This is a genomic window from Corynebacterium sp. HMSC08C04 (genome assembly GCF_001807495.1).
GTDB lineage: Bacteria > Actinomycetota > Actinomycetes > Mycobacteriales > Mycobacteriaceae > Corynebacterium > Corynebacterium simulans.
Window position 1 is genome coordinate 57672 of the sequence record NZ_KV789226.1, and the last position, 56892, is coordinate 114563.

55 protein-coding genes and 1 tRNA gene (2 of these 56 running past the window's edge) are annotated in these 56892 nt (G+C 59.5%); 18 read left to right on the plus strand and 38 right to left on the minus strand.

What is annotated here, in order from left to right; all coding sequences use genetic code 11:
- The 8 genes in view from HMPREF3169_RS08635 to HMPREF3169_RS08670 are tightly spaced (at most 59 nt apart) and all read right to left on the minus strand, a layout consistent with a single transcriptional unit that may run on beyond the window.
- Positions 1-734: the start of a bifunctional lysylphosphatidylglycerol flippase/synthetase MprF gene (locus tag HMPREF3169_RS08635; protein ID WP_246815620.1), read on the minus strand. 1567 nt of this gene lie to the left of the window's left edge; only the first 734 of its 2301 coding nucleotides appear in the window; it begins with the start codon at positions 732-734; its stop codon lies beyond the left edge, outside the window.
- A complete protein-coding gene (locus HMPREF3169_RS08640) occupies positions 727-1929 on the minus strand; it encodes an alpha/beta hydrolase (protein WP_070456163.1) in 1203 nt (400 codons plus the stop codon). Before HMPREF3169_RS08640 ends, HMPREF3169_RS08635 begins: the two co-directional genes overlap by 8 nt.
- 59 nt (positions 1930-1988) lie before the next feature.
- Positions 1989-3098, minus strand: coding sequence for a cysteine desulfurase family protein (locus HMPREF3169_RS08645; RefSeq protein ID WP_062041101.1), 1110 nt, complete (start codon positions 3096-3098; stop codon positions 1989-1991).
- On the minus strand, positions 3098-4039 hold the full coding sequence (locus HMPREF3169_RS08650) for an electron transfer flavoprotein subunit alpha/FixB family protein (RefSeq protein WP_062041104.1): 942 nt from the start codon (positions 4037-4039) through the stop codon (positions 3098-3100). Before HMPREF3169_RS08650 ends, HMPREF3169_RS08645 begins: the two co-directional genes overlap by 1 nt.
- An 8-nt stretch (positions 4040-4047) precedes the next feature.
- Positions 4048-4824: an electron transfer flavoprotein subunit beta/FixA family protein gene (locus tag HMPREF3169_RS08655; RefSeq protein ID WP_061922028.1), complete on the minus strand. Its 777-nt coding sequence runs from the start codon at positions 4822-4824 to the stop codon at positions 4048-4050.
- A gap of 24 nt (positions 4825-4848) precedes the next feature.
- Positions 4849-5988: a THUMP-like domain-containing protein gene (locus HMPREF3169_RS08660; protein WP_061922025.1), complete on the minus strand. Its 1140-nt coding sequence runs from the start codon at positions 5986-5988 to the stop codon at positions 4849-4851.
- Complete coding sequence (locus HMPREF3169_RS08665) at positions 5985-6812, minus strand: NUDIX hydrolase (RefSeq protein WP_061922022.1); 828 nt, start codon at positions 6810-6812, stop codon at positions 5985-5987. Before HMPREF3169_RS08665 ends, HMPREF3169_RS08660 begins: the two co-directional genes overlap by 4 nt.
- Positions 6813-6824: 12 nt before the next feature.
- Positions 6825-7625 (minus strand): ABC transporter ATP-binding protein, encoded by an 801-nt coding sequence (locus HMPREF3169_RS08670; protein WP_061922018.1) that lies wholly within the window; start codon positions 7623-7625, stop codon positions 6825-6827.
- A 91-nt stretch (positions 7626-7716) separates the two neighbouring features.
- Here HMPREF3169_RS08670 and HMPREF3169_RS08675 point away from each other — a divergent pair, with 91 nt between their 5' ends.
- Both HMPREF3169_RS08675 and glgB read left to right on the plus strand, forming a co-directional pair.
- Positions 7717-9684 (plus strand): maltotransferase domain-containing protein, encoded by a 1968-nt coding sequence (locus HMPREF3169_RS08675; RefSeq protein ID WP_061922015.1) that lies wholly within the window; start codon positions 7717-7719, stop codon positions 9682-9684.
- 34 nt (positions 9685-9718) lie between these two features.
- A complete protein-coding gene (glgB, locus tag HMPREF3169_RS08680) occupies positions 9719-11839 on the plus strand; it encodes a 1,4-alpha-glucan branching protein GlgB (protein ID WP_061922013.1) in 2121 nt (706 codons plus the stop codon).
- On the opposite strand, the gene HMPREF3169_RS08685 is transcribed toward glgB, so the two are convergent.
- The 23 genes from HMPREF3169_RS08685 to rho form a co-directional block, all read right to left on the minus strand.
- A complete protein-coding gene (locus tag HMPREF3169_RS08685; RefSeq protein ID WP_061922011.1) occupies positions 11836-13449 on the minus strand; it encodes a hypothetical protein in 1614 nt (537 codons plus the stop codon). The genes glgB and HMPREF3169_RS08685 overlap by 4 nt on opposite strands.
- A gap of 3 nt (positions 13450-13452) precedes the next feature.
- Positions 13453-14250: an ABC transporter ATP-binding protein gene (locus HMPREF3169_RS08690; RefSeq protein WP_061922008.1), complete on the minus strand. Its 798-nt coding sequence runs from the start codon at positions 14248-14250 to the stop codon at positions 13453-13455.
- Between the two features lie 53 nt (positions 14251-14303).
- Positions 14304-14699 carry an arsenate reductase/protein-tyrosine-phosphatase family protein gene (locus HMPREF3169_RS08695; RefSeq protein WP_061922004.1) on the minus strand — a complete coding sequence of 132 codons (396 nt, stop codon included), beginning with the start codon at positions 14697-14699 and terminating at the stop codon, positions 14304-14306.
- Between the two features lie 21 nt (positions 14700-14720).
- Positions 14721-16157 carry a cation:dicarboxylate symporter family transporter gene (locus HMPREF3169_RS08700; protein ID WP_070456165.1) on the minus strand — a complete coding sequence of 479 codons (1437 nt, stop codon included), beginning with the start codon at positions 16155-16157 and terminating at the stop codon, positions 14721-14723.
- Positions 16158-16280: 123 nt separating this feature from the next.
- Complete coding sequence (locus HMPREF3169_RS08705) at positions 16281-17165, minus strand: tetratricopeptide repeat protein (protein WP_061921997.1); 885 nt, start codon at positions 17163-17165, stop codon at positions 16281-16283.
- On the minus strand, positions 17162-17470 hold the full coding sequence (locus HMPREF3169_RS08710) for an MTH1187 family thiamine-binding protein (protein ID WP_061921994.1): 309 nt from the start codon (positions 17468-17470) through the stop codon (positions 17162-17164). Before HMPREF3169_RS08710 ends, HMPREF3169_RS08705 begins: the two co-directional genes overlap by 4 nt.
- Positions 17471-17480: 10 nt before the next feature.
- Positions 17481-17765, minus strand: coding sequence for a hypothetical protein (locus HMPREF3169_RS12800; protein ID WP_083281266.1), 285 nt, complete (start codon positions 17763-17765; stop codon positions 17481-17483).
- Positions 17765-18457: an endonuclease NucS gene (gene nucS / locus HMPREF3169_RS08720; protein ID WP_070432852.1), complete on the minus strand. Its 693-nt coding sequence runs from the start codon at positions 18455-18457 to the stop codon at positions 17765-17767. Before nucS ends, HMPREF3169_RS12800 begins: the two co-directional genes overlap by 1 nt.
- A gap of 24 nt (positions 18458-18481) precedes the next feature.
- A complete protein-coding gene (locus HMPREF3169_RS08725) occupies positions 18482-18958 on the minus strand; it encodes a DUF2550 domain-containing protein (RefSeq protein ID WP_070432851.1) in 477 nt (158 codons plus the stop codon).
- A gap of 180 nt (positions 18959-19138) precedes the next feature.
- Positions 19139-19507: a F0F1 ATP synthase subunit epsilon gene (locus tag HMPREF3169_RS08730; protein ID WP_061921985.1), complete on the minus strand. Its 369-nt coding sequence runs from the start codon at positions 19505-19507 to the stop codon at positions 19139-19141.
- Positions 19508-19517: 10 nt separating this feature from the next.
- Positions 19518-20963 (minus strand): F0F1 ATP synthase subunit beta, encoded by a 1446-nt coding sequence (gene atpD / locus HMPREF3169_RS08735; protein ID WP_062035306.1) that lies wholly within the window; start codon positions 20961-20963, stop codon positions 19518-19520.
- A gap of 3 nt (positions 20964-20966) precedes the next feature.
- Entirely contained in the window at positions 20967-21950 is a 984-nt protein-coding gene (locus HMPREF3169_RS08740) for a F0F1 ATP synthase subunit gamma (RefSeq protein ID WP_062035308.1), read from the minus strand.
- Positions 21951-22007: 57 nt separating this feature from the next.
- The gene (gene atpA / locus HMPREF3169_RS08745) at positions 22008-23648 is read right to left on the minus strand and encodes a F0F1 ATP synthase subunit alpha (protein WP_070456169.1); all 1641 of its coding nucleotides are present in this window, start codon (positions 23646-23648) and stop codon (positions 22008-22010) included.
- Positions 23649-23713: 65 nt separating this feature from the next.
- Positions 23714-24529, minus strand: coding sequence for a F0F1 ATP synthase subunit delta (locus HMPREF3169_RS08750; protein WP_070456171.1), 816 nt, complete (start codon positions 24527-24529; stop codon positions 23714-23716).
- 6 nt (positions 24530-24535) lie between these two features.
- Positions 24536-25102, minus strand: a complete 567-nt coding sequence (locus tag HMPREF3169_RS08755) for a F0F1 ATP synthase subunit B (RefSeq protein ID WP_061921968.1) — start codon at positions 25100-25102, stop codon at positions 24536-24538.
- Positions 25103-25147: 45 nt separating this feature from the next.
- Entirely contained in the window at positions 25148-25387 is a 240-nt protein-coding gene (locus HMPREF3169_RS08760) for an ATP synthase F0 subunit C (protein WP_005532052.1), read from the minus strand.
- A gap of 105 nt (positions 25388-25492) precedes the next feature.
- Entirely contained in the window at positions 25493-26293 is an 801-nt protein-coding gene (gene atpB, locus HMPREF3169_RS08765) for a F0F1 ATP synthase subunit A (RefSeq protein WP_061921965.1), read from the minus strand.
- 438 nt (positions 26294-26731) lie between these two features.
- Positions 26732-27175: a Cg1360 family ATP-synthase-associated protein gene (locus tag HMPREF3169_RS08770; protein WP_061921962.1), complete on the minus strand. Its 444-nt coding sequence runs from the start codon at positions 27173-27175 to the stop codon at positions 26732-26734.
- Positions 27176-27213: 38 nt separating this feature from the next.
- Positions 27214-28389: an MraY family glycosyltransferase gene (locus tag HMPREF3169_RS08775; protein WP_061921960.1), complete on the minus strand. Its 1176-nt coding sequence runs from the start codon at positions 28387-28389 to the stop codon at positions 27214-27216.
- Positions 28390-28404: 15 nt separating this feature from the next.
- Positions 28405-29073 (minus strand): L-threonylcarbamoyladenylate synthase, encoded by a 669-nt coding sequence (locus HMPREF3169_RS08780; protein WP_061921957.1) that lies wholly within the window; start codon positions 29071-29073, stop codon positions 28405-28407.
- 30 nt (positions 29074-29103) lie between these two features.
- Complete coding sequence (prmC, locus tag HMPREF3169_RS08785) at positions 29104-29949, minus strand: peptide chain release factor N(5)-glutamine methyltransferase (RefSeq protein WP_070456327.1); 846 nt, start codon at positions 29947-29949, stop codon at positions 29104-29106.
- A gap of 17 nt (positions 29950-29966) precedes the next feature.
- Positions 29967-31043, minus strand: a complete 1077-nt coding sequence (prfA, locus tag HMPREF3169_RS08790) for a peptide chain release factor 1 (RefSeq protein ID WP_061921954.1) — start codon at positions 31041-31043, stop codon at positions 29967-29969.
- Positions 31043-32857 (minus strand): transcription termination factor Rho, encoded by a 1815-nt coding sequence (gene rho / locus HMPREF3169_RS08795; RefSeq protein WP_070456172.1) that lies wholly within the window; start codon positions 32855-32857, stop codon positions 31043-31045. Before rho ends, prfA begins: the two co-directional genes overlap by 1 nt.
- A 337-nt stretch (positions 32858-33194) precedes the next feature.
- On the opposite strand from rho, the gene HMPREF3169_RS08800 reads away from it, so the two are divergent.
- The 5 genes from HMPREF3169_RS08800 (at position 33195) to HMPREF3169_RS08820 (ending at position 38476) form a co-directional block, all read left to right on the plus strand.
- On the plus strand, positions 33195-34955 hold the full coding sequence (locus tag HMPREF3169_RS08800; protein WP_070456173.1) for a long-chain fatty-acid--CoA ligase: 1761 nt from the start codon (positions 33195-33197) through the stop codon (positions 34953-34955).
- A 71-nt stretch (positions 34956-35026) separates the two neighbouring features.
- A complete protein-coding gene (gene moaA / locus HMPREF3169_RS08805; protein WP_070456175.1) occupies positions 35027-36043 on the plus strand; it encodes a GTP 3',8-cyclase MoaA in 1017 nt (338 codons plus the stop codon).
- A gap of 25 nt (positions 36044-36068) precedes the next feature.
- Positions 36069-37304 carry a molybdopterin molybdotransferase MoeA gene (locus HMPREF3169_RS08810; protein ID WP_070456177.1) on the plus strand — a complete coding sequence of 412 codons (1236 nt, stop codon included), beginning with the start codon at positions 36069-36071 and terminating at the stop codon, positions 37302-37304.
- Positions 37305-37336: 32 nt separating this feature from the next.
- Entirely contained in the window at positions 37337-37816 is a 480-nt protein-coding gene (gene moaC, locus HMPREF3169_RS08815) for a cyclic pyranopterin monophosphate synthase MoaC (RefSeq protein ID WP_061921938.1), read from the plus strand.
- Between the two features lie 3 nt (positions 37817-37819).
- On the plus strand, positions 37820-38476 hold the full coding sequence (locus tag HMPREF3169_RS08820; protein ID WP_070456178.1) for a molybdenum cofactor guanylyltransferase: 657 nt from the start codon (positions 37820-37822) through the stop codon (positions 38474-38476).
- Here HMPREF3169_RS08820 and HMPREF3169_RS08825 read toward each other — a convergent pair.
- The 3 genes from HMPREF3169_RS08825 to HMPREF3169_RS08835 are packed head-to-tail and all read right to left on the minus strand — an operon-like array spanning position 38424 to position 42033.
- Positions 38424-39779, minus strand: a complete 1356-nt coding sequence (locus HMPREF3169_RS08825) for a multicopper oxidase domain-containing protein (protein WP_070456180.1) — start codon at positions 39777-39779, stop codon at positions 38424-38426. The two genes, HMPREF3169_RS08820 and HMPREF3169_RS08825, sit on opposite strands and share 53 nt — an antisense overlap.
- Positions 39780-40979, minus strand: coding sequence for a beta-carotene 15,15'-monooxygenase (locus HMPREF3169_RS08830; protein ID WP_070456182.1), 1200 nt, complete (start codon positions 40977-40979; stop codon positions 39780-39782).
- Entirely contained in the window at positions 40966-42033 is a 1068-nt protein-coding gene (locus HMPREF3169_RS08835; protein WP_246815621.1) for a hypothetical protein, read from the minus strand. Before HMPREF3169_RS08835 ends, HMPREF3169_RS08830 begins: the two co-directional genes overlap by 14 nt.
- A gap of 69 nt (positions 42034-42102) precedes the next feature.
- Between HMPREF3169_RS08835 and HMPREF3169_RS08840 the strand changes: the two genes are divergently transcribed.
- The 4 genes from HMPREF3169_RS08840 to HMPREF3169_RS08855 all read left to right on the plus strand — a co-directional run bounded on the left by HMPREF3169_RS08840 (position 42103) and on the right by HMPREF3169_RS08855 (position 45655).
- Positions 42103-42363, plus strand: a complete 261-nt coding sequence (locus HMPREF3169_RS08840) for a DUF2249 domain-containing protein (protein WP_061921912.1) — start codon at positions 42103-42105, stop codon at positions 42361-42363.
- Between the two features lie 67 nt (positions 42364-42430).
- Complete coding sequence (modA, locus tag HMPREF3169_RS08845) at positions 42431-43144, plus strand: molybdate ABC transporter substrate-binding protein (protein WP_070432836.1); 714 nt, start codon at positions 42431-42433, stop codon at positions 43142-43144.
- Positions 43145-43154: 10 nt separating this feature from the next.
- Complete coding sequence (locus tag HMPREF3169_RS08850; protein WP_070456184.1) at positions 43155-44840, plus strand: ATP-binding cassette domain-containing protein; 1686 nt, start codon at positions 43155-43157, stop codon at positions 44838-44840.
- Between the two features lie 119 nt (positions 44841-44959).
- A complete protein-coding gene (locus HMPREF3169_RS08855) occupies positions 44960-45655 on the plus strand; it encodes a helix-turn-helix transcriptional regulator (protein ID WP_070432834.1) in 696 nt (231 codons plus the stop codon).
- Here HMPREF3169_RS08855 and thrB read toward each other — a convergent pair.
- From thrB to argS, 4 genes are all read right to left on the minus strand, one after another.
- Positions 45652-46581, minus strand: a complete 930-nt coding sequence (gene thrB, locus HMPREF3169_RS08860) for a homoserine kinase (protein WP_070432833.1) — start codon at positions 46579-46581, stop codon at positions 45652-45654. The genes HMPREF3169_RS08855 and thrB overlap by 4 nt on opposite strands.
- Positions 46578-47915 (minus strand): homoserine dehydrogenase, encoded by a 1338-nt coding sequence (locus HMPREF3169_RS08865; protein WP_070456186.1) that lies wholly within the window; start codon positions 47913-47915, stop codon positions 46578-46580. Before HMPREF3169_RS08865 ends, thrB begins: the two co-directional genes overlap by 4 nt.
- 111 nt (positions 47916-48026) lie before the next feature.
- The gene (gene lysA, locus HMPREF3169_RS08870; protein WP_070456188.1) at positions 48027-49361 is read right to left on the minus strand and encodes a diaminopimelate decarboxylase; all 1335 of its coding nucleotides are present in this window, start codon (positions 49359-49361) and stop codon (positions 48027-48029) included.
- The gene (gene argS, locus HMPREF3169_RS08875) at positions 49362-51023 is read right to left on the minus strand and encodes an arginine--tRNA ligase (RefSeq protein WP_070456190.1); all 1662 of its coding nucleotides are present in this window, start codon (positions 51021-51023) and stop codon (positions 49362-49364) included. It lies immediately after the preceding gene.
- Positions 51024-51220: 197 nt separating this feature from the next.
- Here argS and HMPREF3169_RS08880 point away from each other — a divergent pair, with 197 nt between their 5' ends.
- The 7 genes from HMPREF3169_RS08880 to HMPREF3169_RS08910 form a co-directional block, all read left to right on the plus strand.
- On the plus strand, positions 51221-52873 hold the full coding sequence (locus HMPREF3169_RS08880; protein ID WP_070456191.1) for an L-lactate permease: 1653 nt from the start codon (positions 51221-51223) through the stop codon (positions 52871-52873).
- 329 nt (positions 52874-53202) lie between these two features.
- Positions 53203-53988, plus strand: coding sequence for a (Fe-S)-binding protein (locus tag HMPREF3169_RS08885; RefSeq protein ID WP_070456193.1), 786 nt, complete (start codon positions 53203-53205; stop codon positions 53986-53988).
- Positions 53988-55493 carry a lactate utilization protein B gene (locus HMPREF3169_RS08890; protein WP_070456195.1) on the plus strand — a complete coding sequence of 502 codons (1506 nt, stop codon included), beginning with the start codon at positions 53988-53990 and terminating at the stop codon, positions 55491-55493. Before HMPREF3169_RS08885 ends, HMPREF3169_RS08890 begins: the two co-directional genes overlap by 1 nt.
- Positions 55490-56125 (plus strand): LutC/YkgG family protein, encoded by a 636-nt coding sequence (locus HMPREF3169_RS08895; protein WP_070456197.1) that lies wholly within the window; start codon positions 55490-55492, stop codon positions 56123-56125. Before HMPREF3169_RS08890 ends, HMPREF3169_RS08895 begins: the two co-directional genes overlap by 4 nt.
- 94 nt (positions 56126-56219) lie before the next feature.
- Positions 56220-56293 (plus strand) — tRNA-Arg (locus tag HMPREF3169_RS08900).
- A gap of 195 nt (positions 56294-56488) precedes the next feature.
- Positions 56489-56815 carry a hypothetical protein gene (locus HMPREF3169_RS08905; RefSeq protein WP_061925889.1) on the plus strand — a complete coding sequence of 109 codons (327 nt, stop codon included), beginning with the start codon at positions 56489-56491 and terminating at the stop codon, positions 56813-56815.
- A gap of 3 nt (positions 56816-56818) precedes the next feature.
- A protein-coding gene (locus HMPREF3169_RS08910; protein ID WP_070456199.1) for a hypothetical protein crosses the window boundary here: on the plus strand, positions 56819-56892 show its 5' portion. It continues 781 nt past the right edge of the window; 74 of the gene's 855 nt are visible here — the first part of the coding sequence; its start codon is at positions 56819-56821; the stop codon falls past the right edge of the window.

Sequence of the window (56892 nt, forward strand, 5' to 3'; positions counted from 1 at the left end):
TGCATGCGTGCGACGTCAGCCGCGGATATACAGTCCCTGGACGTTTCGTCGAGAGTGCAGAGAACCGCAACCGCGACGTCGGAAAGCGCAGGCCCCCACATCAGCTCGGTGAGAAGGGAAAATGGGCCTTCGGCGATTGGATTGATAGCAACCAGCACCGGGCTAATGGCAACCGCGATGAGGATGAAAGCTACGAGCACGCGCCGCTCGCGCAACGAGGGCTTTGCGGTCTCCCGCGGATGACGCCACAGGCCTAAAAAGAGGCCGAATACCGCGGCAGTAAGTCCCAAGATGTCGGCCATCGAGCCGGCATAAAAGACGTTCGTGAACGCAAGAACGAGGATGATAACCCGAAAACGGCGCTTCCACAGGCGCGGCATCTTCGCGGAGGCATACATCGCAGAGCCGAAAATCCAGCCGATTGGTGTAAAGAGGTAGCTGTTGAGGAGATCGTCGCCCCATCGGTTCAGGCCCGATACTTCGACGCCTCGCGCGATGAAAAAGGCAATCGGTAACGAAAGAAGCTGAAGGAAAAGGCCAACGACGAGGTATTTCCTGCTGCCCAAGACCCGCTCGGCAGGGCCACCGAAAAGAATGGCGAAGAAAGTTACAACGACGGATCCGCCAATTGTGACGGTGGTCAAACCGGTTGCCTCAACCCAATCATTGTCCACGAAGTGGAGAACCCACATGAGCACAATCAAGAGCAAAGTTACGGGAAATCGCTTAAGCATGAACATCGTTGTCCTCGATTCCACGGAATGGGTCATGGACGGCTGTAAGTCCCCCGCGGCGCGCAGCAAAAGCGAAGGATTGACGCAGTGCTGGGCGCCACACCCCGAAGGAGTGGCCACCGCTTAGAGCACAGACATAAGTCTTTCCGCCTGCCCCGCGAACGAGCTCAGCAAGTTGGTTTTGAGCAGCAATCGCGGGCTTGTCCTTGTCGCCTGCAAAGAAGACGACACTGAGCCCGGGATAGCGATTTTTCTTCAGCAAGAAGGCCGGATTTTGCGCCTGGAAGGCTTGCTCGTTTCCGCCAAAGAACTTCTGGACGGTATCGGCATGCTTGCCGATGGTCGGCTCCGCCTCACCGGAGAAGTCCAAATAAGTTCCGAAGGCCTCGGGATGGTTGGTGGCGACCTGCAAAGTACAGGTACCGCCGTAGGAAAGGCCGCCGAGCGTCCAATGCGACTGGTCTTCGTCAACGCGCAATTGCTTTTTGATCTGGGCTGGAACGTCTTTGGTCAGATAGGTCATTACCTTGGTGGATTGAGAGTCCGCGCAAACAGGGTTGGCGGTTTCAGAACCGGTGGCATCAACTGCTACGACGATGGGCGATACTCCCCCGTTTGCCTTCTGAAATTCATCGGCGGTCTGTGCGGCTTCGCCAGATCCAAACCACTGGGTTGGGCCACCGGGATTGCCATGGAGCAATACGAGCACCGGCAGGCGCTTTCCGCTCCAATAGGCCGGCGGCAAATAGGCAATAGCTTCGCGGGCTTTGAATCCCTGGCTTGGTAAGTCGAGATGAACCAGACCGGCAGAATTGCCCGCGTGCGAGGCTAGTTCGGAGGCGGGAATAGTTTGGGCCACCGGTCGCGGATCGAGGGAACCGACCGTGGGATAGGTCTGGTACTCGAGGTTGACTAGCCCGACGACCGCAACGAGTGATGCGATGCCCGCGAGCGTCGCGGAAAGTTTCGGCTTACGCAGCAGTGCGGCGAGGCAGATACCAGAGGCGACGAAGACATGAGCAGGGATATCCCAATGCTGGAGGAAATACCAGGCACCAACCGATATAAACAAAGCCAAAACAACAGGCACAATCTTGCGCGCCCATGCAACAACTATCGCGGAAAGAACCACGATGACCGCATATATCGCCCCATTTACGGGTTCGGCCAGCGGCAGGCCAAGGAGGAAATTCACTCCTAAATCATAGGCCTGCGCTGGCCAAATAGGCTGTTAAGTACCTGGGAGGTCGGTACTTATACGCTGCGGGCGCGCTTGACGACGTCGGGAAGCTGCGCCAGGACGTACTCGACGTCGGCAGGCGTTGTGTTCCTACCAAGGGTAAAACGCAGCGAACCGATTCCATCAGAGTCGGACACATTCATCGCCTCAAGGACGTGCGACATGCGGTTGACGCCCGAGTGGCAGGCGCTGCCGGTCGAGGCCTCGATGCCCAAGGAATCGAGCAACATGATGAGGCTGTCGCCGTCGGTTCCGGGGAAGGACACATGCAGGTGCGAAGCCAACATCGGTTCCTCACAGTTGAGGATGACGTTGTCGATGCTGGAGAGAATGCCGGCACGTAGTTGGTCACGAAGCGCACCTACGCGCTTGGTCTCGGAATCGATCTCGGAGACAGACTCCTCGAGCGCAGCCGCAAGAGCAGAAGCACTGGCGACGTCAACGGTGCCAGGGCGGATGCCCCTTTCTTGGCCGCCTCCGAAGGCGATGGGCTGCGGGGCTGGGCTGCGTTTTGCAAGCAGCAAGCCGATGCCACGTGGGCCGCCGAACTTGTGGGCGCTCGCCGCGAGCGTGGTAGCACCGAGCTCGTGGAAGTCGATGGGCAGCTTGCCTGTGACCTGCACTGCGTCGATGTGAACTGGGGTGCCAACTAAGTTTGCGCGGCGCACGATCTCGGCAACTGGCTGGATGGCACCGGTCTCGTTGTTTGCCCACATGCAGGTGGCAACGTCGGCAGGCGTATCTAGCGCGGAGAAGTCGCTGACGTGGGAATAACGATCGACGGGCAGAAGATCGACCTGTGCATCCGGCAGCTGGGCAACGCTATCGCGCACGGCTGGGTGCTCGATAGGAGTCGAAACCACGCGGTTGGTGGTGCCCAGACGGTACAAGCCTTGGATGGCGATGTTGTCGGCTTCGGTGCCGGAAGAGGTGAAGATAACCTCGATCGGCTCGCAGCCAAGAATTTCCGCGACTTTCTCGCGGGCGTCGTCAAGCACGGAACGGGCTTTTCGGCCAGAGGCATACTGCGCGCCGGAGTTTACCGCGCCAGAGGCGGCCACCCACGCATCGATGGCCACCTGGCGCATCGGCTGAGTAGCCGCATAGTCAAAGTAGTGCGACATTACTTACGGGACTCCAGCTCAGCGACCAAAGCCGGGGAAATCTCATGGACGTCACCGACGACGCCGAGGTCAGCGATCTGGAAGAAAGGCTCGTCCTGATCCTGGTTAACCACAACGATGGTGCCGGAGGTCTGCATGCCGGAGGTGTGCTGGATAGCACCGGAGATGCCAAGCGCGATGTACAAATCCGGGGAAACCGTGACGCCGGTCTGGCCCACCTGGTGTGCTGGGTCGTAGAAGCCCTGATCGACTGCATCGCGGGTGGCACCGACGGCGCCGCCGAGGGCGTCGGCAAGCGGTTCCACGATGGTGGAGAAGTTGTCGTCGACGCCGCGGCCACCAGAGACAACTACCTTCGCGGCAGTCAGCTCCGGACGAGCAGACTTCTCATGCGGGGTAAAGGAGGTGACGGTGACGTCCTTGGCAGTTGCGGCCGGCAGGGGCATCGGCGCCGGAGCGACGGCCACCGGCTGCGGATCCGCGGCGACTGCGCCTGGGCGCAGGGTGTAGATCGGGCTCGCGCCAGACGCTGTAGCAGTGGTCTCGTAGGAACCGCCGAAGATGGTCAGGTGTGCGGAGCCGTCGGCGTTAATCTCGTCGACGTTGACGAGGGCGCCGGAAGCCAGACGCGCGGAAAGGCGGCCGGCAATCTCGTTGTTGGTCGGGGTCGCAGCTAGCACGATTGGGGCTGGGTTCGCGGCGGCGAGGGCGTGCAGGGCATCGACCTCGGGCAGGATGATGCGGCGCTCGTAGTCCTCAGCGCTTGCCTGCACGATCTGTGCGGCGCCCAGGGCTGCCAGCTCGGAATCGAAGGCATCTGCTTGCTTGCCGACGACGACTGCGGAAACGGTACCCAGCGCACGCGCTGCGGTAATCAGCTCACCGGTAACAGGGCTAAGGGCGTTATCTTCGTGCTCTACAAGTACGTATACGTGAGACATTTCGGCTCCTAGATAAGGTTCTTCGCGGCGAGGAAGTCGGCAATCTGCTTTGCGGCTTCCTGCGGATTCGGCTCGGTGATGACCTCACCCGCGGTGCGGGCAGGACGCTGGGCGGCGGCTGTCACCGTGGTGGTTGGTGCCACGGCATCGATGCCAAGGGAGGCCACGTCGAGGGTGGTGATCTCGGCCTTCTTGGCCGCCATGAGTCCCTTGAAGTTCGGGAAGCGCGGCTTATCGGCCTTATCGGTGAAGGTGACGATGGCTGGCAGGGCTGCCTCCAGCTCCCAGTGGCCGTGAGCGTCCTCGCGCACACCGCGCAGGACGCCGCCCTCGAGGCTCAGGGACTTCAGCTCGGTCATCGCCGGGAGCTGGCGGTACTCAGCGAGCAGGCCAGCCAGCAGGCCGGTGGAAGCATCCGAGGAGTAGTTGCCCAGGGTGATGATCTGGACGTCCTCGATGGTGTTGATGGCCGCGTTGAGCGTCCAGGCGGTAGAGAGTGCATCGGCGCCGGAAAGGGCGTCGTCAAGCACGTGTACTGCGTCGTCTGCGCCCATCGCGAGGGCCTTGCGCAAAGCTTCGTCAGCGCCGGCAGGGCCCATGGTCACTGCGACGACGCGGAAGTCTGGGTTTGCTTCCTTGATGCGCAGTGCCTGCTCGACGGAATACTCGTTGACCTCGTCGATGACGTTGTCGACGCTCGTGCGGTCGAGGGTGTGGTCTTCCTCGAGGGACTTGGTGGACCAGGTATCCGGTACGTGTTTGACCAGAGCCACGATTGCGGGCATTGGACACTTCCCTTTCCGATAGATTTATGTTGCGTAATTATCCTCGGACGATACTACTCGTGGTCCGCACAGCAACGCGATTCCCTTAGTTCCGATGCGTGTCATGATGACGGCCATGGAACGGCTTCCCTTGAGCTTAAGCTTCTTCCGCAGCTGATCGGGGTCGACGTCTAGACCGCGGACCAGTATCTCGAGGGAGCCAGCATCGTGTGACTGCAGTGCGGCTTTGAGTTTCTTGACTGGCACCGCCTCGATGAATTCAAATCCGGACGTGCCTGCCGGGATGCGTTGCCCTGTCAGGTAAGCGATGCGCGGGTCCAGCTGATGGAGGCCTTCGCGCTTGGCGTAGTGGCGCACAAGCCCCGCGCGTACAACCGCGCCGTCTGGGTCCATGATGTAGGTGCCAATGTCGCCGGCTTCGGGCAGGTCGGCCTCGTCGAAGTCGGTGCTGGAGAGAACATCAGCCTTTCCACCTTTGATCATGACTGCGCTGCGGCCAACGCCCAGACCAGGTGTATACAGGCAGGCCTCTTTGACGTTGCCGTCGACGCTGGCGACGGATACCAAACCTTGCCAATCTGAAAAGTCGAGGCCGGGGGCACACTTGACGGCGAGTTCGCACTCGTGTGCCGCCAGAAGATCGGGCAACGGCGGCAGGAGCTTTGCGGGATCGGTAATGCGTTTGCCGCCGCTTCGGCGCGCTGGATCGGCGATGATAACGGGTGCCGTTGAGCTCTGCGTCAAAGCGTCTGCGCAGAAGAAGGGATGCGGGGTGTTGTGCTGCGCCATCTTGATGCGCGAACGGTCGAGGTCAGAGCCTACATATTTTCCTGGAGCCCACGCAGCCCCTTCGGTACCGATGGAACAGGTGACATCGTGGACGAGTTCGACCCCCAGGCTTGTCAAGAAAGCGGCACGATGTTTGGCTACCTCGAGCGGGGTGGCCTGCTGCACGGAATCGGAGTCCATAAGCCAGTCGCTGGGCAGCTTTTTACTGTTTCGGGCTTTGATGAGTTCGGCTACGGCACGGGCGTGCTCACCGAATTGTTGCTGGAGCTTGGCGACGTCGCCTAATTGGGAAGCCTTGCTGAATTCAAGGTCAAGGCCCGCTATCTCCGGTTGGTGCTGGACTAAGAAGTCGATCTCGGCGAGGGTATAACTCATATTCTGTCTACGGGTTGAGTGCTGAAGAATTCGCGGTAGCGCGGGTCGTGCTCGGGGTCGCCGATGATGGGGCGAAGGTCGGAGAAAGAGGCGTCGTCAAGCGCTTCTCGCACCGTGGAGTAATTGCTCAGGCGCAGCATTTGCGCCCAAGTGGGAAGAGCCAAGCGGACAAGCCCGGCGCGCCACCCGTCGAGGACGAGGCGGGGCGGGAACCATCCGGCGTCGTCTGCCTCCGTGGTATCGCCGTCGGGCTCTTGGCCTTCCGGTAGAACGGCGATGAAGAAAAAGGTATCGAACCATTGTCCGCAGTCTTCGCCCGCCCACCGAGACCACGGCATGAGCATGTCGGCGTCGGCGCGCATGCCGTTGTTCATGAGGAATTCGGTAAAGGAAATCTCGTGAGTTTCCAGCATGACGCGTTCGCGGTGATAGCGCGAGGCGTCGGAGACGATTCCGTCATCGCGAACGGCGAGCAAGGTACCGGATTCCTCGAAGAGTTCTCGGATGGCGGCGAAGACCAAGGCATGGGTCTTGTATTTGGTAACGCCCATGCGACGGGCCAAGGAAATAACGGAGCGGCCCGCCCAGAGATCGCCGGAACTCCACATTCTTGGCGGGAAATCGCGGGGGTCTACTCCCCCGCCCGGAAACACTGCGTGCCCCGGGTAATTGCGCATCGTGGAGACCCGTTCCTGGAGCCAAACCTCGAGCCCTTCTTGGCCGTCGCGCAGCAGCAGGACGGTAGCGGCCAAGCGTCCACCGTTAAAACCGGTGGTTTCGCTGTGGTCGATCGCGTCAAGGCGCTCGTGAATGGGTCGGGTCATGCAAAGTTCCGTTTAGCGTATGCGGCGAGCGAAGTAACGTTCACCGATTCGATCCACCTGAATTGGTTGGTGGAAAGCCTGCGTAAGGTTTTCTGAGGTAAGGACCGTATTGATTAGTCCCTTCGCCACGACCTTACCCTCATCGAGGATCATCGCATGGGTAAATCCATAAGGGATTTCCTCGACGTGGTGGGTAATCATGACGATTGCTGGTGCATCGGCATCCATTGCCAGCTCGCCCAAGTAGCCCACGAGATCCTCGCGGCCTCCTAGGTCCATGCCGGCGGAAGGCTCGTCGAGGATGAGTAGCTCAGGGTTGGACATAAGGGCACGTGCCAAGATGACGCGCTTCTTTTCTCCCTCCGATAGGGTTCCCCAGGTGCGCTCGGCCAAGTGGCGGGCGCCCACCTGGTCAAGGATTTCGAAGGCGCGGCTAAAGTCCATGTCTTGGTACTCCTCGCGGAAGCGTCCCAGGACTGCGTAGCCGGCGGAGATAACGAGGTCGTCGACTCGTTCGCCGTCGGGAATGCGGTGCTGTACTGCGGCGGAAGAAATGCCGATGGCGGCACGCAGATCGCGCATGTCGGTCTTGCCGATCTGCTCGCCCATCAAAAAGGCAGTTCCTTTAGAAGGAAACTCTTCCGCAGAGGCAATGCGGACCAAGCTGGTCTTGCCGGCGCCGTTTGGGCCGATGATGACCCAACGCTCGTCGAGCTCTACTTGCCAATCGACTGGACCCACCAAGGTTTTTCCGCCACGGCGCAGCTCGACGCCGCGGAAGTCGATGAGCCAATCTTCGTCAGTTACGGGCATTGTTTCGTTATTCACAGCATTCACGTCCTATATTGTTGCGGAAATTCTGGTTGCCCGGTGAAACTGACACAGCTGCACTACTCTAAAGGGCATGACTACACGCCTCGCCATCGATGATGTCCGTCCTAGCTTCTCTCCCACTAAGGCCGTGGTTAATGAGGTGGTTCCGGTAACCGCGTTGGTCTGGCGGGAAGGCCATGATGCGGTGTCGGCAACCCTTTCGGTGTGGAATACCGAATCCCCTTCGGTTTCCTCGGTGACCATGGACCAAGACCCAATTGACCCTGACCGTAGGCATGGTGTGTTTACTCCGCTTACCTGTGGGCGCTGGTTCTTCCGTATCGATGCGTGGTCAGACCCGATGGCAACGTGGCGCAATGCGGTGGAAAAGAAGATGGCTGCGGGGCAGACGGCCGCCGAGCTTTCCAACGATCTCCTCCATGGCGCGGAGCTTTTTGAGCGGGCGGGAATGCCCGATGTTGCTAAGTCGCTAGCGAATGAGTCTTTGGACCTGTCCTCGCGCGTCGAGGCAGCGCTTTCCGACGCCGTGGCAAAGAAACTGCATGCGCACCCCTTGCGGGATTTGCTCGTGGAAGGCGAGGTCCACGAGGTACTGGTCGAGCGCCGAGAAGCGCTTTATAACTCTTGGTATGAGCTCTTCCCGCGTTCTACGGGCGGTTGGGATGAAGAAGGCAACCCAGTCCACGGCACTTTCAAGACCACGGCCAAAGCGTTGGAGCGAGTCGCAGACATGGGCTTCGACACAGTGTATTTCCCGCCGATTCACCCCATCGGAAAGGTTCACCGCAAGGGCAAGAACAACTCGGTGGTGGCTGAACCGGGCGACGTCGGCTCGCCGTGGGCAATTCAAGATCATTCCACCACTCACCCAGACTTGGGCACGATGGACGATTTCAAAAAGCTGGTTTCTCGCGCGCAGGACCTGGGGCTCGAGGTAGCGCTGGATCTGGCGCTCCAGGCCGCACCGGATCATCCGTGGGCCAAGACGAACCCAGAGTTTTTCACGGTCTTGGCTGACGGCACCATCGCTTATGCGGAGAATCCGCCGAAAAAGTACCAGGACATCTATCCCCTGAACTTCGACAACGACCCAGACGCGATCTACAACGAGATCTTCCGCATCGTGATGATCTGGATCGAGGCGGGCGTAACCACCTTCCGCGTGGATAACCCGCACACCAAGCCGGCAAACTTTTGGACCTGGCTCATAGACAAGGTGCACGTGACCCATCCGGAGGTCATCTTCCTTGCGGAGGCCTTTACCCGCGCGCCACGGCTGTTCGGCTTGGCGAAGGCAGGCTTTACCCAGTCCTATACCTATTTCACCTGGCAAACCTCGAAGCGCGAGCTGACCGAGTTTGCCAAGATGCACGTGGAGCAGGCGGATATTTGCCGCCCCAACCTCTTTGTGAATACGCCTGACATCCTGCACGAGTCTTTGCAGACCGGCGGGCGGGCCATGTTCGCTATCCGCGCGGCTTTGGCCGCGACTCTGTCTCCGCTATGGGGCGTGTACTCCGGCTATGAGCTTTATGAGCACGAGGCCGTGGCGCCGGGCAGTGAGGAGTACATGGACTCTGAGAAGTACGAGCTGCGCCCGCGCAACTTCCAGGAGGCGGCTACCCGTGGCGCATCGCTGGAATCCTATATTCGCCTTCTCAATCTCATCCGCCGTGAGAACCCCGCGCTGCAGCAACTGCGCAACCTCAAATTCCACGACGTCGATAACGAAAAAATCATTGCCTACTCCAAGGCAGATCCTGCGACGGGCAACGTGATCCTGGCCGTGATCAACCTGGATCCGCGCAATGCCCAAGAAGCCACCGTTACCGTAGAAATGGAAGCGATCGGCAGAGCCGACGGTGACGTCTACACCGTCCACGATGCCATTACCGGCGCCGCCTATAACTGGTCCAACCGCAACTTCGTGCGACTCGAACCAATGCGCGACGTCGCCCATCTGTTCGTGCTGCCGCAGGCTGACCCGCATTCCTTGGACCGCCTTGCCTGGCGCGACGTCAACGATTATCGACCTTAAGTCCTGTCTCCTTCGATTTAGGTAACGTGAACACATGAACATTCCGGAAGCAGATCTCGCCCGCCTCAACGAGTGTCGCCACCATGCCCCACATGACTTTTATGGCTGGCACGACGGCACGGTTTTAACTCGTCGCCCCGGCGCCGAGAAGGTGGAGCTGGTCACCGAAACTGCCGTGCACGAGATGAATGCTGTAGGCCACGACCTATGGGAGAGCGCACTAGACCAGGAGCAGGATTACCGTTTCCGGGTGACTTACCCAGGCCAGGCTCCGGTCGAGGTGGCCGACGGCTACCGGTTCTTGCCCACTGCCAGCACTTTCGATCTGCACCTGATTTCGGAAGGTCGCCACGAGCGGCTTTGGGAGGTACTTGGCGCGAATCTGCACAGCTACGACACGCATTTGGGCCGGGTTGAAGGTGTTTCGTTTGCGGTGTGGGCGCCGAATGCCAAAGGCGTTGCCGTAGTAGGCGACTTCAACGGCTGGAATCCCGCGCAGTCGCCGATGCGCTGTTTGGGCGCAACCGGGGTCTGGGAGCTCTTCGTCCCCGGCATCGGTCCCGGCGAGCGCTATAAGTTCGCGATTCAAACCGCGGACGGCCGGCGCATCGATAAGGCTGATCCGATGGCGAAGCAAACGATTGCTCCGCCGGAGACAGTCTCGGTAGTCATGGCAAACGATTACGAATGGAATGACTCCGCATGGATGGATGCTCGTAACGGCAATCTCGATGTACCGATGAGCATCTACGAGCTGCATGTGGGTTCTTGGAAGCAAGGCGCCGACTACAACAGACTGCGCGCTGAGCTCATCGATTACGTCCTCGAGCATGGCTTCACCCACGTCGAGCTGCTTCCGGTGGCAGAGCACCCCTTCGGCGGTTCTTGGGGCTACCAGGTCTCGGGCTACTACGCTCCGTCGGCACGCTGGGGCTGCCCGGATGAGTTGCGTGCGCTTATCGACGCCCTGCATAACGCCGGCATCGGCGTCCTCATCGACTGGGTCCCAGCGCACTTTCCCAAAGACGAATTTGCACTGGGACGCTTTGACGGCCAGGCACTCTACGAGCACCCCGACCCCCGCCGCGGCGAGCAGGCCGACTGGGGAACCTACGTCTTTGACTTTGGCCGCAACGAGGTGCGCAACTTCTTGGTAGCAAATGCGCTGTATTGGGCCGAAGAATTCCACGTCGACGGCCTGCGCGTGGATGCGGTGGCCTCGATGCTTTACTTGGACTACTCACGTGAAGTATGGCTGCCCAACCAGTACGGCGGACGCGAAAACCTGGAAGCGGTACAGTTCTTGCAGGAGACAAACGCTACCCTGCAACGCCTGCATCCCGGCGTGCTGACCATCGCCGAGGAATCGACCTCTTGGCCGGGCGTTACTGCTCCCACCTCGGAGGACGGCCTCGGCTTTTCCCTGAAGTGGAATATGGGCTGGATGAATGACACCCTCGAGTACTTCAAGCACGAGCCCATCTACCGCCAGCATCATCATGGCGAGCTGACTTTCTCCATGGTCTATGCCTATTCGGAACGCTACGTGCTGCCGTTTAGTCACGACGAGGTCGTCCATGGCAAGGGCTCGCTGTGGACGCGCATGCCTGGCGACGATTGGAACAAGGCCGCAGGCTTGCGTGCGCTGTACGGATATATGTTCTCGCATCCGGGCAAGAACCTGCTGTTTATGGGGCAAGAGTTTGGCCAGGTCGCGGAGTGGAACGAATCCAGCTCTGTGGACTGGGCCAACCTCGAAGGCTGGGGCGGTGAATGGCATCGCGGCATCAAGCGCTTGGTGCGCGATATCAATGCCGTCTACAAGAACACCCCTGCCCTGTGGTCCCAGGACTTCACGCAGGATGGTTTCCAGTGGGTCAAGGCCGATGACTCGAACAATAACGTCTTGGGTTACGTGCGCTACGGCAACGATGGCTCGGCGCTGCTCGCCGTGTGCAATTTCTCAGGCAACTCCATTCCGAATTACCACTTGTGGCTGCCCCGGGATGGCGCGTGGGAGATGGTGCTCAACACTGACGACGCCGTCTATGAGGGCGCGGGTAATGCACTGCCGATTAAGGTGCACTCCGCGTCGAATTCCGCGGAGCTACACCTCCCGGCTAACTCCGTGCAGTGGTATCGCTTTGTGGGCTAGCTGACCCAGGTGTCGACCTTGGCGTAGATCTCCGGCATCCGGGCGTCGACCCGCTTGCCGGCGATATATGCCACCAGTGCGTGCACGATAGCCGGTACGGCAAGGCTCAAGATGACACCGACTGCTAGCAACGGAGCCTTGTCTTGGGTAACGGCGATGCCTAGGCAAACAAGACCTGGGGCCACTGCAATCCAGCCGAAGATGAGTCCGAAGAGGCTGGCCACAAAGGCGGGTGCGGAGTAGCCAGACTTATCAGTCCACGCGTTGGTACCCGGCGCAGAGACTGGATAAGGGTTATAAACTGACAAAGCTAGTGAACAGGCGCTGACCGAAAGCAGCATTCCTAGTGCAGCACAACCAAAGGCCAATACCTTCAGGCGTTCAGGGCTGATGATGAGCGCCAGGATGACGCAAATGAGGATGACAACTGCAGAAGGCGTCAGGTGAGCGCGATGGCGGGCCAGCAGAAATTTGCTTGGTGCACAAGGTGCCATCATCTTCAGCCAGCCGGAGGGGCCATCGTAGCCATAGTCGTTGACGCCGAGTAGGCCGCCCACGAGACCGAGCATCACGAGCACGCCTAAACCAGCGGCCAAGTTGCCGTTAAAGATGTGGTAGAGACAGAATCCTGCGAGCACCGGCAAGAAGATCAAGGTATTTACTAGGCGCATATCGCGGACGATATAAAGCAACGAGCGCGAGTACTCCATCATGGCGGGACTGCGATAGGCCAGGCCCATCAGGCGGAGGCGGGATACGCCGTGCTGCTTTGTCTTTGTGGCTGGCGCAGGCCGGGCGTGCTGCTGGCTTTGGGCGAATTCTGTTTTGATTAAGTGCCGCCAGACCGCGAAGAGCCCCACTGCGGTGACAATTGCGATTAGAAGCTGCGCGAGTGCTTCCATGTAAGAGCCATTGCCAAGCGCTGTGGCCCAACCGGTCGCTGCGGTAAACGGCGTCCACGCGGCATACTTGCCGATGGTGCCGAGCGGCACTGCATCTTCAATCTGACCGTTTAAGAGAATGACGCAGAGCATCAATACGGTACCGAGAATGCCGCCAATGAACTTGCTGCGGTCGCTTTCCAAGCTGACCACGTTGCTGGCAATGCTCATCAGGCACTCCGACAAACAGATGGTGATAAACCACGAAAGCGCCATGCCGAGCACGAATGCGGGTACGGCAATGACATTGAAGTCACCGATGCTCACGAGCATGATCGCACCGACGATTGCCCAGATGATGCTAAAACCTGCAGAAAGCCAGGCACGGGAGTTAAGGAAAGAAATGCGCAGCATGGCGGGCCGGACCTCTTCTAAAGAAAGCGGCAGGCCTTTCAAGGTATCCGGGTAAAGCTGCTTTTCACCGGCGGGCATGATCATCGCGAGCATGAGGTAAATCGCTACGCCGATGAGGTTGACAGTGGTGAGAGCGTGAGCATTGCGCGTGCCTTCGCTCAGATCTAAGCCAGCCATAAGCCCAGTGTTGGCGAGACCAATCAGGCCATAGATGACGAAGAGGACCACCATCATCCACTGCGCGGTGTTCTCTTTGAAGGTCCTGCTCCATAGTGTGCGGTGCAGCTTGACGAGGGTTTTGCTGGTGTCCATCATGGCCTAATTTCCACCCAACCACTGGAAGGCGTTGGAATCGAGATCAGCGCCGCCGACGAGCTCGATGAAGACGTCTGTGAGGCTCTTGTCACCGCGGACCTCATCGACGGTGCCGGAGGTAAGCACTTGGCCATCATTAATGATTGCCACGGAGGTACAAAGTCCTTCGACTAGGGACATGACGTGGGAGGAAATCACCACGGTGCCACCCCGGGCAGCGAAGTTCACGAGCACGTTTTGGATGAGGCGGCCGGATACTGGATCGACTGCCTCGAGCGGCTCATCGAGGATGAGCACCTCGGGATTATGGAGTACTGCGCCGGCAAGCAGAATCTTCTTGGTCATGCCAGCGGAATAGTCGGCGATGCGTTTGGAGGCGGCGTCGTCAAGCGCGAGCACGTGCAGGAGCTCGGCGGCGCGGCGCTGTGCCTCCCCCTCGTCGAGCTTGCGTAGCGCGCCCAAGTAGTAGAGATACTCGGCGCCGGTGAGGCGGTCGAATACGGGTGCGCCGTCCATGAGCAAGCCCATCGATGCCTTCGCAGGGATTGGATCGTGCCACACGCGGTGACCGGCAACGAATGACTCGCCGCTATCGGGGCGCAGAAGACCGCAGCCCATGGTCAGCATGGTGGTCTTGCCCGCACCGTTGGGGCCGACGATGCCATAAATAGAACCCCGCGGGACGTCGAGATCTAGATTGCGGACGGCGGGAGAACCATTGAAGGATTTGTTAAGGCCACGGATTGCAAAGGCTTGCTGCCTAGGATCGGGCGAAATCGGTGCTCGGTGCGGACTAGTCATGCACCGCACCTTATTAGAAAATGTTACCTATTTCTAGGTTTTTAGTATCCAAATTAATTATGGCGCGCAATCAATTCTTTGACGCGGGCGTCGATGTCATCGCGCAGCTCGACCATCCTTTGCTTCCCCTCGACGCCACGCTGGGAGGGATCTTCAATCTCCCAGCGCTCGGCGGGTCCATCGTACTCGGCGCCGCCGACGATGATGACGTGGTCGACATTGGCGGCAAGCTCCGGGTCGACAGGCTTGGGCGTACCCTCAGACATGTCGGCACCCACTTCGGCCAGGCAATGAGACGCCTCGAGATTTACGTCGCCGGACTGGCCCGGTTCGGCCACTTGGACGCCTGCCGAATAAACCTCCCACGAGGGAGCGTGCAGCTTCGCCAAAGCTGCGGCCATTTGGGACTTGCCGCGGTTGGAATTGCAGAGGAAGAGTACTTTCGTCATAGCCTCGCAGTATAGCGAGAACTACTTGTAGTACATCTCAGAGCCGTCTTTGTAGCGTTCCAAGTCAACCTGCTGCGTTGGCTGCAGGCGTTCGTGGGCTGGGTTCTCCACGTCTGGCATGCGCAGGTTAACGGTGCTGTCCTTGCCGGAATCAGCGTATGGTTCCTCACCGTTGAGGACCTTCGTGACGCGGTCCATGTCCACGGTCTTGGTCCAACGGCCAACCAGGATGGTTGCGAGCGCGTTGCCGGCAAAGTTGGTCAGAGCGCGAGCCTCGGACATAAAGCGGTCGATGCCCATGATGACGTCGACGCCGCCGAGGAGCTCAGGGCGGTGGGACTGCAAGCCCGCAGCCAGCGTTGCGATGCCGGCTCCGGAGACACCCGCTGCGCCCTTGGACGCGATGATCATAAAGACCAGCAGGCCCACCTGCTCGCCCAAGTTCATCGGCATATGCATTGCCTCGGAAATGAAGATGGCGGAAAGCGTCAGATAAATAGCGGTGCCGTCCAGGTTGAAGGAATAACCGGTCGGTACAACGATACCCACGGTCGGCTTCTCCACGCCGAGGTGCTCCATCTTGCGCATGAGGTTCGGCAATGCGGATTCAGAGGAAGAAGTAGCAACGATGAGCAGGAACTCGCGGCCCAGATACTTGCAGAGCTTCCACATGCTGATACCGCCGAATACACGGGCGATGAGGCCGAGTACCACGAATACGAAGAGGAAGCAGGTGATGTAAAAAGCCAGCATCAGGGTGGCCAAGGACTTCACGGCATCCATGCCGGTCTCACCAACGACGCCTGCCATAGCTCCGAAAGAGCCGAGCGGAGCCAGCCACAAAATCATGTTGAGGATCTTGAAGACGAGGCGCTGCAGGCTGGCGACGAAGCCAAGAATAGGTTCGCCTGCTTCGCCCATGGACTGCACGGCGAAGCCACACAGCAACGCGATAAACAGGACCTGGAGAACCGATCCCGAGGTAAATGCCGAGAACATGGTCTCTGGGACGATGGAGCTGACAAAGCCCCAAAGACCCTCGCCTTCCGCACCTGCCTTGATGTACTTAGAGCCATCACCGCCGCTAATATGAAGGCCAGCGCCGGGATCGATGAAGTTTCCGACCACGAGGCCGATCGCCAGCGCAAAGGTGGACATCGTGATGAAGTACGCCAGAGCGATGCCGCCGGCCTTACCGACCGATGCCGCAGCGCGCACCGAGCCGATGCCCAGCACGATGGTGCAGAAGATGATTGGCGCGATGACCATCTTGATGAGGCTGACGAACATCGTGCCCAATGGCTTGAAGTTAACGGCAACGCCCGGGGCGACTAGACCCAAGGCAATACCGGCAATCACCGCAACGATAACGCCGATGTAGAGCCAGTGGGTACGGTCCTTCTTCGGGGCTTTGGGCTCCGGGATTTTTGGACCATTAATTGGTTGCAAAGTCGGCATAGAGCACTCCCTTTTAATTGGCCTTTTAATTGGCTCTGTCAAGGATTTCTGCCCTGATAATAGAACCGGATAAAAGCGATCCAGAAATTCCAGAAAGCCGGGGGTGCTCTAGTTACCCCTTCGCTAATAAAGAGCGCTTGCGAGCTTGGTGCGCGCTTGCAGGACACGGGAATCGGAGGCGTCGAAAAGCGCGAAGAGCTCGAGCAAGCGAACCTTGAGGGCTTGCTTGTCGTCGCCTGCGGTTCTTTGCATCGCCGAGATGAGGCGCTCGAAGGCTTTCTCGGGCGCACCGGCGACGACCTCGGCGTCGGCGGCATCGCACTGCTTGGCGACGTCGGCTGGCGCAGCGTCGGCAGCAGCAATCGGGTCCTCGGTGCGGTTGGCTGGGTCCAGACGACGCAAAACCTGGGTGGTGTTGCGGGCCTGCTTGACCTCGGCGTTGTCTGGATCGTCGGCCAAAATGGCGTCGTAGTGGGCGATGGCTGCGTCGAAATCGCCGTGGTTTAGGGACTCCTCGGCGGCCTGCACGCGTGGGTCCGCGGCAGTTTCTGGTTCTGGGGTCTCGGTGCTGAGACCACTCAATTGCGGCCCAAGCTTCTCGACGAGCGTGGCAGTCCACTGCTCCAGCGCATCCTTGGGCTGGGCTCCCTCGAAGTTGGTAATCGGCTGGCCGGCAGCTAGGGCGACGGTGGTCGGCAGGTTTCGCACGCCAAAGACCTGCGCTACCTGCGGGATAGCATCAGCGTCGATGTAGCCAACGATGAACTTGAGCCCACCGGCCTCTGCGACAGCGCGCAGGTCATTCTTCAGTTGCTCGGAGGCGGGCGAACGCGAAGAACCGATGAGCGCAATAACGGGGACCTCGGCGGAACGGCGAATCAATTCGGATTCGAAGTTAGCCTCGGTTACCTCGAAAAATGCAGATACCCCGGAAGGCGCTTCCTCAGTCTCCTTTTGCTGCTTCAGCGCGCCCAAGTCAAGGGCACCGCCTACATAAGGTCCGGTCACTTGTTTTCCTCCAAACGTCGATTCACAGACTCCACCTTTTGCGTCAACTGGCCAGTCACACCTTCGCGGATATCGGCCTTGACTACAAGCGAGGTACGCGGCGAAACCTTGCGTACCGCATCGGTGGCTTCCTTGATTACGGCAAAGACCTCATCCCATTCGCCTTCTATAAGGGTAAACATGGCATTGGTCTCGTTGGGCAAGCCGGATGCGCGCACCACGCGGACGGCTTCGGCGACGGCTGCAGACATCTCCGCAGTTTCCTCGCCCACCACGGTTGGCGCGACAGAAAAAGCAACAATCATGCCCGCTATCCTACCTACGCTCCCAGCAGTGACGGTGCCAGTGGCGGCGGTCATCTTCCCTGCCGCCTGTATCACGCGGCCAAGCCACGATATGGGCAACGCGAGGCGGAATATTTTGGTTGCAGCCGGGGCAGATATAGAACTTTGTAGCTGCAGCGCTGCCGATGTGGCGCATAACGAAGGGCTCGCCGTGGGTCCACTTTGGGCCCTCGACGGTCTGCGAGCCTAGAAAAGTAGAGCCATCCTTAGGCAGCGGGCGCGGGCTGACGCGGTTTCTCCTGTTGCGGCGTGGCATTAGAAAAGACGTAGCTCGTTCGACTCAATGCCGCGCAGATCTTGGTAGTCAAGGATGACGCAGCGAATACCGCGGTCCTCGGCCAGCGTACGGGCCTGCGGCTTGATTTCCTGGGCTGCAAAGACGCCTTGCACGGGTGCCAGTAGCTCGTCACGGTTGAGAAGCTCCAGATAGCGTGTGAGCTGCTCGACGCCGTCGATACCACCGCGGCGCTTGACCTCAACCGCAACGAACTTATTGTCTTGGTCTTTGGCCATGATATCGACTGGTCCAATTGCAGTTGGATACTCGCGGCGCACGAGTGAATAGTCCTCGCCCAGGGTATCGATGTGCTCGGCGAGCAGCTCCTGCAGGTGCGCCTCGACGCCGTCCTTAACAAGCCCCGGATCCGCGCCCAATTCGACGGAGAAGTCTTGGTGAATCTCCGCGATCGTGATACGCAGCTGCTCGCCCTTGGGGTTTTCAACGAGCCACAGCTGTTCGCCAGTGTCCTCGCCGTCGATGTCAGTGATGGCGGATTCCTCCAGCGTGCACGGCGGAGTCATCCAATTCAGCGGCTTATAAGCGCGGTCGTCGGCGTGGATCGACACGGAACCGTCTGCCTTGACGAGGATGAGGCGATCGGCGACGGGCAAATGGGCATCCAAACGGCCGACATAATCAACTGAGCAACGAGCGATGACTAAACGCATGCTCTCTACCCTATAGGTAGCCGCCTACTCCTTAGTAAAACGGGTAGCGCGCTGGCGCAGACGCCGATAGTCAGGACGTTGCAAGCGCTTGGAAGGCGCCGCCTCAATCCAGGCGGTAAGACCCATGATTCCGTGTAGGTCAGTGGCGATTTCGTATTCCTGATCCGCGAAGGAAAAGCGGATGACCTGGTTGGCGGCGGACATAAAAGCAGCCTCGTCATCGTCTAATTGACGAGTGCCAATTAGTTCGACGCCGAGGCGATTGAAACGAAGGTCTGCTTGGACCGAAACCGAGCGCAGCTTGAAGTACTCCACGTATTCTCCGTTATAGCGCATCACGCCATGACGCCAAGAATGAGAGTTTTTAGCGGGAAGGGTTCTCAGCAATACAGAGGTCCCGCGCGCACGCAACTTGAAAAAGCGGCGAGCAGCAAGGATAAGGCACAAAAGGACAAAAGCCGCCACGATGAGGAACAACCAGCCTAGACCTGAAATGTACATATGCTGCCGCTCCTTTTAATCCTGAACCTGAAAGATATTAGGTAAAATTCTAGTATCTTCCCCAGCCGTTATGCCACTAAACCCCGTAGCAAAAGCCAACGAAAAAGCGCCCCACCTTTCTGGTGAAAGAAAGGTGGGGCGCTTATGAGAGCGGAAGGGCTTTGCTGCCCGTTACTCTACCTAGCCCTTGGCGCGACGAAGTGCTCGCTGAGCGGCTTCACCACGGTTGTGGACAATAAACTCCTCGGACTTCTGGTCTTCGGAAGCCTGTGCCTCATCAACTTCAGTGGACCAAGTAGCCCAGTTGGCGAGGACAGTGATCTTGTCCTTGGACACGGAGAGGAAGCCACCCTGGACCGCGGCGACGAGGCGCTCGCCGTCGACTGGGTGGATGGTCACAACACCATTGTCGGCCAGCTGACCGACCAATGGCTCGTGGCCAGGAAGCACGCCGATCTCACCCTCAGTGGTCTCAGCCGTAACCAGCGTGGCCTTACCAGCCCACAGCTTACGCTCGACGGATACCAATTCAGCGGTGATGTCAGCCATGTGCCACTCCCTACTTCTCGGAAAGCTTCTTGTACGCAGCCTCGACGTCGTCCAAGCCACCCAGGCCGTTGAATGCCTGCTCTGGGTAGTGATCGAACTCGCCGTTGCAGATGCGCTCGAAAGCATCGATGGTCTCGGTCAGCGGGACGTAGGAGCCCGGCAGGCCGGTGAACTTCTCTGCGACGAAGAAGTTCTGGCCTAGGAAGCGCTCGATACGACGTGCGCGCTGAACGGTGACCTTGTCCTCCTCGGACAGCTCGTCCATACCAAGGATGGCGATGATGTCCTGGAGTTCCTTGTTCTTCTGCAGGATGTGAATGACGCGCTGCGCAACCTCGTAGTGGTGCTCGCCCACGATGGACGGCTCCAGAATACGAGAGGTCGAGGTCAGCGGGTTCACAGCCGGGTAAATACCCTTGGAAGCAATACCACGATCCAACTCGGTGGTTGCATCGAGGTGGGCGAAGGTGGTGGCCGGAGCCGGGTCGGTGTAGTCATCCGCAGGGACGTAAACGGCCTGCAGAGAGGTAATCGACTTGCCCTTCGTGGAGGTAATGCGCTCCTGCAGGACACCCATCTCGTCAGCCAAGGTTGGCTGGTAGCCAACGGCGGAAGGCATACGACCCAGCAGGGTCGAAACCTCAGAGCCAGCCTGGGTGAAACGGAAGATGTTGTCAATGAACAGCAGCACGTCCTGGTTCTGCACATCGCGGAAGTACTCCGCCATGGTCAGGCCGGACAGAGCCACGCGCATACGGACTCCTGGCGGCTCATCCATCTGGCCGAACACGAGGGCGGTGTCCTGGAGAACGCCCATCTCTTCCATCTCGAGGAAGAGGTCGGTGCCCTCACGGGTACGCTCGCCGACGCCGGCGAAGACGGAGGTACCGGAGAACTCGCGTGCGATACGAGTAATCATCTCCTGGATGAGAACGGTCTTACCAACACCTGCACCGCCGAAGAGGCCGATCTTGCCGCCCTTCACGTACGGGGTCAGGAGGTCGATAACCTTAATACCGGTCTCCAGGATTTCGGTTTTGCCCTCGAGCTGGTCGAATGCTGGCGGCTCACGGTGGATGCCCCACTGCTCGCCGTCGCGGCCCAGACCAGGCTGGTCGAGGCAGTCGCCCAGTGCGTTGAAGACGTGGCCCTTGACCACATCGCCGACTGGAACGGAGATTGGCTTGCCAGTATCGGTCACGGTAGCGCCGCGGACGAGGCCGTCGGTCGGTGCCATGGAAACGGTACGGACGAGGTTGTCACCGAGGTGCTGAGCGACCTCGAGGGTGACGGTCTTTGCAACAGCCTCGAGAGAAATCTCGACGGTCAGTGCGTTGTACAGTGCCGGCAGTCCGCCACGCGGGAATTCCACGTCGACGACCGGACCGATGACGCGCACCACACGGCCGGCAACAGCCGACGACTGTGTGTTCTGCTCTTGCAGAGCTGAAGTCATAATCTAGTCACTTTCTGCGCTTTCGGCGAGCGCCCCAGCGCCACCGACGATCTCTGTAATTTCCTGGGTAATCTGTGCCTGACGAGCCTGGTTGGCCACGCGCGAGAGGTCCTTGACCAGCTCGGTTGCATTGTCAGTAGCAGACTTCATTGCGGTACGGCGTGCTGCGGACTCGGAAGCGGAAGCCTCCAAGAACATCGCAAAGAGGATACGAGAGACGTACTGCGGAAGCAGTGCCTCCATAAGAGTGTCAGCATCCGGCTCGAACTCGAAATCAGGCGAGACCTGATCCGTAGGCTCGGAGTCGGAAAGCGCGGACTCTCCGAGGTGGAATTCCTCATCCTCAATAACCGGAACCACCGGCAACAACTGCTGTGCACGCGCGGTTTGGGTCAGCATGGACTCAAACTCGGTGTACACAACGTGAACCTGGTCGAAGCCACGGATGCCTTCGCCCTCGGTGTTGAGGCCGTCGCGGTACTTGGCAGTACCTTTGGAACCTGCAATGAAGCCGTCGATCATGTGACGACGGACATCGTGGGTGGTCTCCCAGGACGGATCCTGCGAGAAACCAGCCCAGCTGCCTGCGACATCAGCTTCACGGAACTTGTAGAAGCCAACGCCCTTATTACCCGTGACGTAGCGGACGGTCTCGTAGCCTTGCTTCTTGAGCAGGGCTTCGAGCTCGGCTGCCTTCTTGAAGATGTTGTTGTTGTAGCCACCACACATACCGCGGTCAGAAGAGACCACGAGAATAGCGGCGACCTTGCCATCTTCACGTTCACGAAGCATCGGGTGATCCAGCGAGCTGGCCGCTGCGAGCTTGTTCATCACATTCGCAAGCTCGTGTGCGTAAGGCTGTGAAGCCTCAACCCTAGCCTGTGCCTTGGTAATGCGCGAGGTAGCAATGAGCTCCTGTGCCTTGGTGATCTTCTTAGTGGAATTGACGGACCGGATTCGGTCGCGCAGTTCACGAAGATTAGCCATGGTGTTCGCTCCTCCCTTCTATTATCTCGACGGTTGATTCTTAGAGCTGTGCGGACTCTATTTAGCCGTCTTACGGGAGACGCTGAGCTCGGTCTTCTTTACCTCTGCTGCATCGAGTGCCTCGACCTCTGCCTCGGAGCCCAAGTTATGGCCCTCGGTGGTGCGGAAGGTCGGGATGAAGTCCTTAGCAGCCTTGACGAGCGCATCCTTGGATTCGTCGGACAGAGGCTGGCCACCAGCGATCTGCTCGAATACCTGCGGGGTATTCGAGTGCAGGTACTCGTGTACCTCAGCCTCGAAGCGACGTACATCCTCGACGGGAACGACGTCGAAGATGCCCTGGTCAGCCAAGTAGATGGAAACCATCTGGAACTCGACTGGCTGCGGGGAGGACTCCGCCTGCTTGAGCAGCTCAACCAGACGCTCACCGCGCTCGAGCTGTGCCTTGGAGGCAGGGTCGAGGTCGGAAGCGAAGGCAGCGAATGCCTGCAGGTCACGGTAAGCAGCAAGCTCAAGACGCAGGTTACCGGCGACCTTCTTCATGCCCTTGGTCTGTGCAGCGCCACCCACACGGGAGACGGAGACACCGACGTTAATTGCCGGACGGACGCCCTGGTTGAACAGGTCGGACTCCAGGAAGACCTGGCCGTCGGTAATGGAAATAACGTTGGTCGGGATGAAGGCGGAAACGTCGTTCGCCTTGGTCTCGATGATCGGCAGTGCGGTCATGGAACCTGCACCCATATCGTCGGAGAGCTTTGCAGCACGCTCCAGCAGACGGGAGTGGAGGTAGAAGACGTCGCCCGGGTATGCCTCGCGGCCCGGCGGACGGCGCAGCAGAAGGGAAATCGCACGGTAGGCCTCAGCCTGCTTGGTGAGATCATCGTAGATGACCAGGACGTGGTTGCCCTGGTACATCCAGTGCTGACCCAGGGCTGCACCGGAGAACGGTGCCAGCCACTTGAAGCCGGCGGCGTCGGAAGCCGGAGCTGCCACGATGGTGGTGTACTCCAGTGCGCCGTGCTGCTCCAGGGTGTGGCGGACTCCAGCAATGGTGGAGCCCTTCTGGCCGATAGCGACGTAGATACAACGTACCTGCTTGTCCTTGTCGCCAGACTCCCAGTTAGCCTTCTGGTTCAGGATGGTGTCGATGCAGACTGCGGTCTTACCAGTCTTACGGTCACCAATGACCAACTGACGCTGACCACGACCAATCGGGGTCATTGCGTCAATAGCCTTGATGCCAGTCTGCATCGGCTCTTCAACCGGCTGACGCTGCAGCACGGAAGGTGCCTGCAGCTCGAGGACGCGGTCCTCTTCAGCGGCGATTGGGCCCAGACCGTCGATCGGCTGGCCCAGTGGGTTGATAACGCGGCCGAGGAATTCCTCGCCCACAGGGATGGAAAGGACTTCGCCAGTCCTCTTGACCTCGTCGCCCTCGGTGAGGGACTCGAAGTTACCCAGGACAACGACACCGATGGAGTTGGTGTCAAGGTTCTGTGCGACGCCGATAACGCCGCCTGGGAACTCGAGCAGCTCATTCGCCATAACGGATGGCAGGCCAGAAACCTGCGCAATACCGTCAGCTGCCGAAATGACCACGCCGACCTCCTCACGGGAGGCCTCCGCGGAGTAGCTCGAGGTGTAGTTCGCAATCGCGCTACGAATCTCATCGGAGGAGATCGTCAGCTCCGCCATGTTCTTCCTGCTCTCGGTAGTATCTTCCAGCAATTACTTAATCATTTCTGTCGTTTCGGCCTGACTTAAGCCATCTTGGCACGCAGGCGGGCAATCTTGCCTGCCGTGGAGCCGTCGATAACTTCGTCGCCGACGCGGATGGTCATACCACCGAGGAGGCTGGTGTCAACCTCAGAGTGAATGGACATCGCACGACCATAAATTTTGCCCAGCTTCTCAGCGAGTGCTGCACGCTGGCTATCATTCAGCTCACCCGCGGTGGTAACACGAGCAATGGTGCGACCCTGCAGCTTAGCTGCGTAGTCGGCCAGTGCCGCGACATCATCGATCGGGTTCTGCTCAGGGCGGCCGATGGCCTGGAGCGCGAGCGCCTCAGAGAACATCGTTACCTTGCCGTAGAGCACGCTTGCCAGCAATCCGCGCTTACGTGCGGACGTAGCAGTTCGGTCGGAAAGCAGCTGGGTCAGCTCTGCCTCGTTCTTCAGGATGCTAGACAGGCGGAAGAGCTCGTCTTCCACCGGGCCCAGCTGGCCCTGAGCCTCAGCACCGCGCAGAAGAGCGCGGCGGCCGAGAGACACGAGACCCTTGACGAAGTCACGGGAGGTGGACCACTGCTCGGCAGCAGAAGCTTCGATCACCTGGGTGGCGACCGGAGCAATCTTTGCACCGAAGAGGTTCTGCACCAGTGACTTGCGGTTTGCAGCCGGAACGGCGGCGTCGGTTAGCGCGACGCGCAGTTCGCGGTCAGCATCAAGGACATCAACGACCTCGAAAAGGTCGAGACCTGCCTGTGCCGCCGTCGCAATCGCATCGTCCTGCGCCAGAATCTGATCCAGCTGGGACTCTACGTGTGCGAGGGCTTCGCGGCTAGCTGCCTTCATAGTTGCCTACTTTCCGGCCGGTGCCACAGAATCGAGCTCGGACAGGAAGTTGTCAATCGTGGAGGACTGCTTGGTTGCGGAAGAAAGTTCGCCGCCCAGCAGCTTCTCAGCCAAGTTGATGGAGTTCTGTCCGATATCGGAACGCAGCTCAGAGATGACCTGTGCACGGGAAGCTTCCAGCTGCTTCTCGCCAGAGGCGACAATGCGGCGGGATTCTTCCTCAGCCTGGGTCTTAGCCTCAGCCTCGATCTGCTTGCCGCGCTCGCGCGCCTGCTCGCGGATCTCTGCAGCTTCTGCACGTGCGTCAGCAAGCTGTGCGTTGTACTTCTCGAGAGCAGCCTTAGCTTCAGCCTGCTGAGCCTCAGCACGCTTCATGCCGCCCTCGATGCGGTCCTCGCGCTCCTGGAGCATCTTGTTGTATGCCGGAAGAACGAACTTCCAGAACAAAATCAAGATGACAACGAAACAGATCAAAGACCAGAAAATGTCATAGTTCTTGGGCAGAAGAACGGAGAAGCTGCCGGAACCCGGGTTCTCCTCCCCCGCCGCAAGCGTATAAAAGACGTTGTTCATGTGGTCTCCAGTCTTAAAAGGTTGGTTTAGGAAAACGCGAACTTTTTAGAACAGGAAGCCTGCAACGAGGCCGATAAGTGCAAGAGCCTCGGTGAAGGCGATACCCAGGAACATGGTGGTACGCAGCTGGCCGGCCATTTCAGGCTGGCGTGCCATAGCCTCAACGGTCTTGCCGGCAACGATGCCGATACCGATACCAGGGCCGATTGCGGCGAGGCCGTAGCCAACAGCCTTCAGGCTGTCGAGGTTAGCGGCAGCATCCTGTGCAAGAATGATTTCGTTCATGGTGAAAGTCGTTCCCTTTCGTATGTCCTGCCCGCAGGTTTACGGACAGGGAGATAGTTTCTGTGAAGTTGAGATTATTCTCGGTCGCGCTCGTCGACCTCGTCCTTAGTGCGAATCCGCGTGCAGGGACAGTTCGATGTACACCGCCGTCAAAAGCGCGAAGATGTAGGCCTGCAGGAAGATGACCAGGAGCTCGAACAGGCTGAAAGCCAGTCCCAGAACAATGGTCAAACCGGACAGTGCCGTCCAACCGTTCAGCTGCCAGAAGAAGAAGTTCGAAGCAGAGAAGAGAAGGACCAGAATGATGTGTCCTGCCAAGAAGTTCGCCATGAGACGAATGGCGAGGGTAACTGGTCGCAGAATGAAGGTCGAGAAGAACTCGATCGGCACAACGAGCAAGTGCAAAGCCGGCGGCAGGTTAGGAATAACCACCGAGGACTTGATGAACTTGCCGAAGCCATAGCGCTTTGCGCCGGCGTAAATCATTGCGATGTACGACACGACTGCAAGGACGATAGGCATGCCGATACGACCATTCGGCGAGACGTTGAGTCCCGGGATGATGGTCGGCACATTCATAAACAGGACTGCGAAGAAGATCGTCGCGATTACCGGAAGGAATCGCTTGGCCTCCTTAGTACCCAAAATATCTTCGGCGATGTGGATACGGACGAAATCGACCGCATTTTCGCCGACGTTCTGCAGACCCTTCGGAACCAGCTTCGGGTTCTTGAAGGCCAGCATGAAAAGAACCACCAATACCAGCGTCATCAAGATGCGCACCAGCATAAGGCGATCAAGCGCGAACCATCCGTCGGCAAAGTCGCCGAAGAACAGATGGTCAGCATCTACTTGCCCCGGGAAGAATTCTTCACCCAGATCAGGCGCGTGGAAGTGCCCTTTCATGGCCAATGTTGTAACGCTCAGCGTTCTCTCCCGTGTTAGGGCCGCCGCAAAATAACTTTGCGGACGGTGCGATGGACGTCTCAAGCTCTCTGCCACGACTTCGGACTCCGTCGCACATCTTCGAAGAAGTGACAGGGATTGACCGCGCGGGATCCAATGCAAAAATCTCGGTCCCGTGGTAACCCGCGAGAAATAATATCAGTTCAGGGCCTCATTCACGTGTACCAGGGTAGGCACGGGTTGGCACCCGTAGCTCGCGGGCGATTTTTTGGCTGAAATAGCGCCCATGACTAGGCAAAAGCCCCCGTATGGCCTTTGTCACAAACGGTTTTTGTACACCACCTCGGGGGTGGAATTAACACCCTTTCCACATCTTCCCCCAAGGAAATTAAGACTAAAGGGCTCGTGTTTTATCCCCGCCGCCCTTCTTCAGGGTGGCTAATGCACATAAGAGACGCGGGCGCTGACGACGCCCCAGGCCTCGGTGCCCAGCGTTGCGATAAGGGCCATCACTACGGTGACAAAGAGCGCCATCTTATCGTAGAAGTCCATGTCGCGGATGACCGCGAGGATGACAATCAGCACCAGCAGTTTGATGAGCCAGCTACCCATAACGACGATGATCGTGTTGGTGGGGCTAGTCTTCGATGCGGCAAGCACGGAAAGAACCGTCAGCAGGACAAAACCGCCGCCGATGCCGGCACCGACGAGCACTCCCCAAATCCCCGGCATTCCACGCATGCCACCCCAAACGGCGAGCGAGATAATCGTGATGGCCACCAGCGCAATCGAACCGAAGCGCAGTGCACGCTTGAGCGGCAAAACTGGGTCGTCAAAGTCATCCACGTTGTTTATTGCCGCGTTTGTCATCGGATCAGTCATAGGCCAAAAGCCTACCGCACTACGACAGCCCGAGACTCCTAGGCGGGATCGGTATGCGCCACCACCGTGGTAGCCCGTTTACTTGGGCCAAGCTTGCCCCGGCGCAGAGGAATGAGCGTGACGCCGAATGCCACCCCCAGCGCGATGGCGGTAAGGGCGACTGCAACGGGCCACGGGACGATGGAAAAGGACACCGCGCCGAAAGCTACCGCCGAGACCCACAGGTATAGCACCAAGACAGTGCGGCGGTGGGTATGGCCGAGCGAAAGTAGGCGGTGATGAATGTGCGCCTTATCGGCAGAAAAGGGCGATCGGCCCTGCGAAAGGCGGCGAATAACCGCCCAGACAAGGTCCAAGACTGGAATAAACACAGCTGCGGCGACCACAATGAAAGGCGATGCGAGCGCCACCATGTCAACGGTGCCATACAGCGACATGTTGATCTTGCCGGAAGCAGAGGTAGAAGCTGCGGCCAGCAGGAGACCAATAAGCATCGATCCACTGTCGCCCATAAAGATGCGCGAAGGCTCAAAATTGTGCGGCAGGAAGCCTGCACAGATACCGACCAACGCGGCAGAGATGATCGCCGGCGGATAGGCAGAGACTGCCCCACCCTGGTCATGCAGAACCGTGAGGGAAAAGATCAATATGGCGCCGCCTGCAATAAGCCCTAAGCCGGCGGCGAGACCATCAAGGCCGTCCACAAAGTTCATTGCGTTAATGAGCAGCACCGTAAAGAAGGTTGTCAAGAGTGTGCCCTGGATTTGATCGAGCAACACCGTAGTTCCGCCGCCAAATGGAATAAACAGAAGCGTCCATGTAAGGCCAAGGCCGCTCATGATTCCAGCGGCGAGCAATTGGCCGACCAACTTCACTATCGCACCCAGTTCGAGGGCGTCGTCGATGACGCCCACGAGCACGATGGCCAGCGCCGCCCAAACCACGGCATTCATCTCAGGGGTCACGGGCATGAAACCGCGAGTCAAGGCTGGAAGCTGGGCGGCTAGGAACACTGAGGCGCCGAAACCGGTAAACATTGCCACGCCACCCATCTGCGGAGTGGGCTGGGAATGCGAATCGCGCAGGCGAATCTCTGCTACCCGCCCAGTGCGGACGAGGAAGCTACGTACCAAGCCCGTGGCGAGGTAGGTAAAGGTCGCTGCAACCAAAATGACAAGCGCTAGCTCGCGCAGCGGTACACCGGTGCCACTCACACAATCTCCTTTTGTCTAGGCAGTAGGGCGAGTGCGCAGCGACTCGGCGCTCACGCCAATGACCTCAGCGATTTCTTCGGCAGAAAGCGCGCCCTCACGCAGCAGGTATGGGTGCTCACCGGAGAGATCGATGATGGTGGAAGGCTTGCCAACGGCAGTCTCACCACCGTCCAAGTAAACGGTAACGGCTTTACCAAGCTGCTGCTTTGCAGCCAGCGCGGTGGTCGGTGGCTGGTGGCCGGAAATATTCGCGGAGGACACAGCCATTGGGCCAACCTCGCGCAGAAGCTCGATGGCAATAGGATGCAGCGGCATGCGCAACATCACCGTCCCGCGGGTATCTCCCAAGTTCCACGGCAAGGAAGGCGCCTGCGGGACCACGATGGAAAGTCCACCGGGCCAAAAAGCCTCGACGAGTGCTCGCGCAGTATCGGTGTACTCCGCGACGAGACCGCGGATGGTGTCCCAGGACCCCACGAGGACCGGAACGGGCATATCGGGGCCACGCTGCTTGGTTGCAAGGAGGCTGGCCACAGCGTCGTTGTCGAAGGCGTCACAGCCGAGGCCGTACAACGTGTCAGTAGGCATCACGACGAGGCGGCCAGACTTTGCTGCTTTGACCGCGATGGCTAGGCCTTCTTCACGCTCCGCCTTATCGGCACAGTTATAAATCTTTCCCTGCATTCTTTCCTCACTTCGTGTGTTCAGACCAACCTACTGTACTCCCGCCGGGGTGGCGGTCGCACTTTTAATAGCAGTTACAAAACGCGCGGTACCTGTTAGGTCTCGCAGCACTGCGACATCGTGGAACCGCCCAGAATTCAGCAACGCAACTTGCACAGCTTCGCTCGTGGCATCGTCGTGCTCGATGCCCACTTTCCCGCCGGGACGCAGTAACTTCGCAATGCGAGGCACGAGACGGTCGATGACCTCCATGCCATCGGCGCCGCCGAAGACCGCCATGTGCGGGTCGCGGTAGACCTCGGGCTCTAGGTCCGGCGTCTCCGGAACATAAGGCGGATTCGTGAGCACGAGATCCACGGTGCCGTCGAGTTCGGCCAGAAGCGAGAAGTCTGTTGCATCGCCGTGGACCAGATGCACGCCTTGGGCAAGATTGCTGCGGGCAAAAGGCAGCGCATCTTCAGAAAGCTCGACCGCGAATACATCCGCGTCCGCCCGCTCATTCCTTACATAGGCGGCCAATGCCCCGCTGCCGGTACACAGATCGACAACGCGGGGCTTGGCGACGTCGCGAAGCCCCCGCACTCCCCAATCCGCCAGGACTTCCGTTTCTGGGCGTGGAATAAACACGCCCGGGCCTACCTTGAGCTCGAGCGGGCCAAACCAGGCAGTGCCCAGAATGTGCTGCAGCGGCTCGCGGGCCTCACGGCGTGCGACCCAGCCCTCATAGGCGATGGCAAAGCCGGGAATTGGTTGGGCATCCAGTGGGATGTCCATATGACCACATCCAATGAGCTCGGCGGCAAGCACTCGTGCGTCCCACTCCGGGCTAGGTACTCCAGATGCGCGAAAGCGCTCCGCGGCATCGCGAAGCGCCATTGCGTAGGTATCCACCTCTAGTCTTCCGCCTCCAAGCGCTCGGCGCGCTCTTGAGCCTGCAAAGCGGTGATCAGGTCCTGCATATCGCCGTTGAGAACGGAATCCAGGTTATTCGCCTTGTAGCCGATGCGGTGATCAGTGATGCGGTTTTCCGGCCAGTTATAGGTGCGGATACGCTCGGAGCGGTCCAAGGTGCGCACCTGGGATGCACGTTGCTCCCCTGCCTCAGCCTCACGGGCTTCGCGCTCGATCTGATCCAGGCGTGCCTGCAGCACCTGCAGTGCGCGGGCCTTGTTCTGAATCTGGGAACGCTCCTTCTGGCAGGTGACCACCAGGCCAGTCGGCAGGTGGGTAATGCGGACTGCGGAGTCAGTGGTGTTAACGCCCTGGCCGCCCTTACCGGACGAGCGGTAGACGTCGATACGCAGGTCCTTTTCGTCGATGTTGACGGATTCGACCTCATCCGGCTCCGGGTAAACCAGCACGCCGGCAGCTGAGGTCTGAATGCGGCCCTGAGACTCGGTCACCGGAACGCGCTGGACGCGGTGGACGCCGCCCTCGAACTTGAATACGGACCAAGCGCCGTCGCGAGACGGGGTCTTGGACTTAAACGAGATGGACATGTCCTTCACGCCGCCCAAGTCGGACTCGTTGAGGCCCAAGACCTCCCACTGGAAACCAGCTTTGTCAGCATAACGCTCGTACATGCGCGCGAGATCGCCTGCGAACAATGCGGCCTCCTCGCCGCCGGCGCCAGCCTTGATCTCCATAATGATGTCTTCGGAGTCGTGCTCGTCACGCGGAGCGAGTAGGTCAGCGAGCTTTTCCTCCAGTTCAACGACGAGCGGCTCGAGGCGGTCGACTTCGTCCTGGAAATCATGGTCCTCGTAGGCCATTTCCTTGGCATCTTCGAGGTCCTGACGAGCCTGCTCTAGCTCGTTGTTGACTGCAACGATTGGACGCAGCTCGGCATAGCGTTTAGACAGCTTACGGAACATCGTCTGATCGCCAGCGACCTCAGGATCGCCCATCTGCATCTCGATGCCCTGGTACTCGGAGACAATGTCGTCTACGAGGGAAACTTGATTAGCCATTAGATGTAATCCTCAGCTTCCTTGTCAGCGACCATCGGCGCCGAGCTTGCCACCTGCATCAAGAACTCGCCGTTGGAGCGGGTCTTCTTCAGCTGCTTGATGAGCAAGTCGATAGCGGCGAAGGAATCCAAACCAGAAAGGATGCGACGCAGCTTAGTCATGATGCGCGCTTCCTCCGGAACGAGCAGCAGCTCGTCCTTGCGGGTGCCGGATGGGTTAACGTCCACGGCCGGGAAGATGCGACGCTCGGAAATGGCGCGGTCGAGCTTGAGCTCGGCGTTGCCGGTGCCCTTGAACTCCTCGAAGATGACCGTGTCACCGGTGGAGCCGGTCTCCACCATCGCGGTGGCGATGATGGTGAGGGAACCGCCGTTTTCGATATTGCGGGCAGCACCCAGGAAGCGCTTCGGTGGGTAGAGCGCATTGGAGTCCACGCCACCGGAGAGGATGCGGCCGGATGCTGGGGAGGAGTTGTTGTAGGCACGGCCCAGGCGGGTAATCGAGTCTAGGAGAACCACAACGTCCTTGCCCTGCTCCACCAAGCGCTTCGCGCGCTCGATGGCCAGCTCGGCAACGGAGGTGTGCTCTGATGGCGGGCGGTCGAAGGTAGAGGCAATGACCTCACCCTTGACGCTGCGCTGCATGTCGGTGACCTCTTCTGGGCGCTCGTCTACCAGGACGACCATGAGGTAGCACTCTGGGTTATTTGCGGAAATCGCGTTGGCGATGTTCTGCAAAATGGTGGTCTTACCGGCCTTCGGCGGGGAAACAATCAGCGCACGCTGGCCCTTGCCGATAGGCATGATGAGGTCGATAACGCGGGTGGTCAGGATCTTCGGATCCGTTTCCAGGCGCAGACGCTGGTTCGGGTACAGCGGGGTCAGCTTAGAGAAGTGAGGACGGTCCTGTGCCGCTGATGGCTCCATGCCGTTTACCGTGTCAACCTGCACCAACTGGTTGTACTTGCGGCGATTACGGCCATTGCCGTGGGTATGAGTTGGGCCAGAGACCTTGACCTGGCCGGTCACGGCGTCGCCAGAGCGCAGGCCCAAGCGCCGGACCAAGTTGTTGTTGACAAAGACGTCAGAGCTTGCCGCGCGGTAACCGGTGGTGCGCAGGAAAGCCACGTTGTTGTCGACGACCTCGAGGATGCCGCCTACTGCCTGGACTTCATCGCCCTCGCGGATCTGGAGATCGTTGCCGCCACCGTTGTTGTCATTACCACCGCGGTTGCGGCGGTTGCGGCGGTTGCGGCGGTTGCGGCGGCCGCCACCGTTGTTGTCATCGTCATCATGGCGGCGGTTGCGGTTGCCGCGGCTGCGCTCGCCGTTATCACGGTTGTCACGGTTATCACGGTTATTGTTGTCGCGATTGTCGTTAGAGTTCTCGGAATCCTTGTTCGACTCCTTGGCCTCTTCCTTAGCGCCCTCCTGCTTTGCCTCGGCGTTCTCGCGCTCCTGGCGGCGGGCGCGGTTGCGGCGGGCACGGCGAGCCTGGGAGCGCGACTCGTAGCGCTGCTCCTCGTTCTTCTCCCCCTTTTCTTGGGCCTTTTCTTGAGCCTTGTCTTCGCCACTATCCTTGGCGTTATCCTCAGCCTTTGCCGGCTTCTCTTCAGCAGGCTTACGTGTGCGGCGCTGTGGCTTTTCCGCCTTTTCCGCCTTCGCAGGTACCTGGCCAGTGCTCAGGGCGGTGATCAGATCGCCCTTGCGCAGACCCGAGATGCCGCGCAGGCCGCGCTCTGCAGCCAGCTTGCGCAGTTCCGGCAGCTTCATGGATGCGTAATCCTGTGCTGCGGCTTTGTCCGTATTGCTCACGGATATCCTTTCGTCGCTTCACCAGCGTCTAAATGCTTTTCGCCTGCAGTCCGGCTTAAGCGCTGGAAGCCAATCTGTATTTTTATGGTGCATGCCGCCACAAGCGGGAAGCCGCGGGCGGTGAAATATCTAGGCCTCTCCTCTGGGAAAAGGAATGCCACGGAGGAGAATTGATAGAAGGCGACTGCGAGCGAGAAAAAAGAAACGCTCTGCGGCGGTTCTGCAATACTCGGTTACGCGGGAGCTTTCCTAAAATTCGGGCTAGTCCGCGTCAGTCACGAGCCACTATACCGTATTAGCATCCCGCGCCGGAAGTGACACCGCTAAAGTAGAACTCATGCTTTCTACCATGCAGGATATCCCCCTGTCCCTGACCCGCATCCTGGAATACGGATCGACGGTGCATGGGCAGACGCAGGTGACCACGTGGCGCAACCATAGCGAGCCGGAAACCACCGACTTCGCCGCCATCGGCGCACGCGCGGCCGCATTCGCGCACGCATTGCACGATGAGTTGGGCATTACTGGGGACCAGCGCGTGGCATCTTTCATGTGGAACTGTGCTGAACACCTAGAGGTCATGTTCGCCACTGCCTGCAAGGGTGCTATTTTCACCCCGCTAAACAAGCAGTTAATGAATGATCAGATTCGCCACATCATTAACCACTCCGAAGCGGAAATTGTAGTTGCCGATCCGCGCTTAAAAGATCAGCTGGCTAAGGTCTTAAACGGCGTAAAAACCGTGCGTGCGGTGGTTCTCATTGGCCTAACCGATCCCGCCGACTACCTGGGCAAGTTTGGCGCTGGCGTCGAGGTCTATTCCTATGAGGCGCTACTCGACGGCCGCCCTACCGAGTACAACTGGCCTGAGCTAGACGAGCGGACGTCGGCCGCCTTGTGCTATTCCACCGGCACCACTGGCGCGCCCAAAGGCGTGGTCTATTCCCACCGCGCGCTCTACCTGGAGAGCATGCAGTTGCGCGCCTCCGATTCGCTGTGTGTTACCCACGGCGAGACCTTCCTGTGCTGCATCCCGATTTATCACGTGCTCAGCTGGGGCGTTCCCTTTGCCGCCTTTATGACGGGCACGCCACTAGTGCTTCCCGACGCCGACGTATCCGCACCGACGCTTGCCAGCATCATTGCTGCCACCTCGCCCCGCGTGGCGCATGGCGTGCCCACCATTTGGATTCAGCTTTTCGCGCACTATCTCAAGAATCCCCCAAGCCGCATGACGCTGACCGAGATCTTCGCCGGCGGCTCTCCCGTCCCGCCGCAGCTGATCAAAATGTGGGAGGAGCGCTACGGCGTCGACGTCGTGCACGTGTGGGGCATGGTGGAAACCACCACGGTGGGCACGGTGGCCCGCCCGCCCCAGGGTGCCGACGGCGATACCCGCTGGGCATACCGCATATCCCAAGGACGCTTCCCGGCCTCCTTGCAATACCGTGTGGTCAATGACGGCGTCGTCGTGCCCAAGTCCGACCGCAATGCCGGCGAGATCCAGGTCCGCGGCAACCTCGTTACCGGCTCCTACTACCACTCGCCCACTTCTGAACCGGGCGGTAGTGCCGACGAGTTCCGCGGCAAGCAAGTCGAGGATGCCGAATCCAAATTCACCGCAGATGGCTGGCTGCGCACTGGCGACGTCGGCTCGGTAACGGAAGACGGCTTCTTGACCGTCGAAGACCGCGCCCGCGACGTCATCCGCTCTGGCGGCGAGTGGATCTATTCGGTCCAGCTCGAAAACCTCATCATGGCTAATCCCGTCGTCGTGGAGGCCGCCGTCATCGGCTATCCAGATAAACAGTGGGTGGAACGCCCTCTGGCGGTAACGGTGTTGGCGCCAGGGTTTTCTCCGACAATCGAAACCGCCGAGCGCATCCGCGAGGGTATGCGCAAGGAGCTGCCTTCGTGGATGCTGCCGGAGTACTGGACCTTCGTAAAGCACATCGACAAAACCTCGGTGGGCAAGTTCGATAAGAAGGACCTGCGTTCGCACTTGGCTGAAGGCGAATACAACATCATTCGGCTGAAAGGCCCTGGCGAGTCGCACCGCCTGGATGACTTGCCACAGCATTTCCCGCCCCGTGATTAGACCCCGGATTAAACGCGAATATTTCCGGGTTAATATGGATAAGACCACTCTCCTTATAGACTAGGACGACAATGACTTATCCGCTTCTAGACAAATACGGCCGCAGGGCCCGCGACCTGCGCGTTTCGCTTACTGATCGCTGCAACCTCCGCTGCACGTATTGCATGCCGGCCGAAGGTCTCGAGTGGTTTCCCACCGCAGAAACCTTGAGCGATGAGGAAACGATCCGCCTCATCCGCATCGGCGTCGAAAAGCTAGGCATCCGCCAGGTACGTTTCACCGGCGGCGAACCGCTCCTGCGCAAGTCTTTGGAGAAGATTGTCGCTGCTACTAAGCAATTGCGCACCGACGAAGGTAAATCACCGTCTACCGCACTGACCACGAACGGCTTGGGCCTCGACCGGCGTATCGATGGATTGGTGGAAGCAGGCCTCGACCGCGTGAACATCTCGCTCGATACCACCGACCGCGAGCTTTATACCCGGCTAACCCGGCGCGACCGCATCCAGGATGTCTTCACAGCCATCGAAGCCGCTACCCGCGCCGGGCTGCACCCGGTCAAGGTCAACGCGGTAGTGATGCCGGGCATTAACGAGGATTCTATTATCCCGCTGGCGGAATACTGCATTGAGGCAGGCGCACAGCTGCGTTTTATCGAGCAGATGCCGCTGGGACCCCGCGATAAGTGGCGGCGCGAGGATATGGTGACCGCGGACGATATCTTGGCCCGCCTCGGCGAGTCCTTCGAGCTCTCCCCCGCTGACGAGCCGCGCGGCTCTGCCCCGGCGTCACTGTGGAATGCCTATCGCGGAGGCCGCGAGATAGGACAAGTCGGCGTCATCGCCTCAGTCACTCGCTCCTTCTGCGGTTCCTGCGATCGCACGCGCCTGACAACCGACGGCGCGGTGCGCAATTGCCTATTCGGCAATTCGGAGACCTCTCTTCGCGACCTCATGCGCGCGGGCGCCAGCGATGAAGAGCTCATGGAGGCATGGGCCGCAGAAATGTGGGCGAAGCTGCCCGGCCACGGCGTGAATGACGAGGGTTTCTTGCAGCCGGATCGCTTGATGGCAGCAATCGGTGGCTAAAGGCTAAGGAACTAGTTTGAAAAGCATGCGCACCCCACAAGAACACTTCGAGGCGATAATGTCTCACGCCCGGCCGGTGCCGGTAGAGGTATTTCCGGAAGCCCAGCCGGTCAACGAGAAGCTTCTGGGCCGCGTTATTGCAGAAGACGTTACTGCGCGCCTAGCGGTGCCGCCTTTTAGCAACTCTGCGATGGATGGCTTCGTGGTACACGTAAAGGATCTGGTTGAGCTGCCTGCGCGTTTGCCCGTCGCAGGCGACGTTCCGGCGGGCCAGGCACCCATGGAGGTGCCAGCGGGCAAGGCGGTGCGCATCATGACCGGCGCGCCGGTTCCGGAGGACAACGATGGCCTAGTCGTAGTCCCGGTGGAGTTGACCGATATTCCAGCCGGCCCACACGAGCTGCCGAGTGAGGTCACCATCAACGAGACGCCAAGGCGCACACACATCCGCCCGAAGGCAGAAAACGTTCGGGAGGGCGCGACCATCGCCAAGCCGGGCACCGTGGTCGATGCCAGCCTTATTGCCGCGCTGATTTCGGCTGGCATCACGCATGTTCGCGTCCACCGCCCCGTTCTCGTAGGCGTGGTCTCCTCCGGCGACGAACTGGTCGAGGGCTCGAGCCTCGAGCCGGGCCAGCTACCCGATTCGAATGGGCCGATGATCGAGTCGCTGATTCGCTCCACCATCCCGCATGCGGTGGTAACGCACATGCGCTCTTCCGACTCCCCGGAGCAGCTGCGCGAGACGATTGAGCAGCTGTTTAATTCCCACGAGGTAGTAATCACGACGGGCGGAGTTTCCGCCGGCGCCTTCGACGTCACGCAGACCGCGCTTCAGGCCGCAGAGGACTGTGAGGCTTGGTTCGGCGGGGTCAAGCAAAAGCCGGGCACGCCGCAAGGTTTTTCCCTCTATGGAGGTTTGCCAGTTATCTCCCTGCCGGGCAATCCCGTAGCGGCGTTTGTTTCCTACCACCTTTATGTTTCGCCTTTCCTCGAGGCCTTGAGCGGGCGCCCTGCCCGCACGAAGGTCTGCAGCGGGCGCACCATCGTCGCGCGCGCCGGGGAGGCGTTCCCCATGGCGCACAAGCACGGCACGGCATTTGTGCCCACGCGTTTGGAGTTCGGCGAGGCCGTCGTGGCGTACCCCTTTGCCAGGGGGTTGAGCAGCCACTTCGTGGCCTCGCTCCACGGCACGTGCGGCTTGGTTGAGGTGACCTCTGAAATTCAGGCTGGCGATGAAGTCCGCGTGGTTGTCTATTAATTCTCGATTAGGACTTAATTAGACTAGACCCCATGAAATTTACCCATCTCAATTCTTCCGGCTCCGCCTACATGGTGGATGTGACAGAAAAGCAGCCCACCGTCCGCTCCGCTACCGCGCAAGGCGAGGTTGCATGTTCTCCTGAGGTTCTTTCTGCGCTTCGCGACGGCACGGTTCCCAAGGGCGACGTGCTAGCGGTCGCGCGCATCGCCGGCATCTCGGCGGCCAAGAAGGTCCCGGAACTGCTTCCCCTCGCCCACACCATCGGCGTGCATGGTTGCTCGGTCGATCTGGAAATCCGAGACGACCATGTCTTCATCGAGGCAACGGTGCGAACCGCCGATCGCACCGGTGTGGAGATGGAGGCGCTTACCGCGGTCAACGTTGCGGCGCTGTCCATCATCGATATGGTCAAAGGCGTCGACCGCTCCGCATTTATCCGCCGCTGTGGGATCACCGCAAAGTCCGGTGGCCGTTCCGGCGACTGGAGCCGCGAGCTTCCTAAAACCTAGGCAATGCTGAACTACAAACCGCACGAGCTAGGAGTCATCATCCTGGCAGGCGGCCACGGCACCAGGATGGGCGGGCGCGATAAGGGCTCGGTGCGTGTGCGGGGCGAAAGGCTTGTCGACGTCGTGCGCAGGCAGCTTCCTTATGGCGCGCCGGTCTGCGTGGTTTCCCCGTTTCCGCTGGGCCTGCCGCAGGTATGCGAAAATCCGCTTTTTGGTGGGCCTGCAGCTGGCATCGCAGCAGGCCTGAAGAACCTGGAAGCACGTAGTTTAGCGCCACTTCGCTATATCGCAGTGTTATCTGTGGATGCGCCGGATTCGCCCCAAATGCTGCCAAAGTTGTTGGAAAAACTCGCCGCCTGCGAAGCGCAAAGCTCGATTCCCTCGGTAGCGGCGGCTTTAAGCGGCGATTTTATCCAGCCACTGTGCGCGCTATGGCACTACAACGGCCTGCGCCAAGCGGTAGATTCCTTCGACTGCCTGCACAACAAGTCAGCCCGCAGGCTGTTGCACGCAGTCCCTCGCCTCATCGCGGTGCCGGGTACAGGCGCGGAAGAGGACTACGATACCTTGGCTGAACTCGCCGAATGGGAGCGCCGCCGAGCAATGACTACCGCGAGACCACAATCTTTCCGTGCTGGCCCTTTTCAGCCGAGGTCATGATGTGATTGACAAAGCTATAGGTGCCGGGTTCATTGAAGGTCATCTCCACGAATCCACCCTGCGCGGGTAGGAGATCCACGGCCTGAGAGCCGGCATCATCCAGGTCCTTGATGAGGAAGTCGCCTTCCTTGTAGACGGTGTCGAATTGCTCGCCCACCACGTGGAAAGACAACGGCTGGTCTGGGCCCACGTTGAGCAGCCAGATGCGTACCTTATCGCCCACCTTGGCATGCAGCGGCTCAAGGTCGTACTGATTCGGATAGTAATTAAACGCCATCAGGTCGTACTCGCCGTTTGAGACGCGGTCGGCGTCGGCGCCATTTTCGTCGCCCAGGAAGATTTCGTCCGCAATCATTGCGTACTCCGCATCGGCGTCGCCAAGCTCTGGCGGATCGATGACCACCGCGCCGGCCATGCCGTTGGCAATGTGCAGGCTCATCGGCGCCGTGGAGCAGTGATACATCCAGATGCCGGAGCGGTGCGCGGTGAACTCATAAGTCAGGGACTCGCCCGGCGCGATGGTCTTCATGTTCTCATCCGGGTTGACCTCGCCGGCGTGGAAGTCCACGGAGTGGCCCATGGTTCCCTCGTTCTTGATGGTGATCTTGAACTTATCGCCCACCTTGCCGCGCAAGGTTGGCCCTGGGGCTTGGCCGTTGAATAGCCACCGCGTTTGTTTTACACCTGGCGCTACCTCGACCTCGTCCTCGGTCATGGTCCAGGTTTCCTCGTGCGTGGTTGCCTTTGCAGCCGGCAGCGCAGCATCGAAGGCCTTAAATCCCTCCCGTTCCTGGGTGCGCTCGGCAGCGCTGGGCACGTCTGGGTGGCTAGCTGAGTGATGGTGCATGCCAGCCATGGCGTCGCCTTCTGCAGGCGCGTCGGTGACGTTGACGTCAAAGACCATGCCCTGCGCCTTATGCCCCGCGATGGTGCAGTAGCCCTGGGTGGTCTCCTCGATGAGGCCGGCGTCTAGCTCGACGGTCTTGCCGGGTTCGACGCGGCCGGTTTCGTTGTCGCCGATCTTCAGGTCATGGACCATATCTCCGGTGTTCGTGAACTTCACCACCAGGTGGGTGCCCTTTGGCACATCGATGGAAGAAGGCACGAAGGACATGCCTTCCACACTAACCTCAACGACGGTGGCATCAACGCCTTCGCTTTCCGACGCCCGTTGTGCCTTGGAGGTGCTATTGAAAACCGCTAGAGCAATCACCGCGGCCAGGGCGATGCCGATGAGAATCCACGATGCCCAGTTGTTCTGAGCCGGTGGCTTTTGAGGTTGATTAGAAGAAACGCTGAGCATTTAGTTCTCCAGTCTTTTCTGTTTGGAAACGGCCACCGCGATGGCCAAGATGTTGGTGATAAGGCCAAGCCCCATCATGATAAGCCCGGCTATATCGGCCCCGAGCAAGCACAACATCGCACCTAGGTTGATAAGCACCAAGCGGGCGTATCCGCCGTAATCAGCGACCTTTCTGCCCAGTGTCACCTTGGCCGGGCCGCCGCCGACGAGGGTGGGCAACAAGTGGTGCAGCACGCCCGTAACCAGTTGCATGAGACCTGCGCCTACGAATGCTGGCATGAGCAGCAACGTCACCACGCGTGGGTAGACCCCTAAAATGGCGCAGACCGCGTCGGCGGCGCAGAGGCTAAGCATCCACAACAGTCCGGCGACGACCGAGACCGTCGCCGTGGTCAGCTGTGGCTTGCCCGCCAGCAGCGTGGCGAGGATGGGCTGGATGATGAGCAATGCCGCTAGCACCACCAGCAGCTGTGTCATACCTGCTGCGCGGCTAAGCCCGAAAGAATTAAGGCCCAACGCGAGCGCCAAGCCAACGCAGTGGACGATGAGCGCCCTAGTGCAGCGCGCCCGCGCGGCGGGGGCAATCTTGGTGCCGCTCAAAGTAGGCAAAAGCGTGACCACGGTTGCCACGATGGTCAGCCAGGCAAAGCCCCAGACCATGCCCCGCGAGTGGGCGGCTACCAGGAGTGAATAGTTGCCCACACCATTGGCTGCTAGCACCACGAGCAACACGGAAACAATCACGAATGCTGCGGCCGCGATGTAGAAAGGCACCGTCACCGCGAATAAACCGGCCAGTGATCCCCGAAGCGCCCGGTAGATATCGAAGCCATGCCAGCAGAAGGTAGCGATGATAAGAAGCGATGCGGCGTCGGAAAGCGGGCCCCAGTCAAACCCGGCGCGGTCAACGAGCAGCAGTACCAAGCCAACCTGGACAATCCCCACGCGCCAGGCCACGCCCTTGTACCCGCGGGCCTGCATGCGCGTGAGTGCCTCCGTGAAGTGCGTGGAATAGACGATGATGGCGGTGGTCATCGCACCGATGGTGAAGGGATGGATGAGGTCCCACCACACCACGCTTGCGCCTAGGTGGCTGGCGATGTTGATGACTATCCCAGCTACTACCCAGAAGCCGATGACGCAGGCGGCAATCATGTGCCAGCGCCCGCGTGCGGCCAAAGAAACGTCAGCGATGTGCACGATGTGCCTCCCACATGGTCAAAATAAAACCGCTTAAGACAAAGAGCAAGACTGCTATTACGTTAGTCATGCCGCCCACACGGAAGACAGTTGTTTGCGCGAGTGCGTCCGCGGCGATGCGCAGGACAAGACCGCCGTGCAATAGTGCGACCGGCAGGTAGAGCACGGTGCGATATGGCAGCTTCTTGCGAATGACGGAGGTCAGGATGATGGGCGCGTGTGCGAAAATCATCGACATCACAAACCCCAGGAAGACCGTGTGCACCGAGGCGTCATAGGCAAAGCCCGTTGCTTGGCCGAACGCCAGCCAGATGACTCCGGCGAGCGCCAACCAGAAGTAACCTGCCAGCATGCAGACTGTGGAATAGCGCGGCAGGCCGGTGCCGTGCACCAAATTCTTGGCCACATCCACGCGGACGGTGGTCACCGAAATCGCGAAGAGGAAAAGGCCCATCAAGCGGTAGCCCACCGCGGGGACTAGGACGAAGATGACACCGGCGGCTGCTAGCGCCAGAACGAGCACGGTGATGAGGTTTTCCGCTTTTGTACCGGCCATGGTCACACGGGCAAGCTCCATGCGCTCTCCGATGATGGTGCTCACCACGTACAGCACGCACAGCGGCATGGCCATGGCAAAGGAATCAGCCATGGCCCACAACAGGCTGGCCGCCACGCCGCCGATAACACCCGCCGCCTGCACGAGCACGGCTAGCGTGGGCTGCCGGCGATGAATCTCGAGATAAATTGCACCGAGGATGAGGAAGCTCCATGCAAAGAAGATGGCGGGGACAAACCGGGGTGCGCCCACTAGCAGGCTCACCACCGCCACGACGTGGCAGATGGGCCCTGCCCAGGCCCACGTTTTCTTGACAGCGACTACGCGCTCTAAGCCGATTGCTCCGCCGACGAAGCCAAAGACCATGAGCGGTCCATGCGCACGTGCAGCTGTGGACGTTGGTGCGACGCCCAGCAGTGCCGCGCCCGCATAAAGACCAACGAGCAACGCCGCTCCGGCAAAGGCCAGAAACACGAAACGATGCGCAATATTTTTCACGAGTTTTATCGTACTAATATTGGCGCTAAGGTGAAAACCAAAGCCTTCAAACCAAATGAAAGGACCATCATGCAACTGCCAATTACTGATGCCCACAAAGCAAGCGAAGTGCCAACCCTAAACGCCTCCGAAATCCCACACGCCGTGCGCCACGGCGCTATCCACGGCGCGCTGGGCACCCTCAACGTCGGCGAAGCAATGATCCTTATCGCACCGCACAACCCAGTGCCACTGCTCAAAGAAATCGAAGCCCGCGAAGAGTCCTTTGAGCTGGAATACCTGAAGGAACAACCACAGGACTTCCACATCAAGTTCACCCGCGTGGCGTAGCAGTTTTCTGCGACTTCCCCTCCCCATCTCTCACTCGAAATCGTGCAGGTGCGTAAATTTGGTGATTATGAAAAAATCTGCTGCTATTTGCCTTGCTGCCCTAGCCGCCTGCGCGCTTACCGGTTGCGCAGGCGGCGGGGATAAGCTCAACGTCTTCGCCGCCTCTTCAACGCGCGTGCTCAACCATGAGCTTGAGGCCGTCACGCCCATGCTGATTAACAATGGCGGTTCTGCTTCCCTGGTAGAACAAATCCATCAAGGCGCGCCTGCCGACGTGCTGCTTACCGCGTCCCAGGAGACCATGGACAAGGCGGTGGCCGCAGGCGATGTCGAGCAGCCTCGCGTACTGGCCACCAACTCCATGGTGATGGTGGTACCGCCGGGCAATCCTGGGCATATCCACTCCGTCCACGACTTGGATGAGACCGACTACTTCGTGCGCTGCGACCCTTCGGTCCCCTGCGGGGCGATCGCCGATAAAATCATGGCAGATCAGCACCTGCACGTGAGCGCCGATTCCAAAGAGGGCCAGGTCGCCGACGTAGTAGGCAAAGTGGCCAGCGGCGAGGCGGATGCTGGATGGGTATACTCCACCGATGCAGCAGCCAATCCTGACCTGGAGGTAATCCCCATCGAGGGCGCGGAGAAATTCCGCAACCAAATCTTGGGTGCCGTAGTCAAAAACAGCCCGCACCAGGATGCCGCCTCTTCGTTGCTGGACATGCTCGCTAACGACTTCGACGAGACCTGGTCGCGCTATGGCTTCGTGCCCGCCGACTAAACTGCTTTCCATGCATGTGCGCACCACCCCACCTCGCGCCCCCTGGCCTTTCGCCGTGGCGGGCGCCTTGGCGGTTTTATACGTCGCGGTACCAGTACTTGCTTTGGCCACCCGCGTTCCGTGGACGGGCCTTGGCACGGTGCTTTCTCAAGAAACTACCCACGACCTGTTACGCATCACGCTAACCTCGGCTGCTATTTCTGCACTGCTTGCCACCTTCTTCGGCACCGGCCTAGCCATCTGGTTGCACGGGCAAAACCGCATTGGCCAGGCGGTGCGCCTGCTGGTGTACTTGCCACTGGCGATGCCGCCGGTGGTCGGAGGGTTGGCGCTCAGCGCGGCGTTGGGCCGCCGCGGCCTTTTGGCCCCACTCTTGGATGCCTTGCAGCTAAACTTCGCCTTCGCCTTCGCCGGCGTCGTCGTGGCGCAAACCTTCGTCGCCCTTCCTTTCGTAGTGGTGGCGGTGGACTCCGCGCTGCGCCAGACCGACCATGAAGTGGCCCTGTCCGCGCGCCGGGTTGGCATGACACGCGGGGCCATCTGGCGCAAAGTCATGCTGCCGACCATCGCACCGGCAATCTTCACGGGTGAAGCACTCGCCTTTGCACGCAGCCTCGGCGAGTTTGGCACCACGATTACCTTCGCCGGTTCCATGCCGGGGCTCACCCGCACGATGTCGAGCGGCATCTATCTAGAACGCGAGGTCAGTGCGGACAACGCTTATGCGCTGTCTGCGATTCTCATCGGCCTCGCTGTGGTCTGTCTCGCCTGCGCGGGCATCCCATCGCTGCTACACCGTGAGCCTTCGCCGCAGGCGCATGCGCAGTCTGACATCGACGTCGCCAAGCTGCGCCAACTCAGCCTGCCGCCCGCCGCAGGCCAATTGGCGCCTTTCAAGGAAGCAGCCACCACGGCGGTCGTTGGCATCAACGGTGCCGGCAAGACCACACTGCTGCGTCGCCTCTCTGATGAGTCCCACGCCGTGATGCTGACGCAAAAGCCAGCGCTGCCGCCCCACTCGACGGTCGCGGAGGCTATCACTATGGTCACTCACGATAAGGCCGCTACTGCCGAATTGATTGCTGCGGCGGGCTTAAGCGAGATTGCGGAGATAAAAGCACGCGATCTCTCGGGCGGCCAGGCTGCCCAAGCTGGCCTCGTCCGCGCGCTGGCTGCACGCCCTTCCATCTTATTGTTGGATGAACCGCTAGCTGCTGTCGACGCCGCAGCTGCTGCGCAATGGCGCAAGCTGCTAGCTGCGGCGAGCCACGACCGGACCACCGTCATGGTCACCCATAATGTGCTAGACCTTTTGAGCCTGGCCGACGAGGTCGCAGTGGTAGAACGCGGCAAGATTCTCCTCCACGCTCCAACAAACGAGATCGTAGAAAACCCGCCCAATCACTTCGTCGCAAGGCTGCTCGGCAGGGTGGTTATCCAGGGAAGACTCGAACAAGGCGCCGTGATCCCCGATACCACCGGGCCAACTCGCTTTGTGCTAAGTCCGGAGGAGATAACTCTCACTGAGTCGGGCAGGTGGCAGGCGAAAATAAAGGATATTCGTGCCCATTCCTTAGACCGTGTAATCGCCGCGCTAGACCTTAGCGGCCAACACGTCGAGGCGGCGATTGGCATCGATCAAGCCAAAACATTGAGCGTGGGCGAGACGGTTTACTGCGAGATCTGCACTAAATAAATTACCGTCGCGGCACGTAGTGGCACATATCGCACCTCTATCATTGTCTTTTCTACGGGTCAGCGCTGTATCGTCATTATTAACAACCGATTAACCTTATAAATTATTCGAGGAGAAACATGCCCGTCCATGCACCGCGGTCCTCCACAGAACTTTTCCCAGAAGCACTACGCCTGTCACCCAAACAGCGAGAAGTTTTAAACGTTCTGCAGGAATATCCGCAAGGAGCACGCGCGGCGGACATCGCCAAAGACATGGACATGCATGTCAATACCGCGCGCGGCCACCTCGATGAGCTGGTACATGTAGGCGCAGTCCGCGTTATTACCGCACCGGCCAAGGGCCGCGGACGCCCTTCGCTGATTTTCCAGGTGCGCATCCCTGATAACCGCTCAGTGGCAGAAGAATACGTCACCCTCATTAGCGTTTTGGCAGAGATGTTGGCAGATAAGGAAGAGCTCAACGATTACGCCTCCGAACAGGCACGCGCAATTGGCCGCAAGTGGGCTGCCTCAACGCACCAGGACCAGTTTCCCTCCGCCAACGCGCTGACCCCGCTATATCGCAAGATGCGCGATATGGGATTTGACCCCACTGCATCGACTACCGAGCTCGAAGAAAATGGTCAGACCGACATGGAGCTGCATGCCTGCCCATTCGTAGCGGCAGGCATCAAGCCCTCCCCGTTCGTCTGCGCTATCCACGATGGTTTCTTGGAACAAGTCGCAGCTGATTCCGGCGAGCACCTCTCGCTTACGCTGGTTCCGAAGTCAGGCAACGGAACCTGCTGCGTAAACGTCAAGCAGACTGCTTAAGCCCGCGCTGCATGGACCTCGACCGGGCCTGCAACCTCCAGTGGGAGTACTCGCAGGCCCGCTTCGCGCGCATCCTGCAAGATTGATTCCTCAATAGGCTCAGTGTGCAGCACCATCGCGGTAGGGCCCGCACCTGAAAGGTAGGCCGCATAGCCGCGGTTGCGCAGACGGTTGACCCATTCCGCGGTAATAGGCAACACATCAGCACGATAAGGCTGGTGCAGCCTGTCACGGGTGCCTTCCCACAACAGCTCCGGATACTTTTGCAGTGCGACCACCTGCACGGCAGTGCGCGAGACGTTGAAGGAAGCATCGCCGTGCGTCACGTGCGAAGGCAGGACGCGGCGAACGGCTTGGGTGGAGGCATGGAAATCCGGTACCAAGGCTGTGGCCTGGATGGACTCGTGTACATCCACACTGACAGCGCGATATTCTGGCAAAGATCGGCCGTCAACCGGCACTGTGGTCCAGGAGACCACGGCATTGCCTAGCACGGACGCCGCGGCGTTATCGGGGTGCCCTTCAAAAGCAGAAGACAGCTGCACTAGCTGATCGCTGTTTAGCGGTGAGCCTGCCAAGGCATTGCCCGCTGCAACGCCGGCGACGGCAGCGGCGGCCGAAGAACCAAGACCACGCGACTGTGGGATGTTGTTATTGCAGGTAACGCGCAGACCCGGCACCGCAGCATCCGCCGCATTCAGCGCGGAACGGATGGCTTTAACTACCAGATGAGAGTCATCGCGTGGCAAGTCCTCTGCTCCCTCACCGAAGATTTCTACCTCCAGCCCAGCGGGGATGACCTCAACCTCGACGGTGTCATAAAGGCTTAACGCAATGCCGAGGGTGTCATAGCCGGGGCCCAGATTAGCTGAGGAAGCAGGGACTTTTACCGTGGCCTTGACACCTACCTCTACCTCCGTGCTCACAGCTGGCCACCGTCCAAGCGAATAACGGAGTGGACCGCCTTGACATCATCAAGCTGGCCCAGCTCCTCGACGATGCCCTGCATCTCATGCTCCAACGCGGTGTGGGTGACCACGATGAGGCGAGCGATTCCGTCGCCGTCTTCCTGGCGCACAGTGCGCAGGGAGACGTTGTGCTTGGCAAATAGCGCGGAGATCGCAGAGAGCACGCCTGTGCGGTCTACGACTTCCATATCGATGTGATAGCGGGTGTATACCTGACCAAAGTCTGCTATCGGCAGGTTAGCGTAGGTGTTCTCCCCCGGCGCACGGCCGCCGTGAACGATGTTGCGGGAGGCGCCGACGACGTCGCCAAGCACCGCAGACGCCGTCGGGTTACCGCCGGCACCGTTGCCGTAGAACATCAGGGAGCCAGCTGCCTCGGCCTCGACGAAGATAGCGTTATAGGACTTGCTGACGGAGGCCAGCGGGTGCTCCTTAGGGACCAAGGTCGGGTGCACGCGCGCGTTGACGGACTCATTGCCTTCCGCATCACGCAGGCGCTCGCAGATGGCCAGCAGCTTGATGGAATAGCCTGCCTGCTGTGCGGCGGAAATATCCTCAGCAGTGATGTTGGAAATGCCCTCGCAATAAACATCATCGAAGGTAACGCGGGTATGAAAGCCCAAAGACGCGAGGATGGCCGCCTTCGAGGCGGCATCATGACCCTCGACATCGGCAGTTGGATCGGCCTCGGCATAGCCTAGCCGCGTGGCCTCAGCGAGCGCGTCCGCGTAGGAGGCACCCGTGGACTCCATCGCGTCCAAAATAAAGTTGGTGGTGCCGTTGACAATGCCGGAAATGCGTTGAATCTGGTCGCCCGCGAGCGAACGACGAAGCATTCCCACGACCGGGATGGCGGCAGCCACTGCAGCCTCGAAGTAGAGGTCCACGCCAGCGTTATCGGCAGCTTCTGCCAGCTCGTCCGCATGAGCAGCCACCAGCGCCTTGTTCGCGGTAACCACAGACTTACCAGCATTCAGCGCAGCCAGCACGAGCTCGCGGGGGAAATCGATACCGCCGATGACCTCGACAACCAAGTCGATGTCGTCGCGCATGACTAGGGCCTTCGCATCGTCGGTGAGCAGATCCTTCGGCACACCAGGACGCAGCTTATTTTTATTCTGCACGGCGACGCCCCGGATTTCTGCGGGACCGCCAATGCGGTGGGCAAAGGCATCAGCGTTTTCCCCCAGCAGGCGGAAGACCTCGGCACCAACGGTGCCGAAACCAAGCAGCGCGATGCCTACAGCTTCGCCTTCGCCTTTACCAGTGCGGCTCTTGGTCTGTGAAGTCATATCGTCCCTTAATCTTTGGTAGTTAAATTGCTACCCACACTATACGGAACGAGCTGTCTAGTTTTTGCGCTTCCAGAAGATTCTTTTGCTCAACAGTTAAAAGCGGTGAATTTAATCAATTTCAAGGGCCATTAGGTCCTCGACTGTCTCGCGACGCAGCATCAGACTAGCCTCACCATCGCGCACGGAGACCACGGCCGGGCGCAGCGCGCCGTTGTAGCGCGAGGCCATCATGTACTGATAGGCGCCGGTGGTGGCGAAGGTCAGCAGATCCCCTGTCTTAATGTCGCCCGGCAGCTTGCGTTCACTAACCAAGATGTCACCGGACTCGCAGTGGAAGCCCACCACGCGGGAATCCACTGGCTCACCTTGAGTCAACCGGTTAACCACACGCACGTCATATTCCGACTCATAGAGCGCGGGGCGGATATTATCCGACATTCCGCCATCGACTGAGAGATAACGGCGCATCGGCAGCTCGGCCTTGCCGGTCTCTACGTCTTTGACGGTGCCCACCGAGTACACGGTTACCGCAGAGGCGCCGACCAGCGAGCGGCCCGGCTCGACCAGAACGAAAGGCGCATCGATGCCCAGTTCGCGAGCGGTGCGCTCCACTGCGGCAAGCAGATCTTGGGCCAGCTTGGCGACGTCGAGAGCTTCCTCGTACTCCATGTATGGAATGCCGAAACCGCCGCCCAGGTCGAGCTCCTTGAGCGCTACCCCCAGCTCGGTATGAATGCGCTTATAGAGCGAAAGCACGCGTTCGGCGGCCAATTTAAAGCCATCAGCATTGAAAACAGACGAACCCACGTGACAGTGCAGCCCCACCAGCTCCAAGTTTTCAGCTTCCAGAGCTGCCTTAGAGGCACCAAATGCCGCACCCGTGGCCAGGGAGATGCCGAACTTTTGATCCTCATGCGAGGTTGCGATGAATTCGTGGGTGTGGGCGTCGACGCCGGGCTTGACGCGAATCATGACTGGCTGAACACGGCCGGCCGCACGCGCGATTTCATCAAGCTGCGCCAGTTCACCTTCGTTGTCGAGCACGACGTGCGCTACACCATTGTCCACACACAGCTGTAGGTACTCGCGCTCCTTGTTGTTGCCGTGCGCGGTCATGCGCTCCGGCGGGAAACCAGCTGCCAGGGCTACCTTGGCCTCATTGAGGGAAGCCACGTCAAGACATAGGCCTTCCTCGGCCACCCACTTCACGACGCGCTTGGTCAAAAATGCCTTCGATGCGTAGTGCACGTGCTCAGGCCCGCCGAAAGCACGTGCCATGTCGCGGCAACGAGAGCGGAAATCGTCCTCATCGAAGACATAGAGCGGCGTGCCGTATTCCTGCGCGAGCTCTGTAAGTGGCAGGCCGGCGATGGTGACCACGCCATCGTCCTGGCGCTTAGCGTTGCGTGGCCAGACGTGGGCTGGAAGCTGGTTGAAATCCATCTACATCTTCTCCGGGGCGCTGACGCCCACCATGGTCAGAGCGTTGGAGAGGACCTGACGTGCGGCGTCGGCAAGCGCGAGGCGTGCGATATGGATTGGCTGCGTTGTCTCGTCCGCCTTCGGCAGCACCTGGCACTGGTCGTAGAAGCGGTGGAACACAGCCGCCAACTCCTCGGCAAAGCGGGCGATGCGGTGCGGCTCGCGCAAGGTCGCTGCGGTGGAGACAACCTCAGGGAACTCGCCCAGAGTGCGAATGAGATCGCCTTCCTTCTCGTGTGTGAGAAGCGCAAGATCTGCATCTGCCATAGCCGCGGCGTCAAGGCCCAGCTCTTGCGCCTTGCGCAGGATGGAGCAGATGCGCGCGTGGCCGTACTGAACGTAGTAAACAGGGTTATCGGAGGACTGGGAAGCCCACAGGCCCAGGTCGATGTCGATGGACTGATCCACGGAAGAACGCACCAGGGAGTAGCGTGCGCCATCGACGCCGATGGCCTCGACGAGATCGTCGAGGGTGATGACGGTGCCGGCACGCTTGGACATCTTTACTGCCTGACCGTCACGCAGGAGGTTGACCATCTGGCCGATGAGTACCTCGACTTGCTCTGGGTTATAGCCCATGGCGGCGGCGGCCGCGCGCAGGCGGGCGATGTAACCGTGGTGATCCGCGCCCAGCATGTATATGGCCAGATCGTGGCCGCGGTCGAACTTGTCAGCTACATAAGCAATATCACCAGCGATGTAGGCAGCATCGCCATCGGACTTGATAACCACGCGGTCCTTGTCATCGCCGTAGTCGGTGGACTTCAGCCACCATGCACCATCTTCGAAGTAGAGCTTTTCGTTGTCCTTCAGGTGAGCGACGGCCTTTTCGACTGCGCCGGACTCGAAAAGCGAGTTCTCGTGGAAGTAGACGTCGAAGTCAACGCCAAACTCGTGGAGAGAATCCTTGATGTGCGCGAACATCATCTCCACGCCGGAGGCGCGGAACTTCTCGCGGACCTCGTCCTCAGAGCCTTCCAGTGCGTTCGGGACCTGCTCGACAACCTTGGCCGCAATCTCCTGGATGTAGTCTCCGCCGTAGCCATCTTCCGGGGTCGGCTCGCCCTTGGCCGCAGCAACGAGGGAGTTGGAGAAACGGTCGATCTGGCGACCGTGATCGTTGAAGTAGTACTCGCGAGTAACCTCAGCTCCCGACGCCTCGAGCACACGACCCAGGGAGTCACCTACTGCTGCCCAGCGGGTGCCGCCCAGGTGGATTGGGCCGGTGGGGTTCGCAGAAACGAACTCCAGGTTGATCTTCTGATCTTTATAAGCATCATTGTGGCCATAAGAAGTGCCAGCCTCGCGAACCTGGCTGACGATTGCGCCCTGCGCGGCAGCAGCCAGACGGATGTTCAAAAATCCAGGGCCGGCAATCTCCGCGACGTCGATAGCGGCGTTTTCTGCCAGCGCCTCAGCGAGCCAGGTGGCCAGATCACGCGGATTCACGCCAGCCTTCTTGGCTACCTGCAGGGCCAAGTTGGTGGCGTAGTCACCGTGCTCGGGATTACGCGGACGCTCCACGGTCACGGTCTCAGGAAGGACGGCGGTGTCGAGCTCGTGTTCGCTCAATACAGCGACTGCGGTCTCTTTAATAAGCACAGAAAGATCTACGGGATTCATAGCGTCAAAGTCTATCGTCCCGCGCTGACATGAGCAGCATCAGGCACGCATTGGGGCCTTTTATAACAGCAAGCAACTTGTGTGACATTTGCCCCTTATTGCGAAACTGTCGCGAGAAGGCTCGCTCAAGTTTTAGGCTTTAGGAAGACTAAGTATTAAATAAAACACTCGTTTTCCTTCTAGAGACTTGGGTAACTATGAACACTTTCCAAATATCGACGGATGCGATCGGCGGTAGCCTTGGCCTTTCCGCTGCCGTAGCGACGCTACCGCTTATCGCCTTCTTCATCATGTTGCTGGGTTTTAAGGCCCGCGCACACACCTCGGGCGCAGTTGCCCTCACCGTCGCACTCCTCATCGCCACCTTCGGCTTCGATATGCCAGCAGGCATGGCCTTTTCCTCTGCGGTGCGCGGCGGCCTGTTTGGCCTGCTTCCCATCGTCTGGGTCATCATCACCGCCATCTGGTTCTACGAGATCACCGTAGCTTCCGGCCGCTTTGAGGATCTGCGCAAAACCTTCGACTTGCTTGGCGAAGGCGATATCCGCATCCAGGCCATCCTCATCGCGTTCTGCTTCGGCGGCCTCCTCGAAGCCCTGGCAGGCTTCGGCGCTCCGGTAGCGATTACCGCAACGATGATTCTGGCATTGGGTGTCAAACCACTGAAGGCTGCCACCACCGTCCTTATTGCCAATACCGCGCCCGTTGCCTTCGGCGCCGTGGGTATCCCCGTTACCACCGCAGGTGAAGTTGGCGGCCGCACCGCGGAGCAGACCGCCGATATTGCGGGCTTGATTTCCTTGCAGGTCCTACTAATCGCAGCCGCAGTGCCATTTTTCATCCTCTTTATCCTGGACGGCATGCGCGGCGTCAGGGAGGCAGCCCCGGCCGCCGCAGTCATCGGCGGCTCCTTCGCCATCGCCCAGTGGGCCGCGGCCAACTTCTTTGCCTACCAGCTGACTAACGTCGTGGCCTGCATCGTTTCCCTGGGCTGCGCATTCGTGTTCCTGCGCATGTGGAAGCCAAAGGGCGTTGCCGAACTGCGTCAGCGCATGGAGATCCCAGCGCAGGAGGAAGTCACCGATCTTTCCGGCGTCCGCATCTGGATGGCGCTGCTTCCCTACGCCGTGGTTACCGCAGTCTTTGCGCTTGCCACCGCCGTGCCCAAGCTCTTTGGTTTCTGGAAGATTAAGTTCGCCTGGCCGGGCCTGGATAGCACAGTCCTTGACTCTGCCGGCAAGGCCATGGACACCTCGTTTAGCTTCAACGTCTTTGGTAATCCCGGCACCTTGCTGCTGATTTCTGGGCTAATCGTGGCAATCATCTTCTGGATTTTCAACGATGGCGGCCACTACCATTTGGCAAAGTCCGCGCCGCTTGCCAAGTTTGGCGAGGTTTGCGCCCGCATGAAGTTCTCGGCGCTTACGATTATCTTGGTCCTAGCCTTGGCTTACACCATGAATTACTCCGGCCAGACCATCTCTATTGGTGAGTTCGTGGCGTCGGCAGGCGGCATCTTCGCTCTCTTCGCACCCGCCCTGGGCTGGATTGGCACGGCCGTCACCGGCTCGGACACCTCGTCCAACGCTCTCTTTGCTAACCTCCAAGTCACCGCCGCCGAGCGCATCTCCGTCAATCCAGACCTCATGCTTGCTGCTAACACCGCCGGCGGCGTGGTGGGCAAGATGATTTCCCCGCAGTCTCTGGCCATCGCCGCAACGGCCGTCAAAATGGAAGGCGAGGAATCCCGCATCCTGAAGGCCGTGGTGGGCTACTCTCTGGCCTTCCTAGCCACGGTCTGCATCATCGTGTTCCTTATGACCAACGTGCTGGGCTTCCTGGTTCCATAGCCGCAATTTTCAAAGCCACAAAGTCGCCGCACCTACCCGGTTATTAGGTGTGGCGACTTTTGTATACCCCCAAAAGGTTTGAACTTGCCAGTGACGCATGACTCACTTGATGCCGCAGATCGGACTTTGACAAAAGCCGTGCGTCCATCTGCGCACGTGAGCAATTTCGCAACACTAGTGTTGTGTAATAACCCCAGTTAAACAGGTCTTTTTCGACAGAATATCTGCGGAGTTATCGGTAGTATTTATCCCACAACGAAAAACATTTGCCTGAGCCTCATGCATCCAGCTCATCGGAGGAAACTTGGGCAGTAAAAGGAGCGCAAAGTATGCGAATTGCACTATTTTCCACGTGCATTGGTGACGCCCTCTTCCCGGACGCACACAAAGCAACCGCACTAATCCTCTCCCGCTTGGGCCACGAAGTGGTCTTCCCGGAAGAGCAGACCTGCTGCGGACAAATGCATATCAATACCGGTTATCAGAAGGAAACCCTAGGGATGATCCGCAGCTATGCGGACGCCTTCGCGGATCCTTCCATTGACTACGTAGTCTCCGCTTCTGGCTCCTGCGTCGGCGCAGTCCGCGAACAGCACGTCAAGATTGCTGACCGCTTCGGTACCTCCGCTGACGTCGACGGAGCCAAGATTGCTTCCCAGAAGACCTTGGACCTCCCGGAGTTCTTGGTCGACATCGAGCAGCGCACCGACTTAGGTGCCTTCTTCCCACATAAGGTCACCTACCACGCTTCCTGCCATGGCCTGCGCTTTTTGAAGTTGGGTGACCGCCCGTACCAGCTGCTGAGCAAGGTCGAAGGCATCGACCTCGTGCCGCTAGAAAACGTGGAAGAGTGCTGCGGCTTCGGCGGTACCTTCTCTATTAAGAATCCTGAGGTCTCCCAGGCCATGGTCTCGGACAAGACCCGCCACGTAAAGGACACCGAGGCTGAGTACTTGACCGGCGGTGACTCTTCCTGCCTGATGAACATCGGCGGCGCCCTCTCCCGCCAGCGCAGTGGCGTGCGCGTTATCCACATGGCCGAAATCCTGGCTTCCACCAAGGAGCGCCCATGGACCCCTGATACGGCCGCATATTCCAAGGAGAAAATGCTCTAATGACTTCCTTCCTCGATACCACCCCACCGCGGGCGCCCGAAGGCTACGGCAACCTGCGCGGCAGCAAGGCATTCGTGCCGCTGGCACACGTCGGCCTGAACAACGCTACGCAGCGCCACAACCTGTACCACGCCACCACCACTATTCGTAATAAGCGCGCCAACGCCGTCGAAGAGCTACCGGATTGGCAGCAACTGCGTGACGCTGGCTCCGCCCTCAAAGAGGACGTGGCAGCCCGGATGCCTGAGCTCCTCCTCCAGTTTGAGGAAGAGGTAACCAAGCGCGGCGGCATTGTTCACTGGGCCCGCGACGCCAAGGAAGCCAACGAGATCATCGAGGGGCTTATCCGCGAGACCGGTGAGACCGACGTCGTCAAGGTCAAGTCCATGGCAACCCAGGAAATCGGCCTGAACGAGCACCTCGAGTCTGTAGGGATCAATGCCCGCGAAACCGACCTGGCTGAGCTCATCGTTCAGCTGGGCGAGGATAAGCCCTCCCACATCCTGGTTCCAGCCATCCACCGCAACCGTGCCGAAATCCGTGACATCTTCGTCAACAAAATGCCGCACACGGATGAATCCCTAAAGGCTGAGCCAGCCGAACTCGCGGAGGCTTCTCGTATCTTCCTGCGCGAGCAGTTCATGAAGGCCAAGGTCGCCATCTCCGGCGCTAACTTTGGTGTCGCAGAAACCGGCACCATCAATATCGTGGAGTCTGAGGGCAACGGCCGCATGTGCCTTACCCTGCCGGAGACCCTGATTACCGTGATGGGCATCGAAAAGCTCGTGCCAACATTCCAAGACCTTGAGGTCTTCCTGCAGCTTTTGCCGCGTTCTTCCACGGCAGAGCGTATGAACCCGTATACCTCGATGTGGGCGGGCATAACTGAAAACGATGGCCCGAAGAACTTCCACCTCGTCCTGCTGGATAACGGCCGTACCGCGGCACTATCCAGTCCAATCGGCCACCAGGCGCTCAAGTGCATCCGCTGCTCCGCTTGCCTGAACGTATGCCCAGTCTACGAACGCGCCGGCGGCCACGCCTACGGCTCGGTCTACCCAGGCCCCATCGGCATCTCCATTACCCCGCAGCTAACCGGTATCAAGGACCACCACGATCCTTCCGCCAGCCTGCCTTATGCATGCTCCCTGTGTGGACGCTGCGACGAGGTTTGCCCGGTGAAGATTCCGCTTTCTGAGGTCATCCTGGAGAACCGCCACCAAAAGGTCACCCACGCTACCCCGCCGGTGGAATCCAAGCTGTTTAGCGCGGTTCAGCTCGTGTGGGGCCACCCAAAGGTCTGGAACCAGATCACCCACATGGTTGCCCTCGGCCGCGTATTGGGCGGCTTCAACGGCGTCATCGATAACTTGCCTTTGTTCCTCTCCGGCTGGTCCGACGCCCGCGATACTGCAGTCCCCCCGAAGAAGTCTTTCCGTCAGTGGTTTGACTCCGATGAAGCTAAAGAATTGCTCGCCCAAGCCAAGAAGGAGGGCATCAAGTGAGTACCCCCAAAGAAGAGATCCTGAAGCGCATTCGCACCGCGCAGAAGCAGGCAGGCCTGTCTGAACACGTCGACATCCCGCGCGAGTACGAAACGCAGGGCACGCTAAACGCGGATGAGCTGCGTGACATGCTGGTTGACCGCCTTGAGGATTACAAGGCGGAGGTCCACGTCACGGATGAGGCGTCCCTGGCCAAGACCATCTCGCAGGTCTTCACGGACAAGGATTGTTCTACGGTGACCTATGCACAGGGCATGGACACCGCGCTTATCGACGCCATCACCTCCGACGTCACATTAACCGCCGACGATCCCACGTCTGACCCGCGCGAGCTGGATACTGTCGACGCCGTGCTCACCGAGTCCCACGTAACTTCCGCACAGACCGGCACCATCGTGTTGGAGGCGGGCCCGCTGTGCGGCCGCCGCGCTCTCACGCTGGTCCCAGACCGCCATGTATGCATCGTACGCAAGGAGCAGGTGGTCTACGGCGTGCCGGAGATGGTCTCGCGCATCAATCCGGACTTCCCAGCAACCTGGATTTCCGGCCCGTCTGCTACTTCCGATATTGAGCTCTCCCGCGTCGAGGGCGTGCACGGTCCACGCGATCTCATAGTCATCATCGTGAAGTAAGGCTCGTATGCGGAACTCACCCCGCATTAGCTTCTAACTACTGGCATGCGCTAGAATCACACCGTTGATATCTGGCGCATGCCACCTATCATTTGCCTCCGTAGCTCAGCGGATTAGAGCATCGGTTTCCGGTACCGAAGGTCGCAGGTTCGATCCCTGTCGGGGGCACAATTTCTCCCTTCGCTTGCTCGGCGTTCAACCCGGCAGGCGAGGGTTTCAGCTTCGTATCCACATTTTCCATTTCTTGCAGCTTCCAGAAATCTCTAGCGCATCGCCGTCGCTCGATATTAGGAATTCCCCCCTACCACTCGAAGTCAAAGAATCATTCCTAAGAATGATCCCGCGGGCTGTAAGGTCAGGGCCATGGAATCAACATCTCGCCCCACGCGGGCCTACCTCTCGTTTCTCGCGGTCGCGTTAGCGTTCTTCGTGGTGCCGGGGATTGTGGGCGCGGCTCTTAGTGGGAATACAGCGACTGTGACCATGCTGGTGCTACTGCCAGTGATGGCGTTGGCATTGGGCATGCTGGATGGCCGGCTCTTCCGCTATACGCTGTCCTTTCCGCTCATTGCGGCCTTTATGTTTTGGCTTTCTACCAAGGTCTACTACAACACCGGTACGTGGATTTACGCAGTTGAGGTCGTCCTGCTTGCGTGGTTGGGCAGCTGGTTAACCGGAAGGAAGGCCTAGGTCATGGAAACGTGGATTCTGAACCATCCTGAGGCGGGAAGGCTCGAGGTCATGGTCGGCCCCGATGTGGAGTTTGC

Excerpts from the sequence above, each read along its gene's own strand:
- HMPREF3169_RS08645 (WP_062041101.1), bottom strand. The coding sequence starts at position 3,098 with ATGTCGCACTACTTTGACTATGCGGCTACTCAGCCGATGCGCCAGGTG.
- HMPREF3169_RS08650 (WP_062041104.1), bottom strand. The coding sequence starts at position 4,039 with ATGTCTCACGTATACGTACTTGTAGAGCACGAAGATAACGCCCTTAGC.
- HMPREF3169_RS08655 (WP_061922028.1), bottom strand. The coding sequence starts at position 4,824 with ATGCCCGCAATCGTGGCTCTGGTCAAACACGTACCGGATACCTGGTCC.
- HMPREF3169_RS08660 (WP_061922025.1), bottom strand. The coding sequence starts at position 5,988 with ATGAGTTATACCCTCGCCGAGATCGACTTCTTAGTCCAGCACCAACCG.
- HMPREF3169_RS08665 (WP_061922022.1), bottom strand. The coding sequence starts at position 6,812 with ATGACCCGACCCATTCACGAGCGCCTTGACGCGATCGACCACAGCGAA.
- HMPREF3169_RS08670 (WP_061922018.1), bottom strand. The coding sequence starts at position 7,625 with ATGCCCGTAACTGACGAAGATTGGCTCATCGACTTCCGCGGCGTCGAG.
- HMPREF3169_RS08675 (WP_061922015.1), top strand. The coding sequence starts at position 7,717 with ATGACTACACGCCTCGCCATCGATGATGTCCGTCCTAGCTTCTCTCCC.
- glgB (WP_061922013.1), top strand. The coding sequence starts at position 9,719 with ATGAACATTCCGGAAGCAGATCTCGCCCGCCTCAACGAGTGTCGCCAC.
- HMPREF3169_RS08685 (WP_061922011.1), bottom strand. The coding sequence starts at position 13,449 with ATGATGGACACCAGCAAAACCCTCGTCAAGCTGCACCGCACACTATGG.
- HMPREF3169_RS08690 (WP_061922008.1), bottom strand. The coding sequence starts at position 14,250 with ATGACTAGTCCGCACCGAGCACCGATTTCGCCCGATCCTAGGCAGCAA.
- HMPREF3169_RS08695 (WP_061922004.1), bottom strand. The coding sequence starts at position 14,699 with ATGACGAAAGTACTCTTCCTCTGCAATTCCAACCGCGGCAAGTCCCAA.
- HMPREF3169_RS08700 (WP_070456165.1), bottom strand. The coding sequence starts at position 16,157 with ATGCCGACTTTGCAACCAATTAATGGTCCAAAAATCCCGGAGCCCAAA.
- HMPREF3169_RS08710 (WP_061921994.1), bottom strand. The coding sequence starts at position 17,470 with ATGATTGTTGCTTTTTCTGTCGCGCCAACCGTGGTGGGCGAGGAAACT.
- HMPREF3169_RS12800 (WP_083281266.1), bottom strand. The coding sequence starts at position 17,765 with ATGCCACGCCGCAACAGGAGAAACCGCGTCAGCCCGCGCCCGCTGCCT.
- nucS (WP_070432852.1), bottom strand. The coding sequence starts at position 18,457 with ATGCGTTTAGTCATCGCTCGTTGCTCAGTTGATTATGTCGGCCGTTTG.
- HMPREF3169_RS08725 (WP_070432851.1), bottom strand. The coding sequence starts at position 18,958 with ATGTACATTTCAGGTCTAGGCTGGTTGTTCCTCATCGTGGCGGCTTTT.
- HMPREF3169_RS08730 (WP_061921985.1), bottom strand. The coding sequence starts at position 19,507 with ATGGCTGACATCACCGCTGAATTGGTATCCGTCGAGCGTAAGCTGTGG.
- atpD (WP_062035306.1), bottom strand. The coding sequence starts at position 20,963 with ATGACTTCAGCTCTGCAAGAGCAGAACACACAGTCGTCGGCTGTTGCC.
- HMPREF3169_RS08740 (WP_062035308.1), bottom strand. The coding sequence starts at position 21,950 with ATGGCTAATCTTCGTGAACTGCGCGACCGAATCCGGTCCGTCAATTCC.
- atpA (WP_070456169.1), bottom strand. The coding sequence starts at position 23,648 with ATGGCGGAGCTGACGATCTCCTCCGATGAGATTCGTAGCGCGATTGCG.
- HMPREF3169_RS08750 (WP_070456171.1), bottom strand. The coding sequence starts at position 24,529 with ATGAAGGCAGCTAGCCGCGAAGCCCTCGCACACGTAGAGTCCCAGCTG.
- HMPREF3169_RS08755 (WP_061921968.1), bottom strand. The coding sequence starts at position 25,102 with ATGAACAACGTCTTTTATACGCTTGCGGCGGGGGAGGAGAACCCGGGT.
- HMPREF3169_RS08760 (WP_005532052.1), bottom strand. The coding sequence starts at position 25,387 with ATGAACGAAATCATTCTTGCACAGGATGCTGCCGCTAACCTCGACAGC.
- atpB (WP_061921965.1), bottom strand. The coding sequence starts at position 26,293 with ATGAAAGGGCACTTCCACGCGCCTGATCTGGGTGAAGAATTCTTCCCG.
- HMPREF3169_RS08770 (WP_061921962.1), bottom strand. The coding sequence starts at position 27,175 with ATGACTGATCCGATGACAAACGCGGCAATAAACAACGTGGATGACTTT.
- HMPREF3169_RS08780 (WP_061921957.1), bottom strand. The coding sequence starts at position 29,073 with ATGCAGGGAAAGATTTATAACTGTGCCGATAAGGCGGAGCGTGAAGAA.
- prmC (WP_070456327.1), bottom strand. The coding sequence starts at position 29,949 with ATGGCGCTTCGCGATGCCGCGGAGCGCTTTCGCGCATCTGGAGTACCT.
- prfA (WP_061921954.1), bottom strand. The coding sequence starts at position 31,043 with ATGGCTAATCAAGTTTCCCTCGTAGACGACATTGTCTCCGAGTACCAG.
- HMPREF3169_RS08800 (WP_070456173.1), top strand. The coding sequence starts at position 33,195 with ATGCTTTCTACCATGCAGGATATCCCCCTGTCCCTGACCCGCATCCTG.
- moaA (WP_070456175.1), top strand. The coding sequence starts at position 35,027 with ATGACTTATCCGCTTCTAGACAAATACGGCCGCAGGGCCCGCGACCTG.
- HMPREF3169_RS08810 (WP_070456177.1), top strand. The coding sequence starts at position 36,069 with ATGCGCACCCCACAAGAACACTTCGAGGCGATAATGTCTCACGCCCGG.
- moaC (WP_061921938.1), top strand. The coding sequence starts at position 37,337 with ATGAAATTTACCCATCTCAATTCTTCCGGCTCCGCCTACATGGTGGAT.
- HMPREF3169_RS08820 (WP_070456178.1), top strand. The coding sequence starts at position 37,820 with ATGCTGAACTACAAACCGCACGAGCTAGGAGTCATCATCCTGGCAGGC.
- HMPREF3169_RS08825 (WP_070456180.1), bottom strand. The coding sequence starts at position 39,779 with ATGCTCAGCGTTTCTTCTAATCAACCTCAAAAGCCACCGGCTCAGAAC.
- HMPREF3169_RS08840 (WP_061921912.1), top strand. The coding sequence starts at position 42,103 with ATGCAACTGCCAATTACTGATGCCCACAAAGCAAGCGAAGTGCCAACC.
- modA (WP_070432836.1), top strand. The coding sequence starts at position 42,431 with ATGAAAAAATCTGCTGCTATTTGCCTTGCTGCCCTAGCCGCCTGCGCG.
- HMPREF3169_RS08850 (WP_070456184.1), top strand. The coding sequence starts at position 43,155 with ATGCATGTGCGCACCACCCCACCTCGCGCCCCCTGGCCTTTCGCCGTG.
- HMPREF3169_RS08855 (WP_070432834.1), top strand. The coding sequence starts at position 44,960 with ATGCCCGTCCATGCACCGCGGTCCTCCACAGAACTTTTCCCAGAAGCA.
- HMPREF3169_RS08865 (WP_070456186.1), bottom strand. The coding sequence starts at position 47,915 with ATGACTTCACAGACCAAGAGCCGCACTGGTAAAGGCGAAGGCGAAGCT.
- lysA (WP_070456188.1), bottom strand. The coding sequence starts at position 49,361 with ATGGATTTCAACCAGCTTCCAGCCCACGTCTGGCCACGCAACGCTAAG.
- argS (WP_070456190.1), bottom strand. The coding sequence starts at position 51,023 with ATGAATCCCGTAGATCTTTCTGTGCTTATTAAAGAGACCGCAGTCGCT.
- HMPREF3169_RS08880 (WP_070456191.1), top strand. The coding sequence starts at position 51,221 with ATGAACACTTTCCAAATATCGACGGATGCGATCGGCGGTAGCCTTGGC.
- HMPREF3169_RS08885 (WP_070456193.1), top strand. The coding sequence starts at position 53,203 with ATGCGAATTGCACTATTTTCCACGTGCATTGGTGACGCCCTCTTCCCG.
- HMPREF3169_RS08890 (WP_070456195.1), top strand. The coding sequence starts at position 53,988 with ATGACTTCCTTCCTCGATACCACCCCACCGCGGGCGCCCGAAGGCTAC.
- HMPREF3169_RS08905 (WP_061925889.1), top strand. The coding sequence starts at position 56,489 with ATGGAATCAACATCTCGCCCCACGCGGGCCTACCTCTCGTTTCTCGCG.